Source organism: Epibacterium sp. MM17-32, from assembly GCF_022348205.1.
In the GTDB taxonomy this organism is placed as follows: domain Bacteria; phylum Pseudomonadota; class Alphaproteobacteria; order Rhodobacterales; family Rhodobacteraceae; genus Epibacterium.
This window is the reverse complement of record NZ_JAKRFC010000007.1, coordinates 55112-111722: the sequence shown is the minus strand read 5'-3', so window position 1 is coordinate 111722 and position 56611 is coordinate 55112. Positions and strand designations below refer to the sequence as shown.

The window sequence follows — 56611 nt, the reverse complement described above, 5'->3', positions numbered from 1 at the left end:
CGGGGCGGGTCGAGATCGAAGACATGGTGGACTGCGCGCGTCATTGCATCAGCGATCTGCGCGCCGCAGGTGCAGATGTGGTCATCGCGCTGGCTCACACCGGGCTGGGCGCGGCCGAAGCCAGCCCCGGGATGGAGAATGCGCTGCGCCCGATCAGCGCCCTGCCCGGGCTCGACGCGGCGGTGGGGGGGCATACGCATCTGTTACTGCCCGCTCCGCAAGGCCCGCAAGAGGCTCTTGACGTGCCGGTGGTCATGCCCGGCTTCGGGGGCTCGCATCTCGGGGTGATCGATCTGGATCTGGTGCAGGAAAACGAAGGCTGGAAAATCGTTCGCTCCCACTGTGAACTCCGTGCGGTGGGCACCCGCACGTCGCAGGGCGTGCACCCCCTCGCCCCGGAGGACCCCGGCCTGGTCGACGTCCTTGCTCCGGCCCACGCTCACACCCGCGCTGAAATGGCCAAGCCGGTCGGCTGTGCATCGGATGCGCAGCATTCCTATTTCACATTTTTCGGACAGGATCGGGCATTGGCGCTGACCGCTGCGGCGCAGGCTGCCGCAATCCGTCCGGTGCTGGCGGAATCCGCCTTTTGCGACCTGCCCCTGTTGTCGGCTGTGGCCCCGGCCAAATTCGGCGGTCGTGCAGGACCCGACAACTACACCGATGTGCCCGCCGGTCCGATGTCCCGGCGCCACGTCGCGGATCTCTATATCTACCCCAACGAATTGCGATGCTGCATCGTTACTGGACGCCAGGTGCGGGACTGGTTGGAGATGTCCGCCGGGTTCTTCAGCCAGCTGACCCCAGCGGCACCGGCGATGCCGCTGGTGGATCCGGATCGCGCCGGTCATAATTTCGATGTGCTGTTTGGCCTCGAATACGAAATCGATCCCACCGCCCCCGCATGGTTTGACGCTGCCGGACGGCGGCGCCACGACGGGCCGGGGCGTATCCGCAATCTGCGCTGGCAGGGCACCCCCCTGTGCGACACACAGCGGTTCGCGGTCGGACTGAACAGTTACCGCAGCAGCGGCGGCGGCAATTTTCACATGCTGGACGGAGCCGCGTCGCTCCCTCTGGCGCGACAGCTGGTGCGAGAGGCCGTGACCGCCTATGTGACCGGCCTCCTGCCCGAAGACCCCCTGTCCGCCGCCCCGTACCCCTGGCGTTTTGCCTCTGGCCTTGGAGTCGAAGCGGTCGCCTTGACCGGCCCCGGCGCACGGGCCAGGCTGCATGAGCTGCCACCCCAGGTCGCCCAGACAGCACGCATGCTGAACAGCGGTTTTCTCGCGCTGACACTGTCGCTCTGATCCCTTCCTGAGGGGCAGGAAACCCGCGCCTGCGGGTTGTCATCCCTTCGTCACTTGCCTATATCGGGATTCGAGAGGTTGGCGCGGGCAAGCGCCTCGCCAACCTGGTCAGGTCCGGAAGGAAGCAGCCACAACGAGCCCCGCTTGGGTCGATGTCCAACCTCTCACTTTGCATTGCCCCGCCATCGGCGGGGTTTTGCGTTTCTGCCGTCTGCCGAACTGGCTCACAGATCGCAGCTTAGCCGGACGCTGGCGGCGCTGTGCGGCGCGGGCCGTAGGCCCAAGCGATCTGGGCGTCGGTCTCGATCGCGCAGGGGCGCACCAAACGCAGACGATGGAGCGCGGCGTCGGGCCGTTCCCCGCTTTCGATCATCAAGCGCAAGGCCACCATGCCTGACCGTCCGCAGCCGCCCCGGCAATGCACCAGCACGCGTCCGCCACCGGACAGAGCCTGCCGACACAGCCCGCTGATGTCCGTCCAACGCTCCTGCTGATCCGTTGTAGGCGTCTGGTAGTCCTCGATCGGCAGATGAAACCAACGACTGCCGAGGCCCTGAATATCACAGCCCAGCGTTTCGGTTCCGAGAATGACCTGCTCCACCCTTGTGGTGAGCGTCACCACGATCGAGGCCCGCCACTCTCGTATCAAACGCAGGTCTCCGGGGTAGTCCCCGCCAGCGCCGGGCGCCTGACTGAGCGCCAGGATACCCTCACCAATGGACAGGGCGTGAAGAGACAGGGTTTGCGCAGCCTCTTGCGGCTGCAAATCGGAAACACTCACCATTTACCTTCCCCCGGAAGCGGCGCGCTTGTCCGCGCGCAACAGGCGTTGCTGCATCATAGACTCGGCAACCGACGGATCGGTAGCCTTTTTTGCAGAGTCTCCCTCGTCCTGCGCCGCAACAGTGGTGGACGAAGCCGCCAACCGACCTTAGTTTGCACAAGACCATTGGCGCGGGCTGCGAATCCGGCGATGCGCCCCAGAAGACCACCCGAAAGGCCCTCATGAGCGAGCACAGCCCCGAGACCTCCAGCGCACCGCAAGGCGGACAATATCAGGTTCTGGCACGCAAGTACCGGCCCGAGACCTTTGCCGATCTGGTCGGGCAGGACGCGATGGTGCGCACGCTGAAGAACGCCTTTGCCGCGGATCGCATTGCGCAGGCCTTCATTATGACGGGTATTCGCGGCACCGGCAAAACCACCACCGCGCGGATCATCGCCAAGGGCATGAACTGCATCGGGGAAGACGGTCAGGGCGGCCCGACCACGGAGCCCTGCGGCAAATGCGAACATTGTAAAAGGATATCGGAAGGCCAGTTCATTGATGTCTTAGAAATGGACGCAGCGACGAATACCGGTGTGGATCATATGCGAGAGATATTGCATATGGCAAATACTGCGCCACAGAGTGCTCGTTACAAGATTTTCATTATTGACGAAGTTCACATGCTGTCGTCATCGTCTTTCAACGCTCTTCTCAAGACTCTTGAGGAACCCCGCCACTTCACAAAGTTCATCTTGGCGACCACCGAAATCCGCAAGGTGCCGGTGACGGTATTGTCGCGCTGTCAGCGGTTTGACCTGCGCCGGATCGAGCCGGAGGTGATGATCGATCTGCTGCGCCGGATCGCCACCAATGAAAAGGCTGAGATCGCCGAAGATGCGCTGGCGCTGATTACCCGCGCGGCGGAAGGATCCGCTCGGGATGCGACCTCGCTGCTGGATCAGGCGATCAGTCATGGTGCGGGGGAGACCACAGCGGATCAGGTGCGCGCGATGCTCGGTCTTGCGGACCGGGGCCGGGTGCTGGATCTGATGGATATGATCCTGCGCGGCGATGCGGCGGCGGCCCTGACGGAACTGTCCGGTCAATATGCCGAGGGCGCTGACCCGATGGCGGTGCTGCGCGATCTGGCCGAGATCACCCATTGGGTGTCGGTGGTAAAGATCACCCCCGATGCGGCAGAAGATCCGACCATCAGCCCGGATGAGCGCGCCCGTGGACAGGATATGGCCAGCCGCCTGCCGATGCGGGTGCTGACGCGCATGTGGCAGATGCTGCTCAAGGCGCTCGAGGAAGTCGCCGCCGCCCCAAATGCGATGATGGCGGCAGAGATGGCTGTCATCCGCCTGACCCATGTGGCCGATCTGCCCTCGCCCGAGGAACTGGTGCGCAAACTGCAGGACACACCCCCGCCGCCACACCCAGGTGGTCCGGGTGGGGGACACCCCATGCAAGGCATGGGGTCGCCTGCGGCGGGCGGGGGAGGCGGGGCTCCGGCTTACGCCTCCGCCCCGCCGCAGGGCGCCCCCGGCGGTGGCCCCAATGGTGGGCACACCATGTCGACAGGTGGCGGGCACGTGGCAGCACTTGCGCCGCGAGTGGACAGCGCCTTGGCGCGCTATCCGAGTTTTGAACATGTGATCGAACTGATCCGCAAACACCGCGATGTGAAGCTGCTGGTCGAGGTCGAGGGCGGCGTGCGGCTGGTGTCGTATCAACCGGGCCGCATCACGTTCACCCCGACCGCAAATGCACCGCAGGACCTCGCTGCCCGCATCGGTACTGCCTTGCAAAACTGGACCGGAAGCCGCTGGGTCGTCTCCATCGCGCCAGATGGTGATGCGCCAACGATTGCGGAATTGCGTGACGCTGCCGAAAACGCCCTGCGTGCAGAAGCCTCTGCGCACCCCCTGGTGCAGGCGGTGCTCCAGAATTTCCCCAAGGCGAAGATCACCAAAATCCGCACGCAGGAAGAACTGGCCGCTGAAGTTCAGGCCGAGGCCCTGCCAGAGGTCGAGGACGAGTGGGATCCGTTTGAGGAATAAACCCTGTCCTGGATAGGCTTCTGCGAGCCCATCAATGACCGGCCTCACCCCAGACGCTTATCAGCAACGGTTTTGCACCCGTATCGGGTGAATAGCGCCCTGTGGGCATGTTCACGGCGGATCCAATCCTGCTTTGCCCTTGCCTGCACGAGGGCGCGCACGTATCTAACAGGATAAACCTGACATCAGGAGTGATAGGATATGTTCAAAGGCCTAGGTGGCCTCGGCGATATGGCCGGGATGATGAAAAAAGCCCAGGAAATGCAGTCCAAGATGGGCGAGATGCAGGAAGAGCTGCACAACATCATGGTCGTGGGCGAAGCGGGTGCAGGTCTGGTCAAGGCCACCGCCAGCGCCAAGGGTGATCTGAAGTCGCTCGACATCGATCCGTCGATCTTTAACGGCGACGACAAGGAAGTGGTCGAGGACCTGATCCTTGCCGCCGTGAAAGACGCGCAAGCCAAAGCGGCGGAACGCGCGCAGGAAGAGATGACCAGGCTGACCGAAGGCCTCGGCCTGCCCAAGGACATGAAACTGCCGTTCTGAGGCAGGTGACATGCGGAGATCAGGCGGCCCAAGGGTCGCCTTTTTTCATGTCGTCGCGGTGGCGCGCGCAGAATGGGCAGGCAGGGCTTGCACTTCTGGGTGCGATGCGGCCTAGTTGAACAGAAGCAGAACAGGACGGCACCATGACGGCGCAGGACAACAGTGATATCGAGGCATTGATCGCATTGATGGCCAAGCTGCCGGGGCTTGGCCCGCGCTCCGCGCGCCGGGCTGTACTGCACCTGATCCGCAAGCGTGCGCTGGTTCTGACCCCCTTGGCCGACGCCATGGGTCGCGTGGCAGAGACCGCGCGCGAATGCCTGAACTGCGGCAATGTCGGCACCAGCGACATCTGTGCGCTCTGCGCGGATGAGACACGCGCCAATGGCGAACTCTGTGTGGTCGAGGATGTGGCGGACCTCTGGGCGATGGAGCGCGCGGGCGTGTTCAAGGGCCGCTATCACGTTCTGGGCGGCACGCTGTCCGCACTGGATGCCGTGGGGCCAGAAGATCTGCGCATTCCGCGACTTGTGGACCGTGTGGCGACGGAAGGCGTGAACGAGGTGATCCTCGCGCTCAATGCCACCATCGACGGGCAGACCACCGCGCATTACATCGCCGATCAGCTTGAGGGTCGCGTCAAGCTAACATCGCTGGCGCAGGGCGTGCCGATCGGGGGCGAGTTGGACTATCTCGACGATGGCACGATCTCTGCAGCCCTTCGGGCGCGCAAAGAGATTTAACCCTCTCAAACGTACATTTGAGGAGCCGCGCGCGCCTGCCGGGCGTGGGACGCACGACACTCCAAAACCTTGAATACACGCCCGTTCTCCGGCGGCGCGGTTTTCTTCCTGTGCTATCCAACGGGCTGATCCTGTGGACGCTTGCTCTCGCATGGGAATGCGCTGCGCAGCAGAACAAAGAAAGGAAACCGCCATGTCGTAAGCTGAGAAAGCCATCCGTTTCGCGGAGTTGCACAGGCAGGGCGATCCGCTTTTGCTCTACAACAGCTGGGATACAGCCGTTGCCAAGGTGCTCGCCGAAGAAGGCGTGCCAGCGGTTGCAACCGGAAGTTGGGCGATGGCCGCAGCACATGGGTATGAGGATGGCGAATCCATCACGCTGGATTTCGTACTGCGAATTGTCGAGCGTATCTGCGCCACTGTTTCAGTTCCTGTCTCTGTGGATTTCGAAGGCGGCTATGCCTCCCCCCCCTGCCGCGCTTGCCGAAAACACCCGCAAAATCATCCGCGCCGGGGCCGTGGGGATCAATTTTGAGGACCGAGTGCTCAATGGCGCGGGGCTGCATGCGATAGCCACCCAGGCGGAGCGGATCAGGACCATCAGAGCTGTCGCTGACGAGGAGGGCGTGCCGCTCTTTATCAACGCCCGCACCGATCTCTTTTTCGGCACCGCCCCCGCGACACACCCGGGCAAGATCCCGGACGCCCTCCAACGTCAGGCTGCTTATGCAGAGGCCGGGGCCAACTGCTTTTTTGTACCGGGGCTGACAGCGCCCGATCTGATCGCGCAAATCGTCGAAAGCGCCACCGATCCTGTGAACCTTATGATGATCGGAGATCTGCGCGTGATCAATGCAGCCACCGCACTTGGAGCATCCAGGCTGAGTTACGGTGCTGGACCATTTCTTCAGGCGCGCGCGGATCTCAAAAAAGCCCACGCGAACCTATAGGTCCTGAGATCTCGCTGGCGGCAGTAACACGTCGCTCAGCGTCAGGCGTGACCCGCCGCGCCTTTGGCGCGGCGCCGGGCCCAACGCCGAGCAAAGCAGCTATTGCTGCTTGGATCGGGGGCGGGAGGGCCCCCCGCCTCGTACTAAACCTTAGTTATAATAGGATTTGAGCGCGGCAAGGGTCGCATCAAACCCCTCGCTGGTGACGTCCTTGTGCAGCACCATGCGGATGGCACCGGTGCCTCCGGCAGAGAGGACCACACCCGCTTTGGCCAGGGCCACGCCCAGCGCCGCGTTGTCACCTTCGGCGGGGGTGAAGAAGACCATGTTGGTATTGTGATCGACGGCACCTGCCCCCAATGCGCGCAGGGTTTCAGCGAGCGCGGCTGCCCTTGCATGATCCTCAGCAAGCCGGGTCACATTGTGATCCAGCGCATAAAGCCCCGCCGCTGCCAGTACACCGGCCTGACGCATGCCGCCGCCCACCATTTTGCGTAAACGGCGCGCCCGCGTGATCAGATCCTTCGGCCCCACCAGTACAGAACCGACAGGTGCCCCGAGCCCTTTGGACAGGCAGATGGAAACACTGTCAAAGCGTTTGGCAATCTCAGCCAGATCACACCCCAGTTCTGTCACCGCGTTAAACACCCGTGCTCCATCCAGATGCACCGACAATCCCGCCTCGCGGGCCGGGGCGATACAGGCATCAAGGCGTGCGAGCGACACTGCCTTGCCGTTATGAGTGTTTTCCAATGACAACAGCCGCGACATCGGATGGTGCGAGTCATCTTCTTTAACCGCAGCGGCGATATCAGCAGGTTCCAACCCGCCATCCGCAGAGACCTTCAGCGGATCAAGAATAATCCCACCCAACGCCGAGGCACCGCCTGCCTCATATTTGTACACGTGATAATCGCGCCCGGAGATCACCTCCTCACCGCGCCCGCAATGGGCCAGCATGGCGACGAGGTTGCTTTGGGTTCCCGTCGGCAAGAACAAGGCCGCATCCTTGCCCGCCCGTTCCGCCAGGCTCTGCTCCAAACGGTTGAGCGTTGGATCTTCTCCGTAGACGTCATCGCCAACCTCTGCCTCCGCCATGGCCGCACGCATGCCGGCATCGGGACGGGTGACCGTATCGCTGCGCAGATCGCATGTCGCGCCGCCCCCGGACAAACCGGAAATTTGGGTATACTGGCTCATTATCATCGTCCTTTGTTCTGTGACCACCGCGCCGATACTGCGCCGATCCCGCGCCCGCAGCATAGTGGTACACGGACGTGCCACGGCGCAATGATCGGCAGTGTTCTCGATACAATCAAAGCCGCGTGACAGGGGGCGCGCGCGGAGTGTGCATCTGCTGCAATGCCCTGACCGGCATGTTGAGGGGTCTTATCACCTCTCTTGAGAGACCCAACAATTCTGATACAACTCAAATCACCCTGCCGCAGACGCACCGTGCGCACGAAAAATGGCCCCGCCCTCGTTGCAACCGGTATCCGCCTCAATGTCGCAGCACAAGAACGCCCAAAGCCAAAGAGCGAGATCACTGGATGCAGATTGAAGACACGGCCCTCCCGGGCGTGAAGATTATCACCCCGCAGCGCTTTGGCGATGCCCGCGGGTTCTTTTCCGAGAGCTGGAACCGCAAGCGGATGGAAGCGCATGGGATCGATCTGAACTTCGTGCAGGACAATCACTCCATGTCGGCCGAGGTCGGCACCATTCGCGGCCTGCATTTTCAGGCCCCGCCCCATGCCCAGGACAAACTGGTACGCTGCGGTCAGGGCGCGTTGTTTGATGTAGTGGTCGACATCCGCAAGGGCTCTCCCACCTACGGAGACTGGGTCGGGGTTGAGCTGACGGCGGAGAACGGGCGACAGATGCTGGTGCCCAAAGGATTCCTGCACGGGTTTATCACCCGCGCGCCGATGACCGAGATCATCTATAAATGCACCGACTACTACGCGCCCGAATGTGACGGTGCCGTGCGCTGGGACAGCTGCGGCATCGACTGGGGGTTTTCCGGCCAGCCGATCCTGTCTGAGAAGGACACAGCCGCACCGGCGCTGGCAGAGTTCCAAACCCCCTTCACCTTCTGATCCCATGCAAGCCCTGACCGCGTCCCAAGCCCATCGCGCCTATCTGGAGCGGACCCGCTTTGGGGCGCTCGACGGCTTGCGGGCGCTGGCGATCCTGGCGGTTCTGATCCATCACAGCGCATTGGCGCAGGACAGTGGACCTTGGTCCCGGGGGTTTCTCGGGGTAGACCTGTTTTTTGTGATCTCCGGTTTCTTGATTACCACATTGCTCCTTCGGGAGCGGGATCGGGACGGGACGATTTCGCTGCGCGGGTTCTTCTGGCGACGCGCCCTGCGCATCCTGCCGCTTTACTATCTGGTGGTGACGCTCGCCGGATCCTATTTCCTGTTCTGGCGCGGCCATGCCGAAACGCTCCAGCTCTGGCCCGCCTATTATCTGTTTTTCGCCAATTTTCTCACCGATCACATTCCAACGCTCTATCCCACCTGGTCCCTGTCGATGGAGGAGCAGTTCTATCTGATCTGGCCCCTGGCGATGATCTGCCTTCCGCAACGTCTCTGGGGCTGGGCCCTCGGCCTCGGTGTGCTTGTGAATGTTGTCGCGGTGACCGGAGCACTGGAGATCTTTGGCATCCGTGCGTTTTCCTGGGGGCCCCTGCACGTGCATCTTCCGGATGCCACCTACGCACCGCTTCTGATGGGCGCGGGTTTGGCTCTGATGCTGCATCAGCCACGCGGGTTCGCGATGCTGTGGCGCTTGTTCTGCGCGCCCGTCGCTGCGCTGCTTTGCCTGCTGATGCTGTTATTGCTACTGTTTGGCCTCTTGCCACAGGTCCTGGCCGGTTGGCCCTATTTTCTGGTGCATCTAGCCATGACCACTTGGCTCGCAACCCTGGTCCTGCACGAAGAAGGCTGGCTTCATCCATTGCTTCGTTTGCGCCCGCTGGCCCGCATCGGAACCGTAAGCTACGGCATCTATCTGCTGCACCTCATGGTGCTACATGTAGTGACGATCGGAGCCGGCGTTCTGGACCTGGCACAGGACAGCATCGCTTTCATCCTGCTGTATTGGGGCGGCACGCTGGCGCTTGCGGAGGTGAGCTTTCGCTACTACGAAAGCCACTTCTTCCGATTGCGCAACAAACCCTTTGGACGCGTTGCAGCGCGGGGTCGATCCAGGCCATAAGACACAAAGCCCCGGTCACGTGGCTGGCCGAGCATGAAACAGCATCACGAGGCGAGGAGCGGGACATATGAAGATATTGGTGACGGGGGGCGCGGGTTTTATCGGCTCTGCGGTGGTGCGCCAGGCGATCGCGGCGGGCCATGAGGTGGTCAATCTGGATGCGCTGACCTATGCGGCCTGTCTGGACAATGTCGCCAGTGTCTCCGAGAGCCCGCGCTATGCGTTTGAGCAGGCCGACATCCGCGACCGTGCCGCATTGGATCGGATCTTTGCGCTGCACGCGCCGGATGCGGTGATGCATCTGGCCGCCGAGAGCCATGTGGACCGCTCGATTGATGGGCCCGGTGATTTTATCGAGACCAATGTGACCGGCACTTTCAACATGCTCGAAGCCGCGCGCAAATTCTGGGTGGCGGTTGGAAAGCCCGCCCATTTCCGCTTTCATCATATCTCGACCGATGAGGTCTATGGCAGTTTGCCGGCGGATAAATCGGTGATGTTCACGGAAGAGACCGCCTATGATCCGCGCTCGCCCTATTCGGCCTCCAAAGCCTCGAGCGATCATCTGGTGCGCGCCTGGCATGAGACCTATGGGCTGCCGGTGGTGCTGACCAATTGCTCCAACAACTACGGCCCCTTTCACTTCCCGGAAAAACTCATCCCGGTGGTGATTTTGAATGCGCTCGCCGGTAAGGCCCTGCCGATCTATGGCGATGGCTCCAACATTCGCGACTGGCTCTATGTGGAAGATCACGCAGATGCGCTGTTGCTGGTGTTGCAGAAGGGCGAAAACGGGCGCAGTTATAATGTGGGCGGCGAGAATGAGCGCACCAACCTTGAGCTGGTCGAAACACTCTGTGCGATCCTTGATGACAAGCGCCCGCGCGGCGACGGGGCCTCCTATAAAGAGCAGATCACCTTTGTGACCGATCGTCCGGGCCATGATGCGCGCTATGCGATCGATCCCACCCGTATCCGCGAGGAGCTGGGCTGGCGGCCTTCGGTGACCGTCGAGGAAGGTCTGGCGAAAACCGTGCAATGGTATCTCGACAATGAGGACTGGTGGCGCGCACTTCAGTCCCGCAAGGGCGTGGGTGAGCGTCTGGGCGTAAAGGCATAAGAGCCTGCCCGTGCGGGCAGGGGCCTCCGGCGGAGGTATTTGGGAAAAGATGAAGAAGGGGCGGATATGAGCATCCTTGTGTTTGGCGCAACCGGGCAAGTGGCGCGGGAATTGACGCGCTATGAGGGGGTGATCTCTGTGGGGCGTGCGCGTGCGGATCTGTCGGACCCCGGGGCTTGTGCTGCGCTCATTCGGGAGATCAGCCCGCAGGCGGTGATCAATGCCGCCGCCTATACGGCGGTTGATAAGGCCGAATCTGAGGAAGAACTGGCCACTATTATCAACGGGGCGGCCCCCGGTGCGATGGCGGCGGCCTGCGTGCAGGCGGGTATTCCCTTTGTCCATATCTCGACCGATTATGTCTTTGCGGGCAGTGGCACGGCGGCGTGGCAGACGGATGATCCGGTGGCGCCGCCCAATGCCTATGGCCGCAGCAAACGCGCAGGCGAAGAGGCGGTGATCGCGGCGGGCGGGACTTATGCGATCCTGCGCACCTCTTGGGTGGTCTCGGCCCATGGCAATAACTTCGTTAAGACCATGCTGCGCCTTGGTGCGGAACGGGATCGCTTGACGATTGTCGGCGATCAGATCGGCGCGCCAACGCCAGCGCGTGACATCGCACGGGCCTGTGTCGAGATGGCAGGGCAGCTGCGTGCGGAGCCTGCAAAATCCGGCATCTACCACCTGCAGGGCGCGCCATATGTCAGCTGGGCAGGCTTTGCTGCAGAGATCTTTGCCCAAAGCGGTCTGGCCTGCGAGGTGGCGGACATCCCCACATCTGACTATCCAACCCCGGCGGTACGGCCACTGAACTCACGGCTGGATTGCACCACGTTAGAGACTGTTTTTGGCATCCCGCAGCCCGATTGGCGCAGCGGTTTGCAGGATATTTTAAAGGAGCTCGCAGAGTGACGCAGCGCAAAGGTATTATTCTCGCCGGAGGCTCCGGCACCCGGCTTTATCCGATCACCATGGCTGTCTCAAAGCAGCTCCTGCCGCTTTATGATAAGCCGATGATCTATTATCCGATCTCGGTGCTGATGCTTGCAGGTATTCGCGAGATCTGCGTTATCACCACGCCGCAGGACGCCGATCAGTTCAGGCGCCTCTTGGGCGATGGCAGCCAGTGGGGCGTCAGCCTGACCTATGTGGAGCAACCCAGCCCCGATGGTCTGGCGCAGGCCTTTATTCTGGCCGAAGAGTTCCTCGCGGGCGCGCCTTCGGCGCTGGTGCTGGGCGATAACGTCTTTTTTGGCCATGGGTTGCCGAGCCTTCTGGCGGCGGCGGATGCCAAGGAGGTGGGCGGCACTGTCTTTGGCTATCACGTCTCCGATCCCGAGCGCTACGGCGTGGTCTCCTTTGATGGCGAAGGGCGGGCGCAGCAGATCATTGAAAAACCCGAAGTGCCGCCGTCGAATTACGCGGTAACGGGGCTCTATTTTCTGGATGGCACGGCGCCGCAACGTGCCAAGGAGGTCCAGCCCTCCGCTCGGGGCGAGCTGGAGATCACCGATCTTTTGCAGATGTATCTCGACGACGGCACCCTCTCGGTCGAAACCATGGGGCGCGGCTATGCCTGGCTTGACACCGGCACCCATGGCAGCCTTCTGGATGCGGGCAATTTTGTTCGCACCTTGCACGAGCGTCAGGGCCTGCAGACCGGTTGTCTGGAGGAAATCGCCTATCATGCGGGCTGGATCAGCCGGGACGCGCTGGCAGAGCGGGTGGACTTGTTCAAGAAAAACAGCTATGGCACTTATTTGAACCGGCTGCTCTGACGATCCCTCCTTCGGGCGGCCTCACCGCCAGCCCGAAGGGCGTTCAAACAGTAAACGCGTGCTCCAGCGCCACCGCGAGCTTGTCCGTCACCTCGTCGATCTGATCATCCGTCATGATGAAAGGCGGGGCGAGCAGCACATGGTCGCCGCTGCGGCCGTCTCGGGTACCCGACATCGGATAACAGATGAGCCCCGCCTCAAAGGCCGCTTTTTTAACACGTGCCGCCACAGTATGCGCAGGATCAAACGGAGCCTTGCTTTCCCGGTCCTGCACCAATTCAAGGCCACGAAACAGACCGCGACCCCGGATGTCGCCCACATGGGGATGCTGCCCGAACTGGTCAACCAGCGCGGCCTGCAGACGCTCCCCCATCTGCGCAGACCGGGCAATCAGGTCGCGTTCGAGCATCTGGGTCACCACAGCCAGCCCGGCTGCGGTTGCAACCGGATGACCAAGATAGGTGTGGCCGTGCTGGAAGAACCCTGATCCCGCGGCGATCGCATCATAGATCGCGGCAGTACAGAGCATGGCGCCGATGGGCTGATAGCCCGCACCAAGTCCTTTGGCGATGCAGAGAATATCCGGCGCGACCCCATCGGCCTCACAAGCGAACAAGTGACCGGTGCGCCCCATGCCGCACATGACCTCGTCAAGGATCAGCAGCACGCCATATTGATCGCAGATCTCGCGGATACGTTTGAAATACCCCTCGACCGCCGGCACCGCGCCCAGTGTCGCCCCGACCACCGGTTCCGCCATGAAGGCCATCACGGTGTCCGGCCCGAGGCGCAGGATCTCCGCCTCCAGTTCATTGGCCACCCGTTGACCATAGCCAAAGCTGCTCTCGCCCTCGATGCGGTCGACATATTCATAACAGGGCGCGATATGCGACACGCCGATCAGCAAGGGATCGAACTGCCGCCGACGCCACGCATTCCCGCCCGCTGCAAGCGCACCGAGCGTATTGCCATGATAGCTCTGCCGCCGTGCAATCAGATGCCGGCGCTGCGGCTCACCTCGCTCAAGGTGGTATTGTCGTGCCAGTTTGATCGCCGCCTCGGTCGCCTCAGAGCCGCCGGAGACAAAGTAAACCCGGTCAAGCGCCCCCGGCGCCTGCGAGATCAGTACATCCGCAAGCGCCTCCGCCGGTTCAGACGTCATGAAGCCTGTATGCGCAAAGGCCAATTGCGCCACCTGATCCTGCACCGCCTTGATCACCGCGGCGTCGGAATGACCGAGGCAGGAGACCGCCGCACCGCCGGAGCCGTCAAAGTAGCGTTTGCCATTGGTATCAATGAGATAGCAACCATCTCCGGCGACGGCGACCGGCGGTGTGGACTTGCTATGACGTGGAAAAACATGGCTCATGACGAGGCTCGCAAATCTGTATCCAAGGGCGCAAGGCGATGGCCACGCGCGGCCGCCGCCTCGATGAAGGCCGCGACGGAGGCGGCATTGTCCACCCATGGGGGCGCCCCCTGCGCGCCAAGGCTGTTTTCAAACCCGATCCGCACCTGCCCTCCGGCCTCGATCGCCGCCAACAGGCACGCATGTTCGGCCCCGCCAAAGGCACAGAGCGTCCAGTTCAGCTCCAGCGGCGCGATTTCAGCAAGGAATGCGGGCAGCATATCCGGCCTGGCCTCCAGACCGCTGGCATATTGACCAAGAACCAGGATCGCATCCCGCATATCCTCCGGCACGGTGCCGTCCTGATACCAGCGGGTCAGCTGCGCCACGCAATCGGGTGTATAGAGGATATGCTGCACCTCGGTCCCCGCCTCTGCGGCCACGGCATAGGCGCGCCGGGCAAGATCTCTGTCCCGTGCCATTTCCCGGACCGACACCGACGCCGCCGACGGGCGCAAGCTCTCCAAACAGGCCAACTGTGCCGCAACGTCAAAGATCCCGGCACTCTCCGTCGTAATCTGGATGCCCATCCCGGGCGCGGCAGCGCCAACTGCCGCCAGTGCTTCGCGATACAGGCCTGCATCAAGGCTGTGACACCCGTCCTGATCCCGCACGTGCATGTGCAGACGATGAGCGCCCAGGCGATGACATTCCGCTGCGGTCGCTGCTAGTTCCCACGATGCGATCGGAAGCGCCGCATGATCCGACTTGCGACGCCGGGCACCATTGGGCGCCACCATGATCCTGTAGTCCGTCACTGAACTCTCCTGTTGATGCAGATGCGCGGGCGCGCGCTAGCGACCGCATCACCCTGCCGTCAGGGGCGTTCATGCTCAAGCACTTCACCCCGCTCTGGTCGCAATTTTCTGCAAGCAGCGCCCCAAATTGGTCTCAACTCTCACCTTGAACTGGCCCTATCGCGCTCTGAGGTTTTCCTCTTTGGTAATCACTGACCGAGTCCGTCCGCGCGTCGGCCGGACCACCGAACCCCGAGTAGCCAAGAAAGGAACATGTCATGCATGGCACGTTCAGCGACAACGACCTCAGCCACGTCATCGAGGCCGACAAGGCCCATGTCTGGCACCATCTGGTCCAGCACAAACCGTTTGAAACCTCCGATCCCCGCATCATCGTCGAAGGCAAGGGCATGCGCGTTTGGGACCAGAACGGCAAGGAATGGCTCGACGCGGTGTCCGGTGCGGTCTGGACCGCAAACGTTGGCTATGGGCGCGAAAGCATCTGCAAGGCGGTCTACGACCAGATGATGAAGATGTGCTATTTCGCGCAGGCCGCAGGCTCGGTGCCGGGCGCGCTTTATGCCGAAAAGCTGATCGAGAAGATGCCCGGCATGTCGCGTGTCTACTACTGCAACTCCGGCTCCGAGGCCAACGAGAAGGCCTTCAAGATGGTGCGCCAGATCGCGCACAAGAAATACGGCGGCAAGAAAACCAAGATCCTCTATCGTGATCGGGATTACCACGGCTCCACCCTGGCGGCGATGTCCGCAGGCGGTCAGGACGAGCGCAACGCGCAATACGGCCCCTTTGCACCTGATTTTGTGCGGGTGCCGCATTGCATGGAATACCGCAAGCACGAGCTGGGTCTGGATCATCTCTCGGGCGCGGATTTCGGCATCGCCGCCGCCAATCTGATCGAAGAGGTCATCCTGCGCGAAGGCCCCGAGACGGTTGGCGCGCTCTGCCTCGAACCTGTCACCGCAGGCGGCGGCGTCATTGAGGCCCCGGAAGGCTACTGGCCGCGCGTGCAGGAGATCTGCAAGCAATACGACGTGCTCCTGCACATCGACGAGGTGGTCTGCGGCATCGGGCGCACCGGCACCCATTGGTTCGGCTATCAGCACTACGGCATCAAACCCGACTTCGTGACCATGGCCAAGGGCGTCGCCTCCGGCTATGCCGCCATCGCCTGCATGGTCACAACAGAGGAGGTCTTTGATCTGTTCAAGGACGATGCCTCAGACAAGATGAACTACTTCCGCGACATCTCCACCTTTGGCGGCTGCACCGCAGGCCCCGCCGCAGCATTGGAAAACATGCGCATCATCGAGGACGAAAACCTCCTTGAGAACTGCACCAAGATGGGCGAGCGGATGATGTCCAACCTGCGGGCCTTGCAGGAAAAGCACGCCGTCATCGGCGATGTGCGCGGCAAGGGTCTGTTCCTTGGCGCAGAACTCGTCACCGACCGTGACACCAAAGAGCCGGTGGACGAGGCGCTGGCACAAAAAGTCGTGGCGGAATGCGGAACGCACGGCGTGATCATTGGCGTCACCAACCGCTCGGTGCCCGGTCGCAACAACACGCTGTGCTTCTCGCCCGCGCTGATTGCCACAGCCGATGACATCGACAAGATCACCGATGCGGTGGACAAGGCTCTGACGACTGTCTTCGGCTGACGCTGGAAATTGGCCTGATGCAATTTTCAAAAGGTGGCTCTTTTCACAGGGCCACCTTTTCTTTCATTCCACGAGGCAGACCACCCAAGACAGAAGGCCTCTCCTCATGTGGATGACCCCGATTTCCCTCTCAGCTGAGGGCGCGCACCTTGTTCCGCTCACGTATGACCACACACCGGAACTGGTAGACGCTGCCGCAGATGGCGCTCTTCATCACTTGTGGTACACAACCGTGCCTTCCCCGGAGGGCGTTGAACAGGAAATCAGCCGTCGCCTCGCGCTGCAGGACGCGGGCAGTATGGTTCCCTTTGCCATCCTTGATGCGACAGGGCGCGCGGTAGGCATGACCACCTATATGAATGTCGATCACACGAATCGGCGCGTCGAGATCGGCTCCACTTGGTATCGCAAATCGGTACAGCGCACCGGTCTCAACACCAAGATCAAACAGCTTATGCTCACCCACGCCTTTGAGGCAAAAGACGCCATCGCGGTCGAGTTTCGCACCCATGTGCTGAACCGCCAAAGCCGCACTGCGATCGAGCGCCTCGGCGCCAAACTCGATGGTATCCTGCGGGCACATAGCATCCTGCCCAATGGAACAATTCGCGACACGGCCGTCTATTCCATTACCGCGGCAGAATGGCCCATGGTGCGCGCAAATCTCGCCCATATGTCCACGCGCTGAGTGCGGGTCAAGGAGGCCGCAAGGCCCCGCCCAAAGGGCGGCTTGTCCTTGACGCGCGCCTCTATGCACAATCGAAATAGGCTCTGACGGGCACACCTGCCCCTCAGAGCCTTCTCAGCAGAACCGCGCCGAAGGCGCGCGGCCCAACGACTCATGTCGCATGCGTCAGCATGGGGCGTGAGTCGGCGGGAGCACCCCCGCCGACCTGCCTATCAGACCATCTGGAACACGATGCCCGACAGGATCGCTCCGGAAATGCCCAACGCCAGATAGGTGGCAAAGACCCGTGGTTTGACCAGCGACCAGACCGCTGCCATCGCCGGAATCGAGCTCACGGCACCAGCCACCATAAAGGCCAGCGCCGCACCGGCACTCATGCCTTGGGTCATCAATCCGGCCAGCAGCGGCGGCGCTACATAAGAGTTCAGATACGCAGGCATCCCGACCAAGGCAGCGGTTGCGATTGGCACGATCCCTTCGCCCCCCACCAGCGAAGCAATCCACTCGGGGCGCACATATGTCACCAGGAGCGCTTCCAGCACATAGGCAAAGGCGAGCCACTTCAGCAGGAACAGAGCGTTTTCCACAAACTGACTGCGGAAAGTATCGCGCCGCTCGGCCTCTTGCCAGAACCGCCAGTTGGGTTGTTGTTCAGCCTTGGGCGTGCCGCACCCACAGCAGCTTTTGACCGGCTCTTTCTTCAGGGGCTGCGCAAACAGCCCGCCACCGCGCAGCGCTTTCACAACGAACCCACCAAAGAGGCCCAGCGCGACCGCGCTCACCGCCTTGGCGATGGCGAAGGGCCAACCAAGAGCCGCTGCCGTGATCAACAGGGTTGGCGGATCGATCAGCGGGGAGGACAACCAAAACGCCATCACCGCTGCCAATGGCGCACCCAGCGCCAGAAGCCCGGCAATAAACGGGATCACCTCGCAGGAGCAGAACGGCGCCAGCCCGCCAAGAAGTGCTGCAAACAGGATCATCCGGGTCTCGCGCCCCACAAAGGCCCGCGCGACCAGTGCTTCCGCGCCTGTGGCCTTCAGATACGCCAAGAGCGTCACCGCAAAGAGAATGTACTTGGATGTCGACAACAGCGCCGCCGCCGCAAATGTCAGCACCGGCCAGAAATTTGCACTATCCAGAAGCGCCACCAAAAGAAGGATCAGCGCTCCAAGCGTCCATGGGCTTTGCACCCAACCCCAAGCGGCGCGCATCGGGCGAGGAGAAAGAGATGTATCAGCCATCGTTCGCAACCTTTCGATTGAAGCCCATTTCCGCATCCTGGCAGCATTCGCTCAGGATGAACCCTGCAAGGTTTTGAAGGTGGTCGAAATTCGCCCGGCAGATCGTGCTGCGGCCGGCTTTTTCCTGCACCACCACCTCCGCTGCGGCGAGGAATTTCAGATGATGCGCCAGTGTCGAGGCCGCGATACCGGTGCGGTCGCGCACCTCGCCCACTGTCAAACCCGTTTCCCCCGCACGCACCAAAACGCGCAGGACCTCGAGCCGTGCTTCTGCGCCCATGGCGGCAAAGCCCTGGGCTGCGAGGGACAGATCCATGTGACCGCTCCAAATTGATTCTATAAAACTAGTTTTATAGTTTTTTTAGGAGGGATTCAATGCCCGATTTCTTTCGGCCCCAGAAGTCCGGTAACCGACTGCTGCGATTGAAACTTGCACAAGCGGCGAAAATCGGCGCTCAAGGGTCGCAGTCCAGATTGCCACAGACTTAAGTCCAGATTACGGTGTGCCGCATGGCTATCTCAGTCGAGACCTTTTTCCTCAATCCCGACGCGCAGGGCACACTCCAGGCTCAGATCCAGGAGATGATCGCTGCTGGCATCCTCTCCGGACGGTTTCGAGCCGGGGAAAAACTGCCCTCGTCGCGGAAACTCGCCGCGCATCTCGGGGTCAGCCGCATCACGGTGACGCTGGCCTACACCGAGCTGGTGGCGAATGACTACCTGATGGCGCGTGGGCGTTCCGGGTTCTTCGTATCGGAAACAGCCCCGGTGCCCCCCTCCTTTGCCCCGACGGAACGCGGACAGGAACGGGTCGACTGGAACCGCACCATCACCCGGACGTTTACGGGTGGTGATACCCCGCGCAAACCGAAAGACTGGCGCAGCTATCGCTACCCGTTCATCTATGGGCAGGCCGATGCCAGCCTGTTTGACCACGCGAACTGGCGGCTCTGCGCCCTGCGCGCGTTGGGGCAAAAGGATTTCGCCGCGATGACAGGGGACTACTTCGATCAGGATGATCCGCTCCTGATCGAATATATCGCGCGCCACACGCTGCCCCGCCGCGGTATCATCGCCCGCCCCGAGGAAATCCTGATCACGCTCGGCGCGCAGAATGCGCTCTGGACAGTTGTGCAGCTCTTGCTGCAACCGGGACGCAAGGCGGCGATCGAGGATCCCAGCTACTATACGCTGCGCGATCAACTCAGCCACACGGGCAGCGCACTCGACGTGATCGGAGTGGATAGGGACGGGCTGCCGCCCGAGCAGATCGCCGCGGATACGGATGTCGTCTTCACCACCCCCAGCCATCAGAGCCCGACCACGGCGACCATGCCAATGGCGCGGCGCAAAGCTCTGCTTGATCGTGCACGAGACATCGATGCGATCGTGGTCGAAGATGACTATGAGTTCGAAATGTCCTTTCGGACCCAGCCCTCGCCCGCGTTGAAGTCGATCGACAGCGACGGGCGCGTGATCTATCTCGGCAGTTTCTCAAAATCCCTGTTTCCGGGCCTCCGTCTTGGGTACCTCGTCGGCTCCGAACCCTTCATTCGCCAGGCCCGGGCATTGCGCGCAAATGTGCTGCGCCATCCGCCGGGACATATCCAGCGAACCGTCGCCTACTTCCTGTCGCTCGGCCATTACGACGCGCAGATCCGCCGCACCGCAAAGGTGTTGCAGGAACGCCGTGCGGTTCTGGAGGAGGCAATGGCAACCCATGGCCTGACACCCGCAGATCGCAACCTCTATGGCGGTTCCTCGCTCTGGATGCAGGCACCGGATCATGTGGATATGGGGCAGCTGGGCGACGGGCTGCGCGACAAAGGTGTTCTGATCGAACCCGGCGCGCCATTCTTTGCGCGCGAGACCCGGCGCCACAACTTCTATCGGCTCGGCTATTCCTCTATCGCCGCTGACCGCATCCCGCAGGGCATTGCCCATGTTGCCGATGCAATCCGCACCTTCCGTCCCTGACCAATCCCGGCTTTCCCCCAGCCCTCGAACGCCCGCCGGGGGAGCTCCCGCCCGTCCTTGGCGTTTCTGACGAAACACCGCGTCCCGTTGGGCCCGGCGCCGCGCTAAAGCGCGGCGCCGGGCCCAACCCTGAGCGAAGCATCTTTGATGCGATCTGCGAAGGGGCGGGAGCGCCCCCCCTTCTTGCCCTCCGCCATCGCAAGAGATGCGATCAGGCTGGCACTACGGCACCGCGAAACTGGCCCTAACGCCTCTGCATGCCCCCGCCTAAACCGGAACAAAGACCCATCTCCTCCGGACCTATGGCCGCGAGACCAACAGGAGACCGCATCCATGCGCATGACCACCGAAGAAGCCTTTGTCAAAACTCTCCAGATGCATGGCATCGAGCATGCCTTCGGGATCATCGGCTCCGCCATGATGCCGATTTCCGATCTCTTTCCCAAGGCGGGCATTACCTTCTGGGACTGCGCGCATGAAGGCTCTGCCGGCATGATGGCCGACGGCTACACGCGCGCCACCGGCAAGATGTCCATGATGATCGCCCAGAACGGCCCCGGCATCACCAATTTCGTCACCGCAGTGAAGACCGCCTACTGGAACCACACGCCGCTTCTTCTTGTGACGCCGCAGGCCGCCAACAAGACCATCGGTCAGGGTGGTTTTCAGGAGGTCGAACAGATGAAACTGTTCGAGGACATGGTCGCCTATCAGGAAGAGGTCCGCGATCCCTCGCGTGTTTGCGAAGTGCTGAACCGCGTGATCATGCAGGCCAAACGCGCCTCTGCACCGGCACAGATCAATATCCCGCGTGACATGTGGACCCAGGTCGTCGACATTGCCCTGCCGGCCATTGTCGAGTTTGAACGCCCCGCCGGGGGCGAACACGCCGTGACCCAGGCTGCCGCGCTGCTGTCCTCCGCGCAGAACCCGGTGATCCTGAACGGCGCGGGCGTGGTCCTGTCAAAGGGAGGGATTGCCGCTTCCATGGCGCTGGCCGAACGGCTCGATGCGCCCGTTTGTGTGGGCTATCAGCACAATGATGCCTTTCCCGGGTCCCATCCCCTGTTTGCCGGCCCGCTGGGCTACAACGGCTCCAAGGCAGGTATGGAACTGATCAAGGAGGCCGACGTGGTGCTCTGTCTCGGCACCCGCCTCAACCCCTTCTCCACCCTGCCTGGTTACGGCATGGAATATTGGCCCAGTGAGGCCAGGATCATCCAGGTCGACATCAATCCGGATCGCATCGGCCTGACCAAACCCGTGAGTGTCGGCATCGTCGGTGATGCCGCCAAAGTGGCCACGGGCATCCTCGACCAGCTTTCGGAGACGGCGGGCGATGCGGGCCGCGCGGCGCGCAAGGCCAAGATTGCCGAGACCAAATCTCGCTGGGCACAGCAGCTCGCCTCGATGGATCACGAGGACGACGATCCGGGCACCAGCTGGAACCAACGCGCCCGCGCGGACAAGCCCGACTGGATGAGCCCCCGCATGGCCTGGCGCGCGATCCAATCCGCCCTACCGACAGAGGCGATCATCTCCTCGGACATCGGCAACAACTGCGCCATCGGCAATGCCTACCCCGCGTTCGAGGCTGGCCGAAAATACCTGGCGCCGGGCCTGTTCGGCCCCTGCGGCTATGGCCTCCCCGCGATCATGGGCGCCAAGATCGGCTGTCCGGACACGCCCGTCGTGGGGTTTGCCGGCGATGGCGCCTTCGGGATTGCGGTCAATGAGCTCACCGCCATCGGGCGCGAGGAATGGCCGGCAATCACCCAGGTAGTGTTCCGCAATTATCAATGGGGCGCGGAAAAGCGCAATTCGACCCTGTGGTTCGACGACAATTTTGTCGGCACCGAGCTTGATACCAAAGTCTCCTACGCCGGCATCGCGAGCGCCTGCGGCCTCAAAGGTGTCGTGGCCCGCACCATGGACGAACTGACAAGCGCGCTGCACCAGGCGATCGAAGACCAGAAGAACGGCATCACAACGCTGATCGAGGCTTTGATCAACCAGGAACTGGGCGAGCCCTTCCGCCGCGACGCCATGAAAAAACCGGTCGAGGTCGCAGGCATCTCACCCGACGACATGCGGCCCCAGGACGGTGCATGACCGCGCTGGTCCTACCATTTGACCTGAGCCTCGCTCAGGGCGCCTTTCTCGCCGCCGCGCTGTTTTGCGCGGCGGTGATCCGCGGCTACTCCGGATTTGGTTTTTCCGCGATTTTCATTGTGCTGGCGGCGCAGATCACCAACCCGCTGCCCCTGATCCCGGTGGTATTCTCCTGCGAAATCGCCATGACCGCCTTTCAGGCCAAGGGCATTCGCCCCCATGTGGACTGGTCCCGCGCGGGCGCGCTTCTGTTCGGGGCCGCGCTCGCCGTGATCCCGGCCGTGGCCATCATGGCGCGTCTCGATCCAGGACAGGCGCGGATCGCGGTCTCCGCACTGATCCTCGTGCTGAGCCTGCTGCTGCTGAGCGGCTGGCAGCTGAAACGCCCCATCGGACGTCTGGGACACGGGGGCGTGGGCATCATTGCAGGCACTGCCAATGCAGCGGGGGTCGGCGGTCTTCCCACTGCTGCATTCCTGTCGGCGCAGGCCCTGAGCCCGGCAGCCTTCCGCGCCACCATGATCGTCTTCCTGACCGGTATCGACCTGATGGCCCTGCCCACCATGTCCGCGCATGGGCTGGTGACCGGCGAGACGGTGGCGGGCGCTCTGATGGCATTCCCCATTCTGGGCGCCGGTGTCTGGCTCGGCGGGCGCGGCTTTGCCAGTGCTGATCCGGTGCGATTTCGGCGCAAGGTGGTGATGCTTCTCGCGACTCTGGCCATGCTCAACATCCTCAAGGTGGCACTATGACAGCGCGACGCGACATCCTTGTCCTGAACACCGGATCCTCATCGGTGAAATTCGCGTGTTTCGACACAGGGTTGCAACTCCGCCTCAGCGGTATTGCCGAGGGCATCGGCGAACAGGGCCGGGTGCGCATGGGCGACGAGATCGAGCACCTCCCCCTTCCCAGCCACGCCGAGGCTCTGGCCGTTGTTCTCAGCCGCCTCACACGAGAAGGGTTCGGACCTGAGAACCTGAGTGCCCTGGCTCACCGCGTGGTCCATGGCGGCACCATTTTGACCGCCCCAACCCGCATCAGCCCGCAGGTCCGGGACGAGATTGCTGCCTGCGTTCCGCTTGCACCACTGCACAATCCACATGCGCTCGCGGCGATCGATGCGCTGCGTGACCTTGCGCCCGACCTGCCGCAATACGCCAGCTTTGACACCGCCTTTCACGCCAGCGCCCCGGAGGTGAACCAGCGCTATGCCCTGCCGCCCGAAGCCGAAGCTCTGGGTTTGCGCCGCTACGGGTTTCACGGGCTCTCCTATGCTGCGCTCTGCCGCCGCCTGCCCGAGATCAGCGGCGCACCGCTGCCGCGCCGCCTGCTGGCCTTTCACCTTGGCAACGGGGCGTCGGCCTGCGCGATCTTGAACGGACAATCGGTGGCAACAACCATGGGATATTCCCCGCTCGAAGGGCTGACCATGGGCACCCGTGTGGGAACATTGGACGCCAATGCAACCCTGCGGTTGGTCGAGGAAATGGGACTGGACGCGGCCAGGACCCTGCTGAACCGCCAGTCCGGCCTCAAGGGTCTCTCTCATGGCCTTTCCGACATGCGTGCGCTGGAAGCGGCCGACACCCCCGAGGCCCGGTTTGCGATCGCTCATTTCACCCAATCCGCCATTCGCCACGGCCACAGTCTGATCGGGGCCATGGGCGGCTGTGATGCGATCGTCTTCACCGGAGGTATCGGTGAGAACGCCGCCGCAATCCGGGCCGAGATCATCGCAGGATTCGCGTGGCTCGGCGCGCGGTTGGACACGAAAGGCAACGCCGCCAACGCTGCGCGGCTCAGCGCCGCAGACAGCACCCCAGATCTGTGGATCGTTCCGGCCGAGGAAGAACGACAAATCGCTGCGGATACCCGTGACCTGATCGCGATCACCGCGTCATGATCAAAACAGATACCCTCCCCTTTCCAAAACAATGGAACATACGTACCAATTTCAGGACGTAGAAAAGCAAATTGTTTCACCTTGAAGCGCCACGGTAAATTGATACACAAATGATGCACCAAATCCAAAGACATCCCGCCTCTGCCTGAAAGACTTCCATTGACCAACACGTCCACGCCCGCTCGCCTGCTGCCTTCGCCTCACGCCCTGCGCGCCCGCGCCAAGGAGATATTTCCCGGCGTTGCGGTGTCCATCATCGTCGCGGTGACGGCGCAGTTTCTGGCCGAACACTACGCGACGCCTGCGATGCTGCTGGCGCTGCTTCTCGGGATTGCGGTCAGCTTCCTCGGTGAGGAAGGGCGAACGGTGCCCGGTGTCACGTTCTCGGCGCGTGTTCTGTTGCGCTTCGGGGTGGCCTTGCTTGGCGTGCGCGTCTCGATGATGGTGCTGGCAGGCCTTGGTCTGCCGTTGATCCTGCTGACCGCAGGTGGCGTGGTGGCAACCATCTGTTTTGGCCTTCTGATCGCGCGTTTCTTCGGTCACGGCTGGCGTTTTGCCCTTCTGACTGCGGGCTCCGTCGCGATCTGCGGCGCCTCCGCCGCCATGGCGATCGCCGCCATTCTGCCCCGGGATGACCGCTCCGAACGACGGCTGATCTTCACCGTGATGGGGGTCACCGTGCTGTCCACGGTCGCGATGATCGCTTATCCGATTCTGGCACGCCTGATGGCGTTCGACCCGATCCAGGCCGGCGTCTTTCTGGGTGGCACCATCCATGACGTGGCGCAGGTGGTCGGTGCCGGGTTCTCGATCTCGGAGGACACCGGCGACACCGCAACGCTGGTGAAACTCATCCGCGTGTCCATGCTGGCCCCGGTGGTGCTTGTTGCCTCGCTGGTAATCCGCGCCCGGACCGAGGCCCCCTCCGAAGGCAAGCAGCCGCCGCTGCTGCCCGGGTTTGTCGTTGCCTTTATCGCGCTCGCGGCCCTCAATTCCTTTGGCCTCATCCCCGAGGCCGTGACGGAGTTCCTCAGCGCCTGCTCACGCTGGCTCCTCCTCATCGCCATTGCCGCCGTCGGCATGAAGAGCAACCTCAAACAGGTGCTCTCTGTCGGTGGCGCCGCCATCGCGCTTCTCATTGTCGAGACGCTGTTTATCGCCGGGGTCATACTTGTGGGGATCACGCTTTTGACCTGACGCAGGACTATTAGGGAGGCCAGATGACAATCCAGCAACCCGAGGTGGAGACCTCGCCGCCGGTCTCGGACGAGATCCGCAAGACGACCTGTTACATGTGTGCCTGCCGCTGCGGCATCAATGTGCATATGAAGGAGGGCAAGGTCGCCTATATCGAGGGCAACCGCGATCATCCGGTCAACAAGGGCGTGCTCTGCGCCAAGGGCAGCGCGGGCATCATGCAGCACAACGCCCCCTCGCGCCTGCGCGCGCCCTTGAAACGGGTTGGCCCGCGCGGCTCCGGCGAGTTTGAGGAAATCTCATGGGACGAGGCGCTGGATATCGCGCAAGGCTGGCTGGAGCCCCTGCGCGCCAAACATCCCGAAAAGCTGGCGTTTTTCACCGGGCGCGATCAATCTCAGTCCTTCACCAGTTTCTGGGCGCAGAACTTCGGCACCTGCAACTACGCCGCGCATGGCGGGTTTTGCTCGGTCAATATGGCCACAGCCGGTATCTACACCATGGGCGGGGCGTTTTGGGAATTCGGCCAGCCCGACTGGGATCACACCAAGCTGTTTCTCCTGTTCGGCGTCGCCGAGGATCACGACAGCAACCCGATCAAGATGGGCATCGGCAAGATCAAGGCCCGGGGCGCGCGCGTCATTGGTGTGAACCCGATCCGAACCGGCTATAACGCGGTGGCGGATGATTGGGTCGGCATCACGCCCGGCACCGACGGGCTGTTCATCCTGTCGCTGGTCCACGTGCTGATGAAGGCGGGCAAGATCGACCTCGACTATCTGTCGCGCTACACCAACGCGCCGGTGCTCGTGAACCAGGACCCCGACAGTGACGACTTTGGCCTGTTCCTGCGCGACGATCATGGCGCGCCCTTGGTGATCAACCGCACCACCGGCCAGCTTGCACCTTACGACATGCACGGGGTGCGCCCCGATCTGAATGGCACGTTCCAGATGGGCGATGTCACCCATGTCTCCGTCTTTCGGCTGATGGCCGAGAAATATCTCGATCCCCAGTACGCCCCCGAAGCGGTCGCCGATCAATGTGGCGTCCCCGCCACGCGCATCCGCGCCATTGCGGCCGAGATCGCCCGCGTCGCCTTTGACGAGGCCTTCGAGATCCAGCGCGAATGGACCGATTTCCGGGGCGAAACACACCAGACCATGCGCGGGCGCCCCGTCTCCATGCATGCGATGCGCGGGGTCTCGGCCCATGCCAACGGGTTTCAGACCTGCCGTGCGCTGCATGTGCTGCAAATCCTTCTGGGCACGGTGGAAGTGCCGGGCGGTTTTCGCTTCAAACCGCCCTACCCCAAACCCGCCACCGCCCATCCGCCGCCCCATTGCCGCGTCACCCCGGGCAAGCCGCTCGACGGGCCGCACCTTGGGTTTGTCCAGGGGCCGGAGCATCTGGCGCTGCTGAACGACGACAGCCCGGCGCGCATCGACAAGGCCTTTACATGGGAGAACCCGATGTCCAGCCACGGGCTGATGCATATGGTGATCTCCAACGCCCATGCGGGCGATCCCTACAAGATCGACACGCTGTTCCTTTATATGGCGAATATGGCGTGGAACTCCTCCATGAACACGCGCGGCGTGATGGAGATGCTGACGGACACCGACGAGAACGGCGAATATGTAATCCCGCATCTCATCTACTCCGACGCCTATTCGTCCGAGATGGTGGCCTATGCCGACCTGATCCTGCCCGACACCACCTATCTCGAACGTCACGACTGCATCTCGCTGCTCGACCGTCCGATCTGCGAGGCCGATGGCGCGGCGGATGCGATCCGCTGGCCGGTGGTGGAGCCTGACCGCGACGTGCGCGGCTTTCAGACCGTACTCGTACAGCTCGCCAACCGAATGAAACTGCCCGGCTTCACGGCGGAGGATGGCAGCGCCAAATATCAGGATTATGCCGACTATATCGTCAACCACGAACGCAAACCGGGCATCGGCCCGCTGGCAGGGTTTCGGGGTGATGGAACCGAGACCGGACGCGGCGCGCCGAACCCGGGTCAGCTGGACAGCTACATCAAAAACGGCGGTTTTTTCCTCAACCACATCCCCGAGGAGGCGCAATATTACAAACCCTGGAACCGCGCCTATCAGGACTGGGCGGTGGGCATGGGCCTGTTTGACGCGCCGCAGCCCTATTTGTTCCAGCTCTATGTGGAACCCCTGCGCAAATTCCAGGCCGCCGCCGAGGGCAAGGGCGAGCGTCAGCCCCCCGACCATTTGCGCGCGCGCCTGAAACAGACCATGGACCCGCTGCCGATCTGGTATCAGACCGACCAGCAGGGCAACGACGGCTTCACCATCTCCGCCCTCACCCAGCGGCCCATGGCGATGTACCACAGTTGGGGCAGCCAGAATGCCTGGCTGCGGCAGCTGCATGGGGCTAACCCGCTCTATGTCCCGACCAGACTGATGCGTGCGGCGGGCCTCAAGGACGGCGACTGGGCCCGCGTCACCTCTCCACATGGCGAAATCACCGTGCCGGTGCTGGAGATGGCAGCCCTCAATGACAACACGGTCTGGACCTGGAACGCCATCGGCAAACGCAAGGGGGCCTGGGCCCTGTCCCACGACGCCCCCGAAGCGACCAAAGGCTTCCTGCTCAATCACCTGATCCACGAATTGCTCCCGCCCAGGGGGGACGGCCTCCGCTGGGCCAATTCCGACCCGATCACCGGCCAGGCCGCCTGGTTCGATCTCAAGGTCAAGATCGAGAAGGCCGCCCCGCCCGACGGCCTGAGCGAAAGCCAGCCCGCACCCCCGGCGCAAACCTCCCCCATCGGCAAGGGCCCGAAAACCCTAACGTGGAAGGTCGGAAAATGAGCCCCTCGCCCCTTCACCTTCTTAAAAATATCTCGGGGTCCGGGGCAGAGCCCCGGCTCCACCCTCTCAACTCAAACGGAGGCCCGCAGACATGACCGACCTCCCGCACACCACCAGCCGCAAGATGGGCCTGGTGATCGACCTCGACACCTGCGTGGGCTGCCATGCCTGCGTGATTTCCTGCAAGGGCTGGAACACCGAAAACTACGGCGCGCCGCTCTCGGATCAGGACGCCTACGGCGCTGATCCGTCCGGCACCTTCCTCAACCGCGTGCATTCCTACGAGGTGCAGCCGGAGCAAGGACATGCCCAGCTGGTTCACTTCCCGAAATCCTGCCTGCACTGCGAGGACGCGCCCTGCGTCACCGTCTGCCCCACCGGTGCCAGCTACAAACGGGTCGAGGACGGCATCGTGCTGGTGAACGAGGAGGACTGCATCGGCTGCGGCCTGTGTGCCTGGTCCTGCCCCTATGGCGCGCGCGAGCTCGACCTGGCGGCGGGGGTGATGAAGAAATGCACCCTCTGCGTGGACCGGATCTACAATGAGAACCTCCCCGAAGAAGACCGCCAACCCGCCTGCGTGCGGACCTGCCCGGCCGGCGCGCGGCATTTCGGCGATCTGGGCGATCCCGGTTCCGACGTCTCGCAACTGGTGGCCGCGCGCGGTGGCATGGACCTGATGCCGGAGATGGGCACGAAGCCTGTCAACAAATACCTGCCGCCGCGCCCCAAGGACACGCTCTCACAGTCGCAAGAGCAGATCGACGTGCTTGCCCCCTTCCTCGCCCCGGTGGCAGAGGATACTGGCGGCTTCCTGGGCTGGCTTGACCGTGCGTTGGACAAACTGCCCGGAGGGTCAAACTGATGCATCCCGCGCCCTCCGTCATCGTCTTCACCACCCTCTCGGGCCTCGGCTTTGGCCTGTTGTTCTTTCTCGGCCTCGGCATGCCCGAAGTCACCGGCATGGTAGCCTTTGTCTTTTACCTGATCGCCTACGCGCTGGCGGTCGGGGGCTTGCTGGCTTCGACCTTTCACCTCGGCCACCCCGAGCGCGCGTGGAAGGCCTTCTCGCAATGGCGCAGCAGCTGGCTCTCGCGGGAGGGATGCTGTGCCGTCGCAGCCCTCCTCACCATGGGCGTCTACGCCGCGGGTGCGGTGTTCCTGCAGAGCCATTGGACGCTTATGGGCGCACTTGGGGCGGCGCTGAGCCTTGGCACGGTCTTTACCACCTCGATGATCTACGCACAGCTGAAGACCGTGCCACGCTGGAACATGGTCCCCCTGACCCCGGCGCTGTTCCTGACCCTCAGCCTCGCGGGCGGCGCCCTCCTTGCCGGGCAAGAGGAACAGGCGATGGGGCTGCTGACGCTGGCGGGCCTGACGCTGCTGGCCTATTGGCATCAGGGCGACCGCGCCTTTGCCCTCTCCGGCACCTCGCTAGCCACGGCAACGGGGTTGGGGGCACGCGGGGACGTCCGCGCCTTTGAACCGCCCCATACCGGCACCAACTACCTGTTGCGGGAATTTGCCTATGTGGTCGGACGCAAACATGCGACGCGCCTGCGGGTGATCGGCTTTGCACTTGCGATTGCCCTGCCGCTCCTGTGCCTGCTGCTCCCGGTTCAGGGGCTGATGGCAAAGCACCTCCTCGCCGCGCTGGCGGTGGTTCTGCATATCGCAGGCGTCGCGTGCACGCGCTGGCTGTTCTTTGCAGAAGCCGAGCATGTGGTCGGGCTGTATTACGGCAAACGTTAAAAAATCTGCCCCCCTGTGTCACACTGTCGGGGGCTGCTTCGTCCTGTTTCCATCACCGTCACAACGTGAAAGGAACAGCCCCATGACCGAACGCCTCAACGCCTTTGCCGAGGCTGGCGACCTCTTCAAGCCGATGCTGGAGCAGGAGGAGGTCCTCAAAGCATCCGGCCTTAGTCTGACGATCATCGAACTGGTCAAACTGCGGGCCTCGCAGATCAACAAATGCGCCTATTGCCTGCACATGCACACCCATGACATGCGCAAGATGGGCGAGAGCGAAGATCGCATGCACCTGCTGCCGGCCTGGCGCGAAAGCCCGCTCTACACGGCGCAGGAGCGCGCGGCGCTTGCATGGACCGAAGCCCTGACCCGCGTGGCTGATACGGCGGCCCCGGATGAAGACTACGCGCTGGTGGCAGAGCAGTTCTCACCCCGCCAGCAGGTTGCGCTGACCCTGATGATCGGGGCCATCAACAGCTGGAACCGGCTTGCCATCGGATTTCGCACGCCTCATCCTGCGTCCGAGGAGGCCAGCGCCGCGTGAGCCAGCAGCCACAGGATACCGGAACCCTTGCGTTCCTTTCGGTGCGGCCGCGTCTCTTCGCGGTCGCCTACCGGATGCTGGGCAGCGTCGCGGATGCCGAGGATATCCTGCAAGAGGCGTATCTGCGCTGGCAATCGGTGTCTCAGGCCGAGGTGCGCGACACAACCGGCTATCTGGTGCGCGTGGTCACACGGCTCTGTCTCGACCAGTTGAAATCGGCGCGTGTCAAACGCGAGACCTACGTGGGCGAATGGCTGCCAGAACCGCTGCTGACCGAGGACCCGGTGGATGCGCTGGACCACGATGTCTCTGTGGCGTTGCTGTTGGCGCTGGAGCGGCTGACGCCGCTGGAGCGTGCCGCCTTTCTGCTGCACGACGTCTTCGGCAACACCCATGAAGAGGTGGCCGAAGCACTGGACCGCAGCCCAACCGCCTGCCGCCAGCTGGTGTCCCGGGCGCGTCGCCATGTCCAAGCCGAACGCCCCCGGGCCCGTGTCGCACCCGACGAGGGGCGCGCCCTGACCGAAGCCTTCTTTCGTGCCTCCAAGACCGGCGATATGGCGGCGCTGACACAGCTTCTGGCACAGGATGTGGAGCTGGTCAGCGATGGCGGCGGCAAGGTCCTCGCGACACTGAACCCGATCTATGGTCGCGACAAGGTGATGCGGCTGGCCGAAGGGCTGGCGCGCAAGTCCGGCGCCCATCTGCCACCACGCTGGCGATTTGCGATGCTGAACGGACTGCCCGCGATCCTCAGTCTGGAACCGGAAGGTCTGGTTCAGGCCACGGCGCTGGAAATCCGCGACGGGCAGATCGCCAAGGTCTATGTGATCCGCAATCCCGAAAAGACCGCGCATCTGGCCAAGGTTCTGTAGAAACAGCGTCCCACCACAAGACAATTCGCCAAAACAAAACAGCCCCGGCAAAACCGAGGCTGTTGCATTCAGTGATAACTGAAACCGATCAGAGCAAGCCTGCGTGCGCCATGGCTGCGTCGATTTTGGCTTTGGTGCTGTCCTCAAGCCCTGTGAGCGGCGAGCGCACTTCCTCAGAGCACAGGCCCAGCTTCGACATGCCGTATTTTGCCCCCACCAGACCGGGCTCGATAAAGATCGCCTCATGCAATGGCATCAGGCGGTCCTGATACTCCAGCGCGGTCTTGTAGTCGCCCGCCAATGTCGCCGCCTGGAACTCGGCGCAGAGTTTTGGCGCGACGTTTGCGGTGACGGAAATACAGCCCACGCCGCCATGTGCGTTAAAGCCCAGCGCGGTGGCATCCTCGCCCGAGAGCTGAATGAACTCCGGACCGCAAGAGGCACGCTGCTGGCTGACGCGCTCCAGCTTGCCAGTGGCGTCCTTGACACCGACGATGCGCGGCAGTTTTGCCAGTTCGCCCATCGTGGCGGGGGTCATGTCCACAACCGAGCGCGGCGGGATGTTGTAGATGATGATCGGGATGTCGGCGCAGTCATGCAACGCGCTGAAATGTGCGATCATGCCGCGTTGGCTCGGCTTGTTGTAGTAAGGCGTCACAACCAGCGCCGCGTCGGCACCAACCCGGTGGGCATATTCGACAAAGCGAATCGCCTCGACGGTGTTGTTGGACCCGGCGCCGGCGATCACCGGCACACGGCCAGCAGCGGTTTCCACCACCACTTTGATGACCAACTCGTGTTCTTCGTGGGTCAGCGTCGGGCTTTCGCCAGTGGTGCCCACGGGAACCAGACCGGTCGAACCTTCGGCAATATGCCATTCCACCAAGTGTTTGAGCGTATCCAGATCCAACTCACCATTGCGAAACGGGGTGACGAGGGCTGGCATAGAGCCTTTGAACATGGGAACGCTCCAGTTAGTGGTTTTGATGCGGGCAAATCCTTGCCCGGACGGGCGCGCTGGCGGGAAATTGAGTTGCACCCCGCGACACACGCACTATCGTCACAGCCTCTATCCCCGGATTGCTGGAAAATGCAAGAGATGACACGCAGACTCGCCTGTTCATTGCTGATTTGCGCGACCCTGTTTGGCGCGCCCGTGCATGCGCGCGGACTTGATACCGCCCTCCCCCTGATGCGTGATGGCCAGTGGCAAGAGGCCCTGATCGACGCAGGCGAAGAGGGATCAATTGCCCGCGATGTGATCGAATGGCACCGCCTGCGTGCCGGCAAAGGCACTGCGCGCGATGTCATGTCCTTTATCGACCGCCGCCCGGATTGGCCCGGCATGCAATACCTGCGCCGCCAGAGTGAGGAGGCCATCGCCACCGCCGGACAGGCGACGGTTCTTGCGTTTTACCGCGATACATCTGAGGCACAGACCCCCGAAGGCGCGCTCAGCCTTGGCGAAGCGCTGATTGGTGCGGGCCGCAAGACCGAAGGCGAGGCAGAGATCGTGCGCGCGTGGCGCAGCATGGCAATGCCGGAGGAGGTGCAGAACGCCTATCTTGCGCGCCATAAGACCCTGCTCGCCCAACATCACGAAGCGCGCCTGAACCGGCTTTTGTGGGATGGCCACAAAGTGTCCTCGCGCCGGATGCTGGAGCTGGTCAGCGACGGGGCGCGCAAACTGGCAGAAGCCCGGATTGCCTTGCAGGAACAGGCCAATGGCGTTGATGCGGCGATCGCTGCGGTGCCTGCCAACCTGCAAGATGACGCGGGGCTGGCCTATGACAGGTTTGCGTGGCGCGATGCCAAACGGCGCCAGGACGATGCAATTGCCATGATGTTTGAGCGCTCCACCTCTGCCAAGGCGTTGGGAGAACCGGACAAATGGCTGCGTCGGCGCGCAGATTTCGCGCGCCAACTGATGCGCGACAATGACAACACCCGCGCCTACAAACTCGCCGCTTACCATTTTTCTGAACCCGACGCAGGCTATGGCTATGCCGACAACGAGTGGATCGCAGGCTATGTCGCCCTGCGCAAACTGGATGATGCCGAGCTTGCAGTCTATCATTTCACCCGTTTCCTCGCCGCCGTGGAAAGCCCGATCTCGGTTGGGCGTGCAGGGTATTGGCTGGGGCGCGCCTATGCCCAGATGGGCGAAATCGACAAGGCCCACGCGGCCTACAGGCTTGGTGCAAAATTCCAGAGTTCCTATTACGGGCTACTCTCCGCACAGGCGTTGGGGCGCGGGTTTGATCCGCGCCTGACCACACCCGAAGCGCCCGACTGGAAGGGCGCGCCGTTCCTGCAATCATCGGTCTACAAGGCTGGCATCGCTTTGCTGGAGGCAGGCGATCTGTCGCTGGGCGAGCGGTTCCTGACCCATCTGGTCGAAAGCCTCCCGCCGGATCAGGCGCTGCAACTGGGCCAGATGGCCGTGGATATGAAACAGCCCCACTTGGCGGTGATGATCTCCAAACGTGCCGCCCAGGACGGGCTGGAACTGGCAGGCGCTTATTATTCCCTGCATCCTGTCACCCAGATGAGCCTGCCGATGGCGTCTGAGATGGTCTTGGCAATCGCCCGGCGCGAAAGCGAATTTGACCCGGTGGTCATCAGCCATGTGGGCGCGCGCGGATTGATGCAGGTGATGCCCGGAACGGCGGAACTGGTGGCCAAGGACCTCGGCATCCTCGACGATCACAAGGTCTCGCGCCTGACCGAAGACTGGCAATATAACGCCAAGCTCGGCGCCGCCTATCTGGCGGGGCTCGCAGGAGAGTTCGACGGCAATGTGGTCCTGATGGCGGCAGGCTATAACGCAGGCCCCCATCGCCCCATTGCATGGATGGAGCGCTACGGTGATCCGCGCGACCCGGAGGTGGATGTGGTCGACTGGATCGAGCACATCCCGTTTAACGAGACGCGCAACTACGTGATGCGCGTCACCGAAAGCCTGCCGGTCTACCGAGCGCGACTGGGGCAAACACCGCTGCCCCAGCCGTTCACGCGCGAGCTAGCGGGCCGCACGCTTCAGGTTTTCGCGCCAAAAGGTGAATAGCCCCGCCGCCACAACGATGGCCGCACCAATGATCACATTGGTGCGCATATCCTCGCCAAACACCAGCAGACCAATCATCGCGGCCCACGGCAGCTGCATATACGCAAACGGCTGCACGGCGCTGGCCTCTGCCATCTCGTAGCATTTGATCAGGAGCCAATGCCCAAGTGCGCCCGTGACACAAAGGGTCGCCATCCAGCCCCAATCCGGTGCGGTCATCGGCTCCCACCACCAAAGCCCCAGGGGCGTCACAAAAATCATGCCGTAGACGCCGGTGTAGAAAAAGCTGGTCGCGGTGGTGTCGCGACGCGCCACATAGCGGGTAAGCAGGCCATAGAGTGCAAACATCAGCGCCGCCAGCAGCGGGATCAGTGCCGCCACCTGAAACACGCCTGATCCCGGTTGCAGGATGATCAGCACACCGATGAAGCCCACGCCAATCGCAGCCCAACGCCGCCAGCCCACTTGTTCACCAAGGATCGGCCCCGAGAGCGCCGCAATGAGCAGAGGATAACAGACAAAGACCGCGTGGCTCTCGACAAGGCCAAGCACGGTAAAAGCCAGAACCATGACGCAAATCTCTGCCACGAGCACAAAGGCGCGAAAGATCTGCACCCACCGCTGGCTGGTCTGTGCGGCAGCCCTTACGCTGCCACTTTGTTTCAGTGCCAGCGTGATCACAAAGGCCGCAAAGAACCAGTAGCGAATAGTGATCACCATAAAGACGTTGTATTCACTCGCCAAATGCCGCGAAATCCCGTCTTGCAGGGCAAAGACAATCGTTGCGCCGATCATCAGCAAGATGCCCAGTCTGGTGTCGTTCTTGGCCATGACCTGTTCCATGGTTCAGCCTTTCAATTCATCAGTCAAAATTGCCCGCGTCATATGCCGCTTGCGCCCAAAACCGGGGGTGCGCTCTACTTTGAAACCTGCCGTCTCCAGCCCACGACGGACGAATCCGGCCGCTGTGTAAGTCGCTGCGGTACCGTTTGATACAGTATGATCCGCGACGGCCTGCATCAGATCCTCTTGCCAAAGCTCCGGGTTCTTGGCGGGCGAAAACCCGTCCAGAAACCAGGCGTTCGCCTGTCCTGTCCACTCTGGCAGCGACCTGCGCGCGTCGCCGATGACAACCTCCAACTGCAAGCTGCCCAAATCACAGCGTCCACCGCCCGTCCAGTGCGCCAGGAACCGCTCCGCCCATGGCGTGATCGCGGGAAAGGCCTCCAGCGCGCGTGCCATATCGGCTGGGGCCATTGGGAAGGCCTCGAAACTGGTGAACCGCAGCGGCATGCCTTGTCCGCTCTCTTCCCACGCGCGCCACGCGGCCAGCATGTTGAGACCAGTGCCAAACCCCAATTCTGCGATGTGGAAACCGGGCTGAAACCGGGCCGGCAGATCGTTGCCGGCTAGAAAGACATGCTCGGTCTCGAACAGGCCGTTTTGCAGCGAAAAATAAGGGTCGTCGAACTGATCGGAGACCGGCAAATCGCCCTCTCGCCAGCTCAGCCGTGCCTGCTGGTCTGCCATCGCGAATTCCTTTAGATGAGACGTGACACGAGGGCGAACCTGACGAAAGGTCATGGAAATGGCAACTGCTGAAATCACCGTGCGCGGCGCCGGTATCTTTGGGCTGTCGATCGCATGGGCCTGCCACCAACGCGGGGCCAAGGTGCAGGTGATCGACCCCGCCGGGCCGGGCGCTGGATCAAGCGGCGGGCTGGTCGGCGCGCTCGCCCCGCATGTGCCGGAAAACTGGAACCCTAAGAAGGCGTTTCAGCTTGAGAGCCTTTTGATGGCCGAAGGGTTCTGGGCCAAGGTCGAAGATACCGGCGGTGTTTCGCCGGGCTATGGACGCCTTGGCCGCCTGCAACCCATCGCGGATGAGCGCACGCTGCAACTGGCCCACGCACGCCGCGAGACCGCAGCCGAGCTGTGGCAGGATCATGCGAACTGGGATGTGCGCCCGGCGTCCGATTTCGGCGACTGGTGCCCGCCCAGCGCAACCGGAATGGTGATCCACGACACGCTCTCGGCGCGCATGCATCCGCGCCGTGCCTGTGCTGCATTGGTCGCGGCCCTGCGCGCTGGCGGTGTAGAGGTCATCGGCGACGGGCGTGACGAAGGGCACGTGGTTCATGCCACCGGTTATCAGGGATTGTTGGATCTGAACGCCCTGTCGCCGCGTCTGGTTGGCACGGGCGTCAAGGGACAGGCCGCACTGCTGGCCTACGATGCGGGTGCGGTGCCACAGCTTTATGCGGATGGGTTGCACATCATTCCGCATGCGGATGGCACCTTGGCCATCGGCTCCACCAGCGAGCGTGAATTCATCCGCCCGGACGAACCTGATGCGCAGCTTGATCAGGTGATTGCACGTGCCATCGCCGCAATGCCACAGCTTGCCGGTGCAGAGGTTCTGGAGCGTTGGGCTGGTGTACGCCCCCGCGCCCGAACGCGCGCGCCGATGCTGGGGGAATACCCCGGTCGCCCCGGTCATTTCATCGCCAACGGCGGCTTCAAGATCGGCTTTGGCATGGCCCCCAAGGTCGCCGAGGTGATGGCAACCCTGCTGCTGGACGGACGTGACACCATTCCCGAAGGGTTTCGTGTCTCGGACAATCTCTGAGTGTGCCGCAGTCCCGGCGTTCAAGAGAGGGATTGCGCTGCGCCAGGCGCATCGCCGAACGCGGGGGCCGCACCCGTTGGGTGCGGCCCCCGCGGCCTGCCCGATGCAGTCACCCAGTTGCAGCCGCGCGAAGCTGGGTCATCAAGTCGGTCAGTGTCTTGGTATAGAGCTCGCTGGTCAGACGTCCGGCCGCGTCGAATTCCTTGCTCGACCCGGCCAGGTGTACCTCCGGCCCGGGCAGAACACGCGGGCGAAACGGCACCAGGAAACTGCGCAGGATCATCTGCGCGCGCTCCCCGCCCGCACGCCCCGCTGCGGCAGACATCACGGCCACGGGCTTGTCGGCCCAGGGGTTGCCCTCGGTGCGGCTTACCCAATCCAGCGCGTTCTTGAGCACGCCGGATGGGCCTTTGTTGTACTCGGGTGTTGAAATGACCACGGCATCCGCACCTGCAATCTGATCGGCCAGCACCTGAACAGCGGTGGGTATACCGTCGACCTCTTCCGCGTCGCCATCATACAGCGGCAGGTTCAGTTCGCCCTCGATGACCTCCGCAGGACCAAAGAGCCGAGCGGCCTCTCTGGCCAGTTTACGGTTGGTCGCCTCCTTGCGGAGAGAGCCGGAAATAATAAGCAATACTGGATCAGCCATCATTTGGTCCTTTCAAATCATGTATCTCGCTGTGAAAGCTAGGTCGCCTCAGCCCGCAAACAAAGCCCGACCACCGCAGACGGGCTGTGCACCCTTACACAGCTGGCGCAATGAACCAAAAAGGCCGCGCTCGGGGGCGCGGCCTTTGGGGTCTGCTCATCCGTTCGAGCTTAGCTCGCCTGTGGGATGATGACGATTTCCACGCGCCGGTTGCGCGCCTTACCCTCAACGGTCAGGTTGCTCGCCACGGGCTGATCCTCGCCACGGCCGATGATGCGCATACGATTGTAAGAGACGCCGCCGGCGGCCATCTCATCAGCGACCGCATTGGCCCGACGTTCGGACAGGGAATAGTTATAGGACGCAGCGCCATCGCTGTCGGTGTGGCCGATCACTTGAACCACACTGCCCGGATAGCGCTGCAAGCTGCCCGCGACCTTGCGCAGATCGCTCCGCACCACCGACGAAATCGCAGCGCTGTCGGTGGCAAAGGTCAGATCATTGGGCAGCGAGACAATCAGACGATCGCCGGTGTTCACAATGGAAATCGAGTCATTGTCGAGGCTTTGACGCAGCTCCGCCTCTTGCTTGTCCAGCTCTCGCCCGATCAGGCCGCCCGCCAGGGCGCCGACGGCAGCGGTGCCGATGATGGTCTCGGCCTTGTCGTCATCCGAGGTCGCCGCACCGATGCCTGCACCAATCAGGCCACCGATGATGGCCCCGTTCTGAGAGCGGTTGATACCGCCGGGCGCACCATAGGAGGCAGGATCGTCACACGCGCTCAGCGCCACGGCAGCGGCCAGCACGCCAAGGGCGGGGATTTTTGCAAAAGACATTTGTAGTCTACCTTTTCTTCCTCAAACCTGTCTTTTATCGCCCGCGTTTTCTGTTCGCGGGCGGAGACGTTGTGTGTAGATATTGTGCGCATCGCCGCGCGCAGCAAGCGTGCAGGCATCGCGTTCGGCGGATTGCCGCGCACCCCCACTCGCGAACCTGCGGGCCAAGTTACGCCTTGTAAACAAACGTGTCGCGTTCTTGTTCCCGCCACAGCTTGCGCAACAACGCGGCTTCATCACTGAAATGCGCGTCCAGCAAGTCCGCAGACATCATTCGGTCCGTGCGGAAATGGCGAAAGCCGCTGCGCAGCTCGCACCACGCCGCAAGCAACGTGCAGTCGATGTGATAGATCAACGCCAAGGGGCGCAGGATGCGCTCGCTCTGCTCTCCGGCCTCATTCACATAGACCAGTTGCAGTTTCTGGGCGCTGCGGACCGCCTGGCGCAAGATCGCCTTGGACACGCAGCCATTGTCGGGGTCGTCAAGCGGCGCGCCATAAGGGGCGACCTGCAACCACTCGGCGCTGGCGTGAACATCGCATATCTTGCGCCCCACCCGCGCCGCCGCCTGCTGTAGCGCGCCATCCCCTGTGCGCATCAACATCGCAAGCCCGACATGCAGCGCCTCGATTTCTTCTTCATCGAAATTGAGCGGCGGCAGATCATACCCCTTGCGCAGCATATAGCCGATCCCCGCCTCTCCCTCGACGGGCGTGCGCATCGCCTGAAGCGCGGCAATATCGCGGTAGATCGTGCGCTTTGAGACCTCAAGCTGAGCGGCAAGATCCTCGGCCCGAACCGGCGCAGGGGCCGCGCGCAGGATCTGGATCAACTCGAACATCCGATTGCTGCGGGTCATGACACCTCCGGTGATGCAGATGGGCGGGCACATGCCGTGACACCCTGCTGCCATCCTAGCATGCCCCACTGACAACAGGGTGTCAGCAGCGATTTGCTTTTCTCAGAGGGTCACATCACACCCAATGGAGTCCGCGCATGTCGTCTTATGATTGGATCGCTCTTGTCACCCTCGGCTTGGATCGCTGGAACGAGCCTGCCCCACCGCGCACCGCTTATGAAATTGAGCGCAAAGAGGCTTGGGACAAAGTCGAAGCACATCTGGCTGCAAAACGTCGCGCACGCCGCAAAGCGCTTTTGCAGAGCATAAAGAGGGGTCTCACGCGCATGTTCACGCGGCGCTCTCCTGCGCGACCTCCGCGCGGGCGGCCTCAAAAGCCAGCATCGCGCGTTTGACCGGCACGCCCCAGTGGTAGCCGCCCATTTCACCGCCCTTGCGCAACACCCGGTGACAGGGGATGAGCCAGCTCAGCGGGTTCTTCCCCACCGCCGTTCCCACGGCACGCACAGCACGAGGGTTGTCGATAGCTTCGGCAATCTCGCCATAGGTGGTGGCCTCGCCCTCGGGGATCTGCAGGAGCGCCTCCCAGACCTTGATCTGCAAAGGGGCCCCCATCAGATGCAGCGCAGTATCGCCTTTGCGCGCAAAGGCCGCTTCGACCTGTGGGCGCAACGCATCTGCATCCTCGACAAACGCGGCCTTGGGCCAGCGCGCACGCATATCGCTCAAGGCCGTTTCGGCCCCGACTTCGGCCGCGAAGGCCAGACCACACAGGCCTTTTTCAGTGCCCATGGCGAGCGCCAGACCGAAGGGGCTGTCAAACCAGCCCCAGCGCACGGTCAACCCCTCGCCCCGGCGGGCATATTCACCGGGGCTCATGGCCTCCCAACGCACGAATAAATCATGCAAGCGGCCTGACCCGGAAAGCCCAACGGCATGGGCGGTCTCCAGCAAGGGCAAATCCTCGCGCAACAGCGACTTTGCATGCCCCAAACGCAGGTACTGCTGATAGCGTTTTGGCGAAACACCCACCCAGGCGGAAAATATGCGCTGAAAATGTGCTGAGCTCATATCCATGCGGGCCGCCAGTTCTTCGAGAGACAGATCCGCCCCATCCGCATCGATCACCTCGATCGCCCGGCGGATGACCCCGTAGTGATAAGCCTGTTCGTCCCGTTGCATGGCGCGTGCCCCTAGCCGTCGTCTTGATGGTTCAGATCGATAGTACCGCCAGCCGGTGCCAGGGGCGACCCGGAACCTGCGGTTTGCCAATCAGCCACGCCATCCGCGCAAAAACCGCGACTTTTGCACCGCATCGCCCGATCCCCTGCGAATGCCGCACGTTTTTGATTTGCGCCCTCTGCCTGCAGCGGGCAAAAGAACGCCCGATGGCCAAGCAACTCGATTATCATACGCTCCGCGAGATCTTCACGCGGTTCCAGGACGCCGAGGCCGAACCCAAGGGCGAACTCGACCATGTCAACGTCTACACGTTGGTCGTGGCCGTCGCCCTGTCCGCCCAGGCAACCGACGCAGGCGTGAACAAAGCCACCAAGGATTTGTTCAAGATTGCCGACACCCCCCAGAAGATGCTCACCCTTGGCGAAGAGGGTGTGATCGAACACATCAAGACGATTGGCCTTTATCGCAACAAGGCCAAGAACGTCATCAAGCTCTCCCGCATCCTTGTCGAACAATACGGTGGCGAGGTTCCCTGTTCGCGTGCGGCGCTCGAAAGCCTGCCCGGCGTGGGGCGCAAGACCGCCAATGTGGTTTTGAACATGTGGTGGCGCTACCCGGCACAGGCGGTGGACACGCATATTTTTCGTGTCGGCAACCGGTCTGGCATCTGCCCCGGCAAGGATGTGAACGCCGTCGAACGGGCGATCGAGGACAATATCCCGGTCGATTTCCAACTGCACGCGCATCACTGGCTGATCCTGCACGGCCGCTATCACTGCAAGGCGCGCAAACCCCTGTGCTCCACCTGCATCATCCGAGATCTCTGCCTCTACGAGGATAAAACACTATGACCAAAACCTACCAGCTCGTCGGTATCGGCAACGCGGTTGTCGACGTGATTTCCCAGTGCGACGACAGTTTTCTCGACCATATGGGGATCGAGAAGGGCATCATGCAGCTGATCGAGCGTGAGCGGGGTGAAGTGCTCTATGCCGCGATGAAGGAACGGGTGCAGACGCCCGGTGGCTCTGTCGCCAATACCATTGCGGGTGCTGGTGCGCTGGGGCTGTCCTCGGCTTTCATCGGCCGCGTGCACGACGACGCTCTGGGGCGGTTTTACGCGCAAGCCATGCAGGACGATGGCGTTGATTTTGTGAACCCGCCCGTCGCGGGCGGCGAACTTCCCACCTCGCGTTCCATGATTTTTGTCTCGCCCGATGGCGAGCGCTCGATGAACACCTATCTGGGGATTTCGTCTGAACTCAGCTCTGACGATGTACCAAACGAGGTCGCAGGTCAGGCGCAGATCATGTTCCTTGAGGGGTATCTGTTCGACAAGGACAAAGGCAAAACCGCCTTTATGGAAGCGGCGCGTGACTGCCGCGCAGGCGGCGGCAAGCCGGGCATCGCGATCTCCGATCCCTTCTGTGTCGAACGTCACCGCGCCGATTTCCTGAAGCTGATCGAGACCGAGCTGGAGTTTGTCATCGGCAATGAGGCCGAGATCCGCTCTCTGTTTGAAACCGATGATCTGGAAGAGGCGCTGGCAAAGACGGCGGCGATCTGTCCGCTGGTGGTCTGCACCCGCTCCGGCGAGGGCGTCACCGTGGTCAGCCCTGCAGGCCGCATCGACGTGCCCGTGACCCGGGTCGTGCCCGTGGATGCCACCGGCGCCGGCGATCAGTTCGCAGCCGGTTTCCTGTTTGGCCTCGCCCACGATCAGGATCTGGAAACCTGCGCCCGGATGGGGAACGCCTGTGCGGCCGAAGTCATCAGCCACATCGGCCCGCGCCCGCAAACCGACATGCGCGCACTTCTGCAAGCAGCGGGCTTGCTGGCGGCCTGACCCCCGTGCCCGCAGACAACACACGCCTTGAGCCAATCGCAGACATCGAGAGGCTCAGGGCATGCGACCCAGGGTAGTATTTGACAAATCAAATACTACCAGACCGACCAAAACCGAACCCAAATCCAAAAACGAAATGCGCCATTTGCGCTCTTGGTTCGCGAATCACACTTTCCTCAATGAATACAAGCCTTCACCTTTGATGCCGCCGCTTGGCGCCATATAGGTCATAAACTTCGCGCAAAAGTATAGTAATTCGCGAAAGAGAGGTATTGCCACCCAGATTTGCCAATTCTTAAGTTTGCCACGCGAGGACTAGAATGTGGATCACATCTATCCGATAGGACCTCGCCATGTTTCGTATGAATGCCCTCCGAGTTTCCCAGAAGCTGCCGCTCTATTTCGCAGCTTTCAGCGCGTCCATCAGCGCCATCCTCATCGCCGCAGCGCTCTTTGCCTTTCACGGGTATGCCGAACGCGCCGTCGAGAACCAGATGGAGACAATCACCGCTGATCGCAGCGCATCGGTACGCAATATGATGTCCACGATCCGAGCGGATCTGACGTCGCTTGCCGCCTCGCCGGCCACCGTCAACGCCCTGGGATCATTTGCGACCACGTGGGAGGATCTTGGGGGAGCGGCAGCGGACACGCTGCGCGCTGCCTACATCAAGGACAATCGCCATCCCGTCGGCGAAAAGCACAAGCTGCACAGGGCAGACGGTGACGCCGCCTATCACGAGATCCACGAAACCTATCATCATGGCCTGCGGACGCTGATCGAAAGCAAAGGCTATTACGATGCCTTTCTGATCAACCCCGCAGGCGACATCGTCTATTCCGTCTTCAAGGAAATGGACTACGCCACCAGCCTCACCAACGGTGCCTACAAGGACTCCGGGCTTGGGGCAGCCTTTCGCGATGCACAGTCCGCCAAGACTGGAACCGTGGTCTTTGCGGACATGGAACCCTATGCCCCCAGCAATGGCGCTGCCGCCGCGTTCCTCGCATCGCCGGTCGTTGATGGAGACGGCACCCGCCTGGGCGTAATCGCGATTCAGGTTCCCGTGGATCTGCTGGGTCAGATTACCAACAACACCGATGGTCTTGGCGAAACCGCACAAGTCTACCTGATGGGCGCAGACCTCATGGCGCGCACCAATTCCCGCTTTGAGGACGGGTTCCGGGTGCTCGATACACTGCCGGAGAACGAACACATCCTGCGGGCGCTCGACGGTGAAACGCACTTCTTCAAGGGCGCGGATGGGCTGGATGGCCACCCGGTCTATGCCTACTCCCGGCCGCTCGACCTCGGGATTGCCAATTGGGTTCTGGTCATCGAGCAGGATGTGCGCGATGTCATGGCACCGCTGCGCAGCAAAGCCTGGATGCTCGGTCTGATTGCCATTGGCGTTGGTTTGGTCATGTCCTTTCTTGGCTGGCGGATCGCCTGTTCCTTCACGCGCCCCCTCAACCGTATTCGCACCGGCATGACCGAGGTTGCGGACGGCAATCTGGATACCGACGTCGCTGACGCAAGCCGCGGCGATGAGATCGGGGATATCGGCAAGGCGCTGGTGTCGCTTCAGGACGACCTCCGCCTGGCGCGTGAAGCCGAGGAAGCCCGCGCGCAACAGCAGCAGGAACAGCAGATTGTGGTGGAACACCTCAGCGCCGGGCTGCTGCGTCTGTCGCAAGGGGATTTCTCTGCCACCATCGACACGCCGTTCTCGGGCGAGCATGAAAAGCTGCGTGCCGATTTCAACACGACGGTGAGCACGCTCAATCAGACGCTCGGCCATGTGGTGAGCGCGGTCGAGCGCATCCGCAACGGTGCCGCCGAGATCAACCAGTCGTCCGACGACCTGTCCCATCGCACCGAGAGCCAGGCCGCAACGCTGGAGGAAACCGCCGCCGCGCTGGAAGAGATGACAGCAAGTGTGAAATCCGCCGCCGAAAGCGCCCGCAGCGTCGAGCAGATCACCGGAGAGGCCAAACAAGAGGCCGAAACCAGCGGCGGCGTGGTACAGAACGCCGTGACCGCAATGACCGAGATCGAACAGTCATCGAAGAAGATCGAACAGATCATCTCGGTGATTGACGATATCGCCTTCCAGACCAACCTGCTGGCACTGAACGCTGGTGTCGAGGCTGCACGCGCAGGCGAAGCGGGACGCGGCTTTGCGGTGGTGGCAAGCGAGGTGCGCGCTCTGGCGCAACGCTCCTCCGAGGCCGCGATGGAGATCAAATCCCTGATTGGCGAAAGCTCCAAACAGGTGGAAGCGGGTGTCGACCTCGTCGGCAAGGCCGGTGAAGCGCTCCAGATGATTGTTCAACGCGTGAACCACATCTCTCAACTGGTGTCGGGAATCGCAGAAGGCGCATCCGAGCAATCGAATGGCATCGAGGAAATCAACACCGGCATGGTGCAGCTCGATCAGGTGACGCAACAGAACGCCGCCATGGTGGAAGAAGCCTCCGCCGCGTGCCAGATGCTGGACAGCGACGCCTCTCAACTGGGCAGCGTCGTGGCAAACTTCAAACTGTCCGGTGCGGCAGGCCAGGATCAACAGGCCGCCCCCGCCAGCTCTGTTCGCCCTGCCCGCACCCTCCAGCGCGAAGAGTGGGACGTGTCCGCCGATCACGATGACGCGACACCGCCCGCGCCGACGGCGCATGGCACCGACGGCAATGCCGCGCTCAACTTCTACGAGGACTTCTAGAAGCGCTCCGTTGCGCCGCGCCACACCCCAGGCCGGCGCCGGGGCTCCCTGACAAGGACCGACACATTGGGCCGTACCATCAGGTGCGGTCCAATGCCGTCAGCGCCTTGCTCAGCAGCTCGGCCAACTGGTCGACCTCTTCGGGGGACAGCCCCTCGATCAGGCCGGATTGTGTGGCGACATGGGCCTCCACGACTTCATCGATCAGAGTCAGCCCCTCAACCGTCAGGGCGATCAGGAAACTGCGGCTGTCTTCCGGATTCGTCGTGCGGCTGACCAGGCCATCCGCCTCCAGCCGATCAATCCGGTTGGTCATGGTTCCGGATGCCACCATCGTCGCCTTCATCAACGCCCCCGCCGACAGGCGATACGGCGCGCCTGCCCGACGCAAAGTGGCCAGCACATCGAATTTCGCCGCATTGAGACCATAGCGGGCGAAGGTCTGTTCCATCGGTTTCAGGTAGGCCAGATAGAGCCGCCCGACGCGCCCGATCACCCCCATCGCGGTCACGTCGAGGTCGGGCCGCTCGCGGCGCCATTGCTCCAGAATGAAATCCACATGATCCATGCGCCAGTAATGTGCCGCGACGCGAAGGAGGTCAATGCGATGCGAATATCTTGACGTCGAGACTTTCCGCCACTATCTCGACATCGAGATATATGGGGAGTCCCACCATGACGAATAACAAAGACCTTGCCCTGACCGCACTTGCGCCGGCCATTTGGGGCAGCAGCTACATTGTGACGACAACGTTCCTGCCCGGAGAATCGCCCTATCTGGTGGCCTTGTTGCGGGCTTTGCCTGCCGGCCTGCTCCTGCTTCTGATCGTGCGCCAGCTGCCGCCCATCGCCCTCCTGCCAAAGATCTTTGTGCTTGGTGCGTTGAACTTTTCGGTATTCTGGGCGCTGCTGTTCTTGTCGGCTTACCGTTTGCCCGGCGGCGTCGCCGCCACATTGGGCGCTGTACAGCCACTGTTCGTGATGGGGTTGTCGGGGGTTCTCCTTGGCACACGCCTCCACGCCAAGGGCATACTGGCGGCGGTCCTGGGCATTCTGGGGGTCGGGTTGCTGGTGCTCGGGCCGGAGGCCAGCCTTGATCTCGGCGGCGTCGCGGCCGGGCTCGGCGGGGCGCTTTCGATGGCCACAGGCGTGGTTCTCACCCGCAAGTGGCAACCCGGTGTGCCGGCATTGACCTTCACCGCCTGGCAGCTCACCGCCGGGGGGCTGTTGCTGATCCCCGTGGCCGTGATTGCCCTGCGTGACTGGCCGAGCCTCACGACCAACAACCTCATCGGCCTCGGCTACATGAGTCTGATTGGCGGCGCGTTCACCTATATCCTGTGGTTTCGCGGCATCGGCCGCATCGCTCCGGCCCAGATCTCGCTCCTCGGGGTCTTCAGCCCGCTGACAGCAGCGATCCTGGGGGCGCTTTTTGCAGGCGAGAGTTTCTCCGCGCTGCAAGCGCTGGGGGCTGTGGTGGCCTTGTTCTCCGTCTGGCTGGGGCAACAGGGCACAAAACCCCTTGCGGTCAAGACGACAGCAAGGGTCGCTGCGGAGTAGGGCGCAAAGGACCCTGTCGGCAAACCTCTGGCGGTCAGTCGTCGGCCAGAGGTGACACCGCCCCGTCCAGGCTCTCGGGCAGCTGCGAGGGGCAGACCCCACCCCGGTGGCATTGCAGGACCGTATCCCCGGCGCTTCCATCCTCTGCCGCAAAGAAAAAGCCGCCACAGGGTTCGACAACCGCCACGACCCGCTCGTCGGTCTGCCGGGCAAAGAACAAATAGCGCGTGCCGGACACCAGGCTTCCGCACCATGGGCCCAAACAATGGACTTCCAGCGTGATTTGCCCGTCGACGGACTGGTCGAAGATCCGTTCTCCCAGCATCAGCCCCGTGACCTGTGCCGGGATCTCGGTCGGCTGTTCGGTCGCGCGCGGGGCAGCCTCCGAATAGCGCGGCAGGAGTGCTTCATCAAAGCTCACACGCCCCTCGATCACGACAAAGGGGTCCTCGCTTTCGGATACGATCCGATAGACATCCCCCGGCCCCATCGGCAAGCAACTGAGCGCAGAGGCCTGGGTTGCCATCGCCAGCGTCAGCCCTGCGACAAAGACGGCATTACAAATAGGCTTTGAATTCCTCGACGACACGCGCATAGACCTCCTTCTTGAAGGGGACAACCTTGTCCACCAGCTCCTCCACCGGCTGCCAGCACCAGGCCGAGAACTCTGGATCCTTGGTTGCGATATTGATCTGGTCGTCGCGTCCGGTGAACCGCAGCAGAAACCACTTCTGTTCCTGCCCGCGGTATTTGCCGCCCCAGAAATGAGGCACCACCTCATGCGGCAGATCATAGGGCAGCCAGCCGTCGCTTTCTGCGATGATCTCGACCAGATCGGGGGTAACGCCGGTTTCCTCTTCCAATTCACGGAGCGCGGCGAGGCGGGCATCCTCCCCTGTGTCGATCCCGCCCTGCGGCATCTGCCAGGCGTCCTTGTGCCGATCCATCCGCTGGCCGACCCAGACCGCCCCGTCCCCGTTTATCATCATCACCCCCACGTTGGGGCGATAGGGCAAACCCGCGATTTCGTCAGGGGTCATTGCCTTTGGGGCGGGCTTCTTGGTCTTTTTGCTCATGCTGTTCCTGTGCCCTCACGCCTGTGCCTAACCGTCTGCCCCTCTTAGACCGCGTGCCGCGGGGGCACGCAAGGGGGTGACGCCGCGTATGGAGGTGACAATCCCGAGCCGCCGGGCGATCCTGCGCCGCAAGAGCGCCCCGCACGGGGACGCGACGAAGGACATGGAGGGAGAGTGTCATGGCTGCGTACCCACATCTGCTGGCCCCGCTGGATCTGGGCTTCACCACCTTGAAGAACCGGGTACTGATGGGCTCCATGCATACGGGCCTGGAAGAGACCCGTGACTGGGACCGGGTGGGCGAATTCTATGCCGCCCGCGCCCGGGGCGGTGTGGCCCTGATGGTGACAGGCGGCATTGGTCCGAACCTCGAAGGTTCCGTGCTGCCGGGCGCGGCGATGATGACGACGGAACAGGACGTCGCCAACCATTCCGTCGTGACCAAGGCCGTGCATGAGGCCGGCGGCAAGATCGCGATGCAGATCCTGCATGCGGGCCGCTACGCCTACGGGCCGAAATGCGTCGCCCCCAGCCCGATCAAATCCCCGATCTCTCCGTTTCCGCCGACGGAACTGGACGAAGAGGGCATCGAGAAACAGATTTCCGACATCGTGACCGCCGCGCGTCTGGCACAAGAGGCTGGCTACGACGGGGTCGAGATCATGGGCTCGGAGGGCTATTTTCTGAACCAGTTCCTCGTCACCCACACCAACAAACGGACTGATCACTGGGGTGGCGCTTACGAGAACCGCATGCGCCTGCCGGTCGAAGTGGTACGCCGGGTGCGGGAGGCCGTGGGGGAGGAGTTCATCCTGATCTACCGTCTGTCGATGATCGACCTGGTGCCCGACGGATCGACCTTTGACGAGGTGGTACAACTGGCCAAGGCGGTTGAAACCGCGGGGGCGACGATTATCAATACCGGCATCGGCTGGCACGAGGCCCGCATTCCCACCATCGCCACTTCGGTGCCGCGTGCAGCCTTTGCCTGGGTCACGCAAAAATTGATGGGGCATGTTTCGATCCCCGTCATCACCTCGAATCGGATCAACACCCCCGAGGTCGCAGAGGATGTTCTGGCGCAGGGCTGTGCCGATATGGTGTCGATGGCGCGCCCGATGCTGGCGGACGCGGAGTTCGTCGCCAAGGCCGCAGAGGGGCGCGCGGCAGAAATCGCCCCGTGTATCGCCTGCAACCAGGCCTGCCTTGATCATACATTCGGCGGCAAGCTGACCTCCTGCCTGGTGAACCCGCGCGCCTGTCACGAAACCGAACTGGTGCTTTCCCCGGCAGACCACACAAAGACCGTGGCGATCGTCGGGGCTGGCCCTGCGGGCCTGTCGACCGCGCTGGCTGCTGCGGAACGCGGCCACGCCGTGACGCTGTTCGACGCTGCAGAGGAAATTGGCGGCCAGCTCAACATGGCCAAGCAGATCCCCGGCAAGGAGGAATTCTGGGGTCTCGTCGACTGGTATCGTACCATGATTGCCAAGGCGGGCATCTCGGTGCAATTGGGCCGCCGCGTGGGCGTTGCGGATCTCGCGGGTTTTGACGAGGTCATTGTTGCCACCGGCGTCGTGCCCCGCGATCCCGGCATTCCGGGGCAGGATCACGGCTCTGTCGTCAGCTACATCGATGTGCTGCGTCACAAGGTGCAGGTGGGCGACAAGGTCGCCGTGATCGGCGCCGGAGGTATCGGATTTGATGTCGCGGAATATCTCCTGCACGAAGGTGACAGCCCGACCGAAAGCCTGCCCCTGTGGATGCGCGAATGGGGCGTGACCGATCCGGGCGAACATCGCGCGGGCCTGGCGCCCGAAGGGCCGCAACCCGAAGCACCGGCGCGGCGGGTGACGCTCTTGCAGCGCAAGGCCGAGCGCCACGGCAAGCGACTGGGCAAGACGACGGGATGGATTCATCGTGCCACGCTAAAGATGAAGGACGTGGAGTTTGTCGGCGGCGTGAACTACGAGCGGATCGACGACGCGGGGCTGCATGTCAGCTTTGGCGAGGCGCGCGACACCCCCACCGTGATCGAGGCCGACACCATTGTTCTCTGTGCCGGGCAGGTCAGCGAACGGTCCCTGGCCGACCAACTGGCCGAGGCCGGGATCACCGCCCATGTGATTGGCGGAGCAGATGTGGCCGCGGAACTGGACGCCAAACGCGCCATCAATCAGGGCACACGGCTGGCGGCAACACTGTGACCTGACGCAACGTGACCCTTACTGCGAAAACCCCGTCCGGAACATCCGTGGCGGGGTTTTCGTTTCCTGTTCGAGCCGGTCGCCACAAGGCGATCATTCAAGGCAACAGACAGGAAAGGACAGAAGATGCCGAAGATTTCCAACGCAAAAGTCCTCATCATCTCCACCCACGGCTACGAAAAATCCGAACTCGAAGTCCCGCGCGACGCGTTGCGCGCCAAGGGCGCAACCGTGCATGTGGCCACGCTCGACGGGCAAAAGATCCGCGGCTGGGAAGGCCCGGACTGGAACGGCGAGGCCGAAGCGGATCGGAAGATCGCGGACGTCAACGCCTTTGACTATGATGCGCTGGTCATTCCCGGCGGCCAGATCAACCCGGACCTGCTGAGGGTCGAGGAGAATGTGATCGCCCTCGTCAAGGATTTCCACAACGAGGGCAAAGTGATCGCAGCCGTGTGCCACGCGCCGTGGGTGCTGGCCGAGGCGGGGATCGTGAAGGGTCGCGACATGACCTCTTACGGCTCCATCAAGACCGACATCATCAATGCAGGCGCCAATTGGGTCGATGCTGAGGCAGTGGCAGATCAGGGTATCGTCACCAGCCGCCAGCCCGGCGACCTTGAGGCCTTTGTTGCAAAAATCGTCGAAGAGATCGAGGAAGGCCGTCACCAGCGCAAAGCCGCGTAACCCCGTCATCAGCTGGCTGCGGGGGTGGGACACACCGCCCCCGCAGATGCTGCACCCTCCCCCAGCACCGCAACCGCCCCAGACGCACCACAGCGCTTCCGCGCGCGCATTTGCGAGGTTCAATCGTGTCGCACGCGGCTGTCGTCCGGGGCCTCCTCACGCTCGGACATTCCGTAGTCGCGGATCACGCCGGCCACGCGCAGGCGATAATCCTCAAAATACCCATTGCGGCCTTTTGCCTGCGCAATGCGGTGCTTCTCCATCTGCCGCCATCGGCGCAACGCCGCTTCATCCTTCCAGAAGGACAACGACAACAGCTTGCCCGGCGTTGTCAGGCTTTCAAACCGCTCCACCGATATGAAACCTTCGATCCCTTCGAACAATGGGCGCAGCGTGGCCGCGTGGTCCAGATAGGCCTCTTTCATCCCCTGTGCGGGTGTCACCTCAAAGATTACAGCGATCATCGTTCCTCCCTCCGGGCCCATGCGGTGTCGAGGCCAGTGTAAGCCAGGTGCGGTCCTCACGCAGGATGAACTTCTCCTTCTGGGCAAATTCATAGTTCTGGCGTCCCAGCGGATCCGCCGCCAAACGGGCGCGATAGGCCTCATATGCCGCCAAAGACGGGATCGAATAAATCCCGTAGGCAAGTGTCGAAGAGCCTTCATGCGGCGCGAAATATCCGAACAGATCGGCACCATTGCGCGGTATGGCCTGCCCCCAGGTCTGGGCATATTGGCGGAATTGGGCATGTTTCGTGGGATCAATCTGATACCGGATGATGCAGGTCAACATCGAAGAGTCCTTTGTGTTCAGTGCTTGCCCGTCCTGACACGTCCCGCCCCGGCGATGCTTCGGCGCGCATCGAAATATCCCGTGCGCCCCTGTTTCCTGACCACGAACGATCCGGCGAAAACCCCGCAATTATCCCAAGCCCGCCCCGATGTTGCCCGATTTGACCCGCAGGAAGGGCAAGAGACAGAACGTGCGATGAGGAATGCGAAATGGACCGACTGACCGAGATGGAAGCCTTCGCCAATGTGGTGGATCAAGGCGGGTTCACGGACGCAGCCAAGAAGATGGGCATCTCCAAATCTGCCGTTTCCAAACATGTCTCCAGCCTCGAAGCCCGCCTAGGTGCGCGATTGTTGAACCGCACCACGCGCCGGGTGTCGCCGACGGAAATCGGCCTGGCCTACTACGACCGCGCACGACGGGTGCTGAACGACGCTGGCGAGGCCGACGCATTGGTGACATCGATGCAGACCGCGCCCTCTGGCCTGTTGCGGATCTCGGTTGCGACGGATTTCGGCGTCAACCACCTGTCGCCGGTCCTGTCCGATTTCCTGCGCGATTTTCCCGATATCACCGTCAATATGGTGCTCAACAACCGCTTCGTGGAATTGATCTCCGAAGGGTTCGACATGGCCGTGCGTATTGGCGAACTGGAGGACAGCAGCCTTCGAGCCCGCAAACTGACCGAGACCACCAAACGCATGGTCGCGTCGCCCGGCTACCTGGAGAAATTCGGCCGCCCGCAAAAGATCGACGACCTCAATGCGCACAAACTGCTGCATTATTCCAACCAGTCCAGCGGCAACGTCTGGAAACTGACCGCGCCCTCGGGCGAAAAACGCCAGGTCCGCTCGACCGGCTGGCTTTCGGTCAATGACGGGCAATCCCTGCTGAACGCCGCCATATCGGGGCTCGGGATCGCCTATCTGCCGAGCTACCTCTACGCCGAGGCCAAGGCCGAAGGACTGGTCGAGGACGTGATGCCCTCCCTCCCGGTCGAGACTCTCGGCGTCTATGCCGTCTATCCACCGGGACGGTTTACGCAACCCAAGGTCCGCGCCTTCATTGATTTTCTCGCCCATGCCTTTGCGGAGAAGGGCATGGAAACCTGGTAGGCGTTTTGCCAAGGGTGCCCCCCGCTCGGCACCCGGCTCTACCTTTGTTTCAAGGCGATCCACACTTCCCTCGACTGCCCCTTGCATATTCTGCAGGGGGCTTTTGTTCGGCCCGACGCGCCAATGCGCAACATTCGGGTCGCTGCAAGGCGCTGTGCCTGACACATCTCCGGTGCAGAACCGCCTCGATGGACACGCCGATGATCCTTGCCTTGCTGATGTTTCTTCTGCCACTGGCCTATAGCCCGGGCCCTGGAAACCTGTATTTTGCGGCCGCGGGGGCGCAGGTCGGTGCCAGAGCAACCGTTGCGGCCTCGGTGGGCTACCACCTCGCCACGTGGGGCGTGACGCTCGCCATCGGTCTGGGCAGCCTCGCAACGCTTGCGCAACAGCCCGCCATCTTTGCCGCGGTCAAGCTTTTGGGCGGGGGGTACATCCTTTGGATCGCATGGCGGTTCGCACGCAGCAGCCGGTTGCGTCACAGGAATACGGCAACCGATGTCCGCTTTGTGGATGGTGTGGTCCTGCTGCTGTTCAACCCCAAGGCCTATGTCATCATCGCATTGATGTTCAGCCAGTTCCTCGACCCTGCCCGGCTTCCGGCCGTCGGCGCTGGTCACATCGGGCAGGTTCTTCTGATTACAACAGTCTTCACGTTGAACAACCTCTTGGCCTTTACCGTCTGGACCTTGGCAGGGGATCGGCTTGCCCGCGTGTTTTCCAGTCCCGCCCAGGCGCGCTGGCTCAACACCGGCTTTGCCGTCACGCTTGCGGGCGTCGGGCTCTGGATGCTGCTGGATTGAGCAAGGTTCAGGGTCTGACCAGAACCGCCTCGACCCGACGATTGGTTTCGCGCCCGGCTTCGGTCGTGTTCGGTGCCAAGGGGGCCATATAGCCCGCGCCCGCCACCTGGATGCGATCCCCCGCGATGTCATAGCGCGAGATCAGCCGCTCACGCACGCTGGCGGCGCGCCGCCGGGACAAGGCAATATTGCTGTCGAGACCACCCACCGTATCCGTGTGCCCAACGAGCAGAATGGTGGCGTTTTCACGCTCCGTCATGAAGGCCGCCAACTGGCGCAGGCTGTCGAAGGGCCCCTCTCCCATACGGGTCGAACCGGAGGCAAATTCCAGATCGAGCAGCGGCACATGTCCTTGCAGAACAATCAGGTCGGCAATCGCTCCGGTTGACAGACGCCCCCCCTTTGCGATCGCATCTGCCAGCAGCGCCTGCGGACCCGATGGCGTTGCGGTTTCTTCTCCGAGGCTGGTGGGCGTTTCCGCCTCGTCGGTGCCGGAAGGCGCCCCAACGCCCTCCGGCGGCGCCAATGGTCGCAGCAACTGCTCTGGATCGTGGCGCTCCAGCAGCTGCACATAAATCGACCCCGCGGAGCGCGACACCAGAAGCGAAACCGCCACGCCGCTCTCCGGGTGCTGCGCCGCCAGGAATTCATAGTCCGACAGGTTCACCGCCATATCCGGTGCCGGGATTACTTCGATCCCAAACCGAAAGCCAAAACCGCCGCAGGCCGCCGCAGTGCAGGCAAAGACCTCTTCGAAGCCGCGCTCCGTCAAGGCTGTCCGGATCGGGGCCAGCACCTGAAGCGCGCTCCAGTCTCCGTTCAAGCGCCAGCTGCGTCTGTAAATGCGCCCTTCCAGTGCCCGGACGGGCACGTCGTCGCCCGCCACCGGACCAACCGGCAACAACAGCGTGTCAAGCTGGGTTTCCTGCTCTCGCAGCAATTCCTCTCCCGCTGGCAACGGGACCGTGATCGGAGCAGCCGTGGCGCTGGTTGCGCTGATCGCACACAGCAGCAGCACCGCCCGCGGGAAGAGCCGCGCGACCCCGGCCATCTGTGACAAGATCACCGGCACTGCCCGTGATACTCCGCGTTGGGCGCCATGGCCGTGGCGCTTGCGACCCGGTTGGTCATATTGAAGAACCCCGCCACATTGGCGATGTCCCAGATGTCGCGGTCATCAAAACCGTGGTGCCGCAGAGCCTCGCGGTCAGCTTCGTCGATCTCGGCGCTGGATCGGGTCATCTTGGCGGCGAAATCCAGCATTGCGCGCTGACGCGCATCAACGGGCGCAACACGGTAGTTCATCACCAGCATTTCCCCCAGCACAGGATCGCCCGACAACTGCCGCACCGCCGCACCATGGGCCACCAGGCAATAGAAACACTTGTTGATCGAGGAGACGACCACCGCGATCATTTCGCGTTCCAGCTTTGACAGCTTGCTCTCGCCCAGCATCAGATCATTGTACATCGCGGTAAAGGCGTTGAGCTTCTCGATATTGAAGGCATAGGCCTTGAGCACGTTCGGAACCATGCCAAGCTTGTCCTGGCAGATGTCGAAATACTTCTGCGTCTCGGGCGGCAGCGGGTCTGCCATCGGCAGGTCGAGCGCGGTCGGCTCCTTGAGTTTGGTCATCGTCAGCGCCCTCCTCCGGCGTCAGCGTTTGATACGATAGTGGTATTGGCCGACCTCGCGCATACCAAGGCTGGCATAGAGCGCGTTGGCGCCGGCATTGGCACGGGTGCAAATGACCACCAATTCCTCTGCGCCCTGGTCGGCGGCCCAATAGGCGGCTTGCCGCATCATCCAGACCCCGACCCCCTTGCGCCGCTGGTGCGGCAGAACCTCCAACGCGTGCAGCATTGCGATCCTGTCGTGGCAACCGACATAGGCGGTCGCCGCAGGTTTATCGTCCCACCGACCGAGCAGGCTGGTCTTGGTGCAGGTCGCACGCTCCATCACCGCGCGGCGCTCGGGGCCGATGCCACCCGCGTCCCAGATCTCGTTCTGGATCGCCAAGGGTTCCCAGACACAAAACGTGGTGACACGCGGAATCTCCACATCCGTGAGGATTTCAGGCGCGCAGGACCAGAGGTTGACCGGATCCATCACCTCATATCCAAGCGCCGCGAGCTGGGAATCCAGATCGGTCTGACCATCGCGGATCATAAACAGGCGCGACTGGCCGAGGGCCTGCATCTCCGCTTCGGCCTCTGCGACCTGAGCCTCTGTCACCGATCCGTCCACGGTAGCCGCAGAGACACGGCTGCCGCCACCGCCGCCCTCACGCAGGGTGACCGGCCCAAGCTGCCGCCGCCGCAAAGCAGGCCAGGTGGCCTCCACGACGTCGTAGTATTTCGGATCCGTTGGGCTGTGGTTCACAGACCAAGCTCCCGTGCCAATTCGGTGACGGCGGCATCGATGCGCATACCGTCCGTGCCGCGCACCACCACGTTGGCGCCAAACGCCCCGTCTTTCTGAAACGGGTAGCACCCGATGGAAAGATCACCGTATTTCTCTGCCAGAGCAGACAATGTGGCGGCAATCTCGCCTTCGCCCCGATCCACCCGGAGGGTCTGGCTCAGCAAGGGCTGGCCGCCGGTCAGCGTGGCCAGCACTGTCGCCACCATGGCCTGAAACACCGCGGGAACCCCCGCCATGACATGGACATTGCGCAGGCTGAAGCCCGGGGCCCGCGACACCGGGTTGTCGATCAGCTCAGCGCCTTCGGGGATACGCGCCATGCGCAATCGGGCGTCGTTCAACTCAGCCCCCGTGCGGGCATAATGCTCCTCGAGGATCGCCCGGGCATCTGCACGCACGTCGATTTCTGCGCCAAAGGCCTCGGCGATGCAATCGGCGGTGATATCATCATGGGTCGGCCCGATCCCGCCAGAGGTGAACACATGATCGTAGCTTTCGGATAGGATACGCACTGCCGCGACAATGGCAGGGGCGTCATCGCTGACCACGCGCACTTCTTTGAGGTCAACACCATGCTTGGTCAGCTCGCCCGCGAGGTAGTGCATATTGGCATCGCGCGTGCGGCCCGAAAGGATTTCATCCCCGATCACAAGCATGGCAGCGGTGGGATTGGGCATGGCG

The 56611-nt window shown here is 62.5% G+C and carries 55 protein-coding genes and 1 other RNA gene (1 of these 56 only partly in view); 34 read left to right on the top strand and 22 right to left on the bottom strand.

Features of this window, described 5'->3' with window-relative positions; genetic code table 11:
- Positions 1-1310: the 3' portion of a 5'-nucleotidase C-terminal domain-containing protein gene (locus tag MHM88_RS12995; protein ID WP_239365752.1), read on the top strand. 580 nt of this gene lie to the left of the window's left edge; only the last 1310 of its 1890 coding nucleotides appear in the window; its start codon lies beyond the left edge, outside the window; its stop codon occupies positions 1308-1310.
- A gap of 71 nt (positions 1311-1381) precedes the next feature.
- An RNA gene (ffs, locus tag MHM88_RS12990) (signal recognition particle sRNA small type) lies at positions 1382-1480 on the top strand.
- 68 nt (positions 1481-1548) lie between these two features.
- On the opposite strand, the gene MHM88_RS12985 is transcribed toward ffs, so the two are convergent.
- Complete coding sequence (locus MHM88_RS12985; RefSeq protein WP_239365750.1) at positions 1549-2094, bottom strand: protein-tyrosine phosphatase family protein; 546 nt, start codon at positions 2092-2094, stop codon at positions 1549-1551.
- 221 nt (positions 2095-2315) lie between these two features.
- Here MHM88_RS12985 and MHM88_RS12980 point away from each other — a divergent pair, with 221 nt between their 5' ends.
- The 5 genes from MHM88_RS12980 to MHM88_RS12965 all read left to right on the top strand — a co-directional run bounded on the left by MHM88_RS12980 (position 2316) and on the right by MHM88_RS12965 (position 6381).
- Positions 2316-4142, top strand: a complete 1827-nt coding sequence (locus tag MHM88_RS12980; RefSeq protein ID WP_239365748.1) for a DNA polymerase III subunit gamma/tau — start codon at positions 2316-2318, stop codon at positions 4140-4142.
- A gap of 201 nt (positions 4143-4343) precedes the next feature.
- A complete protein-coding gene (locus MHM88_RS12975) occupies positions 4344-4688 on the top strand; it encodes a YbaB/EbfC family nucleoid-associated protein (protein ID WP_239322495.1) in 345 nt (114 codons plus the stop codon).
- A 143-nt stretch (positions 4689-4831) separates the two neighbouring features.
- Positions 4832-5431: a recombination mediator RecR gene (gene recR, locus MHM88_RS12970; RefSeq protein ID WP_239365746.1), complete on the top strand. Its 600-nt coding sequence runs from the start codon at positions 4832-4834 to the stop codon at positions 5429-5431.
- Positions 5432-5660: 229 nt separating this feature from the next.
- Entirely contained in the window at positions 5661-5966 is a 306-nt protein-coding gene (locus tag MHM88_RS23125; protein WP_370687485.1) for an isocitrate lyase/phosphoenolpyruvate mutase family protein, read from the top strand.
- On the top strand, positions 5890-6381 hold the full coding sequence (locus MHM88_RS12965; RefSeq protein WP_255734627.1) for an isocitrate lyase/phosphoenolpyruvate mutase family protein: 492 nt from the start codon (positions 5890-5892) through the stop codon (positions 6379-6381). Before MHM88_RS23125 ends, MHM88_RS12965 begins: the two co-directional genes overlap by 77 nt.
- Before the next feature lie 150 nt (positions 6382-6531).
- Here MHM88_RS12965 and ltaE read toward each other — a convergent pair whose 3' ends face one another.
- The gene (gene ltaE / locus MHM88_RS12960) at positions 6532-7581 is read right to left on the bottom strand and encodes a low-specificity L-threonine aldolase (protein WP_239365741.1); all 1050 of its coding nucleotides are present in this window, start codon (positions 7579-7581) and stop codon (positions 6532-6534) included.
- Positions 7582-7931: 350 nt separating this feature from the next.
- Here ltaE and rfbC point away from each other — a divergent pair, with 350 nt between their 5' ends.
- From rfbC to rfbA, 5 genes are all read left to right on the top strand, one after another.
- Positions 7932-8480 (top strand): dTDP-4-dehydrorhamnose 3,5-epimerase, encoded by a 549-nt coding sequence (gene rfbC / locus MHM88_RS12955; protein WP_239365739.1) that lies wholly within the window; start codon positions 7932-7934, stop codon positions 8478-8480.
- 4 nt (positions 8481-8484) lie between these two features.
- On the top strand, positions 8485-9606 hold the full coding sequence (locus MHM88_RS12950; protein WP_239365737.1) for an acyltransferase: 1122 nt from the start codon (positions 8485-8487) through the stop codon (positions 9604-9606).
- 67 nt (positions 9607-9673) lie between these two features.
- Positions 9674-10726, top strand: coding sequence for a dTDP-glucose 4,6-dehydratase (gene rfbB, locus MHM88_RS12945; protein ID WP_239365734.1), 1053 nt, complete (start codon positions 9674-9676; stop codon positions 10724-10726).
- A gap of 66 nt (positions 10727-10792) precedes the next feature.
- Positions 10793-11638 (top strand): dTDP-4-dehydrorhamnose reductase, encoded by an 846-nt coding sequence (gene rfbD / locus MHM88_RS12940; protein WP_239365732.1) that lies wholly within the window; start codon positions 10793-10795, stop codon positions 11636-11638.
- Complete coding sequence (rfbA, locus tag MHM88_RS12935) at positions 11635-12504, top strand: glucose-1-phosphate thymidylyltransferase RfbA (protein ID WP_239365729.1); 870 nt, start codon at positions 11635-11637, stop codon at positions 12502-12504. The genes rfbD and rfbA overlap by 4 nt, the downstream gene beginning before the upstream one ends.
- A gap of 43 nt (positions 12505-12547) precedes the next feature.
- Here rfbA and MHM88_RS12930 read toward each other — a convergent pair whose 3' ends face one another.
- A complete protein-coding gene (locus tag MHM88_RS12930) occupies positions 12548-13873 on the bottom strand; it encodes an aspartate aminotransferase family protein (RefSeq protein WP_239365727.1) in 1326 nt (441 codons plus the stop codon).
- Complete coding sequence (locus MHM88_RS12925; RefSeq protein ID WP_255734645.1) at positions 13870-14652, bottom strand: 3-keto-5-aminohexanoate cleavage protein; 783 nt, start codon at positions 14650-14652, stop codon at positions 13870-13872. Before MHM88_RS12925 ends, MHM88_RS12930 begins: the two co-directional genes overlap by 4 nt.
- A 275-nt stretch (positions 14653-14927) precedes the next feature.
- Here MHM88_RS12925 and MHM88_RS12920 point away from each other — a divergent pair, with 275 nt between their 5' ends.
- Together MHM88_RS12920 and MHM88_RS12915 are read left to right on the top strand one after the other, a co-directional pair.
- A complete protein-coding gene (locus MHM88_RS12920) occupies positions 14928-16328 on the top strand; it encodes an aspartate aminotransferase family protein (protein ID WP_239365719.1) in 1401 nt (466 codons plus the stop codon).
- A 106-nt stretch (positions 16329-16434) separates the two neighbouring features.
- Positions 16435-17016 (top strand): GNAT family N-acetyltransferase, encoded by a 582-nt coding sequence (locus MHM88_RS12915; protein ID WP_239365715.1) that lies wholly within the window; start codon positions 16435-16437, stop codon positions 17014-17016.
- A 212-nt stretch (positions 17017-17228) separates the two neighbouring features.
- Here the strand turns inward: MHM88_RS12915 and MHM88_RS12910 are convergent, their stop codons facing one another.
- Positions 17229-18260 (bottom strand): permease, encoded by a 1032-nt coding sequence (locus MHM88_RS12910; protein WP_239365712.1) that lies wholly within the window; start codon positions 18258-18260, stop codon positions 17229-17231.
- Positions 18253-18576, bottom strand: a complete 324-nt coding sequence (locus MHM88_RS12905; RefSeq protein WP_239365709.1) for a helix-turn-helix transcriptional regulator — start codon at positions 18574-18576, stop codon at positions 18253-18255. Before MHM88_RS12905 ends, MHM88_RS12910 begins: the two co-directional genes overlap by 8 nt.
- A 194-nt stretch (positions 18577-18770) precedes the next feature.
- Between MHM88_RS12905 and MHM88_RS12900 the strand changes: the two genes are divergently transcribed.
- The 10 genes from MHM88_RS12900 (at position 18771) to MHM88_RS12855 (ending at position 31472) form a co-directional block, all read left to right on the top strand.
- Entirely contained in the window at positions 18771-20237 is a 1467-nt protein-coding gene (locus tag MHM88_RS12900; RefSeq protein WP_239365699.1) for a PLP-dependent aminotransferase family protein, read from the top strand.
- 333 nt (positions 20238-20570) lie between these two features.
- Complete coding sequence (gene xsc / locus MHM88_RS12895) at positions 20571-22349, top strand: sulfoacetaldehyde acetyltransferase (RefSeq protein ID WP_239365697.1); 1779 nt, start codon at positions 20571-20573, stop codon at positions 22347-22349.
- A 5-nt stretch (positions 22350-22354) separates the two neighbouring features.
- Complete coding sequence (locus tag MHM88_RS12890) at positions 22355-23101, top strand: TSUP family transporter (RefSeq protein WP_370687491.1); 747 nt, start codon at positions 22355-22357, stop codon at positions 23099-23101.
- A complete protein-coding gene (locus tag MHM88_RS12885; RefSeq protein WP_239365677.1) occupies positions 23098-24255 on the top strand; it encodes an acetate/propionate family kinase in 1158 nt (385 codons plus the stop codon). The genes MHM88_RS12890 and MHM88_RS12885 overlap by 4 nt, the downstream gene beginning before the upstream one ends.
- 189 nt (positions 24256-24444) lie before the next feature.
- Positions 24445-25452, top strand: coding sequence for a YeiH family protein (locus tag MHM88_RS12880; RefSeq protein WP_239366020.1), 1008 nt, complete (start codon positions 24445-24447; stop codon positions 25450-25452).
- 23 nt (positions 25453-25475) lie between these two features.
- Positions 25476-28298: a molybdopterin oxidoreductase family protein gene (locus MHM88_RS12875; RefSeq protein WP_239365674.1), complete on the top strand. Its 2823-nt coding sequence runs from the start codon at positions 25476-25478 to the stop codon at positions 28296-28298.
- A gap of 91 nt (positions 28299-28389) precedes the next feature.
- Positions 28390-29163, top strand: coding sequence for a 4Fe-4S dicluster domain-containing protein (locus MHM88_RS12870; protein ID WP_239365671.1), 774 nt, complete (start codon positions 28390-28392; stop codon positions 29161-29163).
- Positions 29163-30053 (top strand): DmsC/YnfH family molybdoenzyme membrane anchor subunit, encoded by an 891-nt coding sequence (locus tag MHM88_RS12865; RefSeq protein WP_239365668.1) that lies wholly within the window; start codon positions 29163-29165, stop codon positions 30051-30053. Before MHM88_RS12870 ends, MHM88_RS12865 begins: the two co-directional genes overlap by 1 nt.
- Positions 30054-30135: 82 nt before the next feature.
- Positions 30136-30597, top strand: coding sequence for a carboxymuconolactone decarboxylase family protein (locus tag MHM88_RS12860; protein ID WP_239322474.1), 462 nt, complete (start codon positions 30136-30138; stop codon positions 30595-30597).
- Positions 30594-31472 carry a sigma-70 family RNA polymerase sigma factor gene (locus MHM88_RS12855; protein ID WP_239365665.1) on the top strand — a complete coding sequence of 293 codons (879 nt, stop codon included), beginning with the start codon at positions 30594-30596 and terminating at the stop codon, positions 31470-31472. The genes MHM88_RS12860 and MHM88_RS12855 overlap by 4 nt, the downstream gene beginning before the upstream one ends.
- Before the next feature lie 88 nt (positions 31473-31560).
- Here MHM88_RS12855 and dapA read toward each other — a convergent pair whose 3' ends face one another.
- The gene (gene dapA / locus MHM88_RS12850) at positions 31561-32433 is read right to left on the bottom strand and encodes a 4-hydroxy-tetrahydrodipicolinate synthase (RefSeq protein ID WP_239365662.1); all 873 of its coding nucleotides are present in this window, start codon (positions 32431-32433) and stop codon (positions 31561-31563) included.
- Positions 32434-32571: 138 nt separating this feature from the next.
- Between dapA and MHM88_RS12845 the strand changes: the two genes are divergently transcribed.
- Positions 32572-34539, top strand: a complete 1968-nt coding sequence (locus tag MHM88_RS12845; RefSeq protein ID WP_239365657.1) for a lytic transglycosylase domain-containing protein — start codon at positions 32572-32574, stop codon at positions 34537-34539.
- Here MHM88_RS12845 and MHM88_RS12840 read toward each other — a convergent pair.
- Both MHM88_RS12840 and mnmD read right to left on the bottom strand, forming a co-directional pair.
- Positions 34495-35370: a DMT family transporter gene (locus MHM88_RS12840; RefSeq protein WP_239322471.1), complete on the bottom strand. Its 876-nt coding sequence runs from the start codon at positions 35368-35370 to the stop codon at positions 34495-34497. The genes MHM88_RS12845 and MHM88_RS12840 overlap by 45 nt on opposite strands.
- Before the next feature lie 15 nt (positions 35371-35385).
- Positions 35386-36069 carry a tRNA (5-methylaminomethyl-2-thiouridine)(34)-methyltransferase MnmD gene (gene mnmD, locus MHM88_RS12835; RefSeq protein ID WP_239365654.1) on the bottom strand — a complete coding sequence of 228 codons (684 nt, stop codon included), beginning with the start codon at positions 36067-36069 and terminating at the stop codon, positions 35386-35388.
- Positions 36070-36127: 58 nt separating this feature from the next.
- Between mnmD and MHM88_RS12830 the strand changes: the two genes are divergently transcribed.
- Positions 36128-37168 carry an FAD-binding oxidoreductase gene (locus MHM88_RS12830; protein WP_239365651.1) on the top strand — a complete coding sequence of 347 codons (1041 nt, stop codon included), beginning with the start codon at positions 36128-36130 and terminating at the stop codon, positions 37166-37168.
- Positions 37169-37277: 109 nt separating this feature from the next.
- Here the strand turns inward: MHM88_RS12830 and MHM88_RS12825 are convergent, their stop codons facing one another.
- From MHM88_RS12825 to MHM88_RS12810, 4 genes are all read right to left on the bottom strand, one after another.
- Positions 37278-37820, bottom strand: a complete 543-nt coding sequence (locus MHM88_RS12825) for an NADPH-dependent FMN reductase (RefSeq protein ID WP_239365648.1) — start codon at positions 37818-37820, stop codon at positions 37278-37280.
- Between the two features lie 170 nt (positions 37821-37990).
- On the bottom strand, positions 37991-38656 hold the full coding sequence (locus MHM88_RS12820) for an OmpA family protein (protein ID WP_239322467.1): 666 nt from the start codon (positions 38654-38656) through the stop codon (positions 37991-37993).
- Between the two features lie 169 nt (positions 38657-38825).
- The gene (locus MHM88_RS12815) at positions 38826-39515 is read right to left on the bottom strand and encodes a YafY family protein (protein ID WP_239322466.1); all 690 of its coding nucleotides are present in this window, start codon (positions 39513-39515) and stop codon (positions 38826-38828) included.
- 330 nt (positions 39516-39845) lie between these two features.
- The gene (locus MHM88_RS12810) at positions 39846-40697 is read right to left on the bottom strand and encodes a bifunctional helix-turn-helix domain-containing protein/methylated-DNA--[protein]-cysteine S-methyltransferase (RefSeq protein WP_239322465.1); all 852 of its coding nucleotides are present in this window, start codon (positions 40695-40697) and stop codon (positions 39846-39848) included.
- A 206-nt stretch (positions 40698-40903) separates the two neighbouring features.
- Between MHM88_RS12810 and nth the strand changes: the two genes are divergently transcribed.
- The 3 genes from nth to MHM88_RS12795 all read left to right on the top strand — a co-directional run bounded on the left by nth (position 40904) and on the right by MHM88_RS12795 (position 45266).
- Positions 40904-41548, top strand: a complete 645-nt coding sequence (gene nth, locus MHM88_RS12805) for an endonuclease III (protein WP_239365641.1) — start codon at positions 40904-40906, stop codon at positions 41546-41548.
- The gene (locus MHM88_RS12800) at positions 41545-42543 is read left to right on the top strand and encodes an adenosine kinase (RefSeq protein WP_239365638.1); all 999 of its coding nucleotides are present in this window, start codon (positions 41545-41547) and stop codon (positions 42541-42543) included. Before nth ends, MHM88_RS12800 begins: the two co-directional genes overlap by 4 nt.
- 353 nt (positions 42544-42896) lie before the next feature.
- Positions 42897-45266, top strand: coding sequence for a methyl-accepting chemotaxis protein (locus MHM88_RS12795; RefSeq protein WP_239365635.1), 2370 nt, complete (start codon positions 42897-42899; stop codon positions 45264-45266).
- A gap of 79 nt (positions 45267-45345) precedes the next feature.
- On the opposite strand, the gene MHM88_RS12790 is transcribed toward MHM88_RS12795, so the two are convergent.
- Complete coding sequence (locus MHM88_RS12790; protein ID WP_239365632.1) at positions 45346-45834, bottom strand: MarR family winged helix-turn-helix transcriptional regulator; 489 nt, start codon at positions 45832-45834, stop codon at positions 45346-45348.
- A 107-nt stretch (positions 45835-45941) separates the two neighbouring features.
- On the opposite strand from MHM88_RS12790, the gene MHM88_RS12785 reads away from it, so the two are divergent.
- On the top strand, positions 45942-46826 hold the full coding sequence (locus MHM88_RS12785; RefSeq protein WP_239365629.1) for a DMT family transporter: 885 nt from the start codon (positions 45942-45944) through the stop codon (positions 46824-46826).
- 34 nt (positions 46827-46860) lie between these two features.
- Here MHM88_RS12785 and MHM88_RS12780 read toward each other — a convergent pair whose 3' ends face one another.
- Together MHM88_RS12780 and MHM88_RS12775 are read right to left on the bottom strand one after the other, a co-directional pair.
- Entirely contained in the window at positions 46861-47415 is a 555-nt protein-coding gene (locus MHM88_RS12780) for a hypothetical protein (protein WP_239365624.1), read from the bottom strand.
- The gene (locus MHM88_RS12775) at positions 47384-47866 is read right to left on the bottom strand and encodes an RNA pyrophosphohydrolase (protein WP_239366012.1); all 483 of its coding nucleotides are present in this window, start codon (positions 47864-47866) and stop codon (positions 47384-47386) included. Before MHM88_RS12775 ends, MHM88_RS12780 begins: the two co-directional genes overlap by 32 nt.
- 215 nt (positions 47867-48081) lie before the next feature.
- Between MHM88_RS12775 and MHM88_RS12770 the strand changes: the two genes are divergently transcribed.
- Both MHM88_RS12770 and MHM88_RS12765 read left to right on the top strand, forming a co-directional pair.
- Entirely contained in the window at positions 48082-50109 is a 2028-nt protein-coding gene (locus MHM88_RS12770; protein ID WP_239365622.1) for an NADPH-dependent 2,4-dienoyl-CoA reductase, read from the top strand.
- Positions 50110-50235: 126 nt separating this feature from the next.
- Complete coding sequence (locus tag MHM88_RS12765) at positions 50236-50796, top strand: type 1 glutamine amidotransferase domain-containing protein (protein WP_239365602.1); 561 nt, start codon at positions 50236-50238, stop codon at positions 50794-50796.
- A gap of 119 nt (positions 50797-50915) precedes the next feature.
- Here the strand turns inward: MHM88_RS12765 and MHM88_RS12760 are convergent, their stop codons facing one another.
- Complete coding sequence (locus MHM88_RS12760; protein WP_239365599.1) at positions 50916-51260, bottom strand: antibiotic biosynthesis monooxygenase; 345 nt, start codon at positions 51258-51260, stop codon at positions 50916-50918.
- Positions 51241-51588 (bottom strand): NIPSNAP family protein, encoded by a 348-nt coding sequence (locus tag MHM88_RS12755; RefSeq protein WP_239365596.1) that lies wholly within the window; start codon positions 51586-51588, stop codon positions 51241-51243. Before MHM88_RS12755 ends, MHM88_RS12760 begins: the two co-directional genes overlap by 20 nt.
- Positions 51589-51797: 209 nt before the next feature.
- Between MHM88_RS12755 and MHM88_RS12750 the strand changes: the two genes are divergently transcribed.
- Together MHM88_RS12750 and MHM88_RS12745 are read left to right on the top strand one after the other, a co-directional pair.
- The gene (locus MHM88_RS12750; protein ID WP_239322454.1) at positions 51798-52703 is read left to right on the top strand and encodes a LysR family transcriptional regulator; all 906 of its coding nucleotides are present in this window, start codon (positions 51798-51800) and stop codon (positions 52701-52703) included.
- A 200-nt stretch (positions 52704-52903) separates the two neighbouring features.
- The gene (locus MHM88_RS12745; RefSeq protein ID WP_239365593.1) at positions 52904-53506 is read left to right on the top strand and encodes a LysE family translocator; all 603 of its coding nucleotides are present in this window, start codon (positions 52904-52906) and stop codon (positions 53504-53506) included.
- 7 nt (positions 53507-53513) lie between these two features.
- Here MHM88_RS12745 and MHM88_RS12740 read toward each other — a convergent pair whose 3' ends face one another.
- Genes MHM88_RS12740 through MHM88_RS12725 form a run of 4 tightly spaced genes read right to left on the bottom strand, consistent with a single transcriptional unit; the run spans position 53514 to position 56607 of the window.
- Entirely contained in the window at positions 53514-54572 is a 1059-nt protein-coding gene (locus MHM88_RS12740) for an OmpA family protein (RefSeq protein WP_239365590.1), read from the bottom strand.
- A complete protein-coding gene (locus tag MHM88_RS12735) occupies positions 54569-55141 on the bottom strand; it encodes a peroxidase-related enzyme (RefSeq protein WP_239365587.1) in 573 nt (190 codons plus the stop codon). Before MHM88_RS12735 ends, MHM88_RS12740 begins: the two co-directional genes overlap by 4 nt.
- A 21-nt stretch (positions 55142-55162) precedes the next feature.
- Positions 55163-55888: a GNAT family N-acetyltransferase gene (locus MHM88_RS12730; RefSeq protein ID WP_239365584.1), complete on the bottom strand. Its 726-nt coding sequence runs from the start codon at positions 55886-55888 to the stop codon at positions 55163-55165.
- Positions 55885-56607 carry a molybdopterin-binding protein gene (locus MHM88_RS12725; protein WP_239322449.1) on the bottom strand — a complete coding sequence of 241 codons (723 nt, stop codon included), beginning with the start codon at positions 56605-56607 and terminating at the stop codon, positions 55885-55887. The genes MHM88_RS12730 and MHM88_RS12725 overlap by 4 nt, the downstream gene beginning before the upstream one ends.
- Positions 56608-56611 lie beyond the last annotated feature (4 nt).

Coding starts and splice junctions, on each gene's coding strand:
- MHM88_RS12845 (WP_239365657.1), top strand. CDS start 32,572: ATGACACGCAGACTCGCCTGTTCATTGCTGATTTGCGCGACCCTGTTT.
- rfbC (WP_239365739.1), top strand. CDS start 7,932: ATGCAGATTGAAGACACGGCCCTCCCGGGCGTGAAGATTATCACCCCG.
- MHM88_RS12975 (WP_239322495.1), top strand. CDS start 4,344: ATGTTCAAAGGCCTAGGTGGCCTCGGCGATATGGCCGGGATGATGAAA.
- MHM88_RS12790 (WP_239365632.1), bottom strand. CDS start 45,834: ATGGATCATGTGGATTTCATTCTGGAGCAATGGCGCCGCGAGCGGCCC.
- MHM88_RS12760 (WP_239365599.1), bottom strand. CDS start 51,260: ATGATCGCTGTAATCTTTGAGGTGACACCCGCACAGGGGATGAAAGAG.
- MHM88_RS12765 (WP_239365602.1), top strand. CDS start 50,236: ATGCCGAAGATTTCCAACGCAAAAGTCCTCATCATCTCCACCCACGGC.
- MHM88_RS12775 (WP_239366012.1), bottom strand. CDS start 47,866: ATGACCCCTGACGAAATCGCGGGTTTGCCCTATCGCCCCAACGTGGGG.
- MHM88_RS12965 (WP_255734627.1), top strand. CDS start 5,890: ATGCCTCCCCCCCCTGCCGCGCTTGCCGAAAACACCCGCAAAATCATC.
- MHM88_RS12905 (WP_239365709.1), bottom strand. CDS start 18,576: ATGGATCTGTCCCTCGCAGCCCAGGGCTTTGCCGCCATGGGCGCAGAA.
- MHM88_RS12750 (WP_239322454.1), top strand. CDS start 51,798: ATGGACCGACTGACCGAGATGGAAGCCTTCGCCAATGTGGTGGATCAA.
- ltaE (WP_239365741.1), bottom strand. CDS start 7,581: ATGAGCCAGTATACCCAAATTTCCGGTTTGTCCGGGGGCGGCGCGACA.
- MHM88_RS12980 (WP_239365748.1), top strand. CDS start 2,316: ATGAGCGAGCACAGCCCCGAGACCTCCAGCGCACCGCAAGGCGGACAA.
- MHM88_RS12745 (WP_239365593.1), top strand. CDS start 52,904: ATGATCCTTGCCTTGCTGATGTTTCTTCTGCCACTGGCCTATAGCCCG.
- MHM88_RS12735 (WP_239365587.1), bottom strand. CDS start 55,141: ATGACCAAACTCAAGGAGCCGACCGCGCTCGACCTGCCGATGGCAGAC.
- MHM88_RS12810 (WP_239322465.1), bottom strand. CDS start 40,697: ATGCAACGGGACGAACAGGCTTATCACTACGGGGTCATCCGCCGGGCG.
- mnmD (WP_239365654.1), bottom strand. CDS start 36,069: ATGGCAGACCAGCAGGCACGGCTGAGCTGGCGAGAGGGCGATTTGCCG.
- recR (WP_239365746.1), top strand. CDS start 4,832: ATGACGGCGCAGGACAACAGTGATATCGAGGCATTGATCGCATTGATG.
- MHM88_RS12825 (WP_239365648.1), bottom strand. CDS start 37,820: ATGGCTGATCCAGTATTGCTTATTATTTCCGGCTCTCTCCGCAAGGAG.
- MHM88_RS12885 (WP_239365677.1), top strand. CDS start 23,098: ATGACAGCGCGACGCGACATCCTTGTCCTGAACACCGGATCCTCATCG.
- MHM88_RS12820 (WP_239322467.1), bottom strand. CDS start 38,656: ATGTCTTTTGCAAAAATCCCCGCCCTTGGCGTGCTGGCCGCTGCCGTG.
- MHM88_RS12925 (WP_255734645.1), bottom strand. CDS start 14,652: ATGGTGGCGCCCAATGGTGCCCGGCGTCGCAAGTCGGATCATGCGGCG.
- rfbB (WP_239365734.1), top strand. CDS start 9,674: ATGAAGATATTGGTGACGGGGGGCGCGGGTTTTATCGGCTCTGCGGTG.
- MHM88_RS12755 (WP_239365596.1), bottom strand. CDS start 51,588: ATGTTGACCTGCATCATCCGGTATCAGATTGATCCCACGAAACATGCC.
- MHM88_RS12770 (WP_239365622.1), top strand. CDS start 48,082: ATGGCTGCGTACCCACATCTGCTGGCCCCGCTGGATCTGGGCTTCACC.
- MHM88_RS12815 (WP_239322466.1), bottom strand. CDS start 39,515: ATGACCCGCAGCAATCGGATGTTCGAGTTGATCCAGATCCTGCGCGCG.
- MHM88_RS12910 (WP_239365712.1), bottom strand. CDS start 18,260: ATGGCTGATACATCTCTTTCTCCTCGCCCGATGCGCGCCGCTTGGGGT.
- MHM88_RS12915 (WP_239365715.1), top strand. CDS start 16,435: ATGTGGATGACCCCGATTTCCCTCTCAGCTGAGGGCGCGCACCTTGTT.
- rfbD (WP_239365732.1), top strand. CDS start 10,793: ATGAGCATCCTTGTGTTTGGCGCAACCGGGCAAGTGGCGCGGGAATTG.
- MHM88_RS12865 (WP_239365668.1), top strand. CDS start 29,163: ATGCATCCCGCGCCCTCCGTCATCGTCTTCACCACCCTCTCGGGCCTC.
- MHM88_RS12795 (WP_239365635.1), top strand. CDS start 42,897: ATGTTTCGTATGAATGCCCTCCGAGTTTCCCAGAAGCTGCCGCTCTAT.
- MHM88_RS12840 (WP_239322471.1), bottom strand. CDS start 35,370: ATGGCCAAGAACGACACCAGACTGGGCATCTTGCTGATGATCGGCGCA.
- MHM88_RS12860 (WP_239322474.1), top strand. CDS start 30,136: ATGACCGAACGCCTCAACGCCTTTGCCGAGGCTGGCGACCTCTTCAAG.
- MHM88_RS12985 (WP_239365750.1), bottom strand. CDS start 2,094: ATGGTGAGTGTTTCCGATTTGCAGCCGCAAGAGGCTGCGCAAACCCTG.
- MHM88_RS12920 (WP_239365719.1), top strand. CDS start 14,928: ATGCATGGCACGTTCAGCGACAACGACCTCAGCCACGTCATCGAGGCC.
- xsc (WP_239365697.1), top strand. CDS start 20,571: ATGCGCATGACCACCGAAGAAGCCTTTGTCAAAACTCTCCAGATGCAT.
- dapA (WP_239365662.1), bottom strand. CDS start 32,433: ATGTTCAAAGGCTCTATGCCAGCCCTCGTCACCCCGTTTCGCAATGGT.
- MHM88_RS12785 (WP_239365629.1), top strand. CDS start 45,942: ATGACGAATAACAAAGACCTTGCCCTGACCGCACTTGCGCCGGCCATT.
- MHM88_RS12875 (WP_239365674.1), top strand. CDS start 25,476: ATGACAATCCAGCAACCCGAGGTGGAGACCTCGCCGCCGGTCTCGGAC.
- MHM88_RS12800 (WP_239365638.1), top strand. CDS start 41,545: ATGACCAAAACCTACCAGCTCGTCGGTATCGGCAACGCGGTTGTCGAC.
- MHM88_RS12870 (WP_239365671.1), top strand. CDS start 28,390: ATGACCGACCTCCCGCACACCACCAGCCGCAAGATGGGCCTGGTGATC.
- MHM88_RS12725 (WP_239322449.1), bottom strand. CDS start 56,607: ATGCCCAATCCCACCGCTGCCATGCTTGTGATCGGGGATGAAATCCTT.
- nth (WP_239365641.1), top strand. CDS start 40,904: ATGGCCAAGCAACTCGATTATCATACGCTCCGCGAGATCTTCACGCGG.
- MHM88_RS12930 (WP_239365727.1), bottom strand. CDS start 13,873: ATGAGCCATGTTTTTCCACGTCATAGCAAGTCCACACCGCCGGTCGCC.
- MHM88_RS12900 (WP_239365699.1), top strand. CDS start 18,771: ATGGCTATCTCAGTCGAGACCTTTTTCCTCAATCCCGACGCGCAGGGC.
- MHM88_RS12830 (WP_239365651.1), top strand. CDS start 36,128: ATGGCAACTGCTGAAATCACCGTGCGCGGCGCCGGTATCTTTGGGCTG.
- MHM88_RS12950 (WP_239365737.1), top strand. CDS start 8,485: ATGCAAGCCCTGACCGCGTCCCAAGCCCATCGCGCCTATCTGGAGCGG.